Origin of the sequence: Sphingomonas lacunae, from assembly GCF_012979535.1 — a bacterium.
Classification (GTDB): domain Bacteria; phylum Pseudomonadota; class Alphaproteobacteria; order Sphingomonadales; family Sphingomonadaceae; genus Sphingopyxis; species Sphingopyxis lacunae.
The window spans coordinates 2,443,007-2,500,677 of record NZ_CP053015.1; the positions used below are offsets into that span (position 1 = coordinate 2,443,007).

50 protein-coding genes and 1 tRNA gene (2 of these 51 running past the window's edge) are annotated in these 57,671 nt (G+C 60.0%); 28 read left to right on the top strand and 23 right to left on the bottom strand.

Features of this window, described 5'->3' with window-relative positions; genetic code table 11:
- A protein-coding gene (locus tag GV829_RS11725; protein WP_169946879.1) for a GGDEF domain-containing phosphodiesterase crosses the window boundary here: on the top strand, positions 1–784 show its end. 1,199 nt of this gene lie to the left of the window's left edge; only the last 784 of its 1,983 coding nucleotides appear in the window; the start codon falls outside the window, past its left edge; the stop codon is at positions 782–784.
- 12 nt (positions 785–796) lie between these two features.
- Here the strand turns inward: GV829_RS11725 and mfd are convergent, their stop codons facing one another.
- A complete protein-coding gene (mfd, locus tag GV829_RS11730) occupies positions 797–4,258 on the bottom strand; it encodes a transcription-repair coupling factor (protein ID WP_169946881.1) in 3,462 nt (1,153 codons plus the stop codon).
- Positions 4,258–4,524 (bottom strand): FAD assembly factor SdhE, encoded by a 267-nt coding sequence (locus GV829_RS11735; RefSeq protein ID WP_169946883.1) that lies wholly within the window; start codon positions 4,522–4,524, stop codon positions 4,258–4,260. Before GV829_RS11735 ends, mfd begins: the two co-directional genes overlap by 1 nt.
- A 101-nt stretch (positions 4,525–4,625) precedes the next feature.
- On the opposite strand from GV829_RS11735, the gene recG reads away from it, so the two are divergent.
- The gene (gene recG / locus GV829_RS11740) at positions 4,626–6,689 is read left to right on the top strand and encodes an ATP-dependent DNA helicase RecG (protein ID WP_169946885.1); all 2,064 of its coding nucleotides are present in this window, start codon (positions 4,626–4,628) and stop codon (positions 6,687–6,689) included.
- 3 nt (positions 6,690–6,692) lie between these two features.
- Here the strand turns inward: recG and GV829_RS11745 are convergent, their stop codons facing one another.
- Together GV829_RS11745 and tyrS are read right to left on the bottom strand one after the other, a co-directional pair.
- Entirely contained in the window at positions 6,693–7,022 is a 330-nt protein-coding gene (locus GV829_RS11745) for a PilZ domain-containing protein (protein ID WP_169946887.1), read from the bottom strand.
- 52 nt (positions 7,023–7,074) lie between these two features.
- On the bottom strand, positions 7,075–8,307 hold the full coding sequence (gene tyrS, locus GV829_RS11750) for a tyrosine--tRNA ligase (protein ID WP_169946889.1): 1,233 nt from the start codon (positions 8,305–8,307) through the stop codon (positions 7,075–7,077).
- 31 nt (positions 8,308–8,338) lie between these two features.
- On the opposite strand from tyrS, the gene GV829_RS11755 reads away from it, so the two are divergent.
- Together GV829_RS11755 and GV829_RS11760 are read left to right on the top strand one after the other, a co-directional pair.
- Positions 8,339–8,890: a DOMON-like domain-containing protein gene (locus GV829_RS11755; RefSeq protein ID WP_169946891.1), complete on the top strand. Its 552-nt coding sequence runs from the start codon at positions 8,339–8,341 to the stop codon at positions 8,888–8,890.
- Positions 8,887–10,095, top strand: a complete 1,209-nt coding sequence (locus GV829_RS11760) for an exo-beta-N-acetylmuramidase NamZ family protein (RefSeq protein ID WP_169946893.1) — start codon at positions 8,887–8,889, stop codon at positions 10,093–10,095. Before GV829_RS11755 ends, GV829_RS11760 begins: the two co-directional genes overlap by 4 nt.
- 61 nt (positions 10,096–10,156) lie before the next feature.
- Here the strand turns inward: GV829_RS11760 and GV829_RS11765 are convergent, their stop codons facing one another.
- Genes GV829_RS11765 through GV829_RS11780 form a run of 4 tightly spaced genes read right to left on the bottom strand, consistent with a single transcriptional unit; the run spans position 10,157 to position 14,517 of the window.
- Positions 10,157–11,404 (bottom strand): acetyl-CoA C-acetyltransferase, encoded by a 1,248-nt coding sequence (locus GV829_RS11765; protein WP_169946895.1) that lies wholly within the window; start codon positions 11,402–11,404, stop codon positions 10,157–10,159.
- Between the two features lie 23 nt (positions 11,405–11,427).
- The gene (locus GV829_RS11770) at positions 11,428–12,210 is read right to left on the bottom strand and encodes an SDR family oxidoreductase (protein ID WP_169946897.1); all 783 of its coding nucleotides are present in this window, start codon (positions 12,208–12,210) and stop codon (positions 11,428–11,430) included.
- A 10-nt stretch (positions 12,211–12,220) separates the two neighbouring features.
- On the bottom strand, positions 12,221–13,429 hold the full coding sequence (locus GV829_RS11775; RefSeq protein ID WP_169946899.1) for an acyl-CoA dehydrogenase family protein: 1,209 nt from the start codon (positions 13,427–13,429) through the stop codon (positions 12,221–12,223).
- Positions 13,426–14,517: an acyl-CoA dehydrogenase family protein gene (locus GV829_RS11780; protein ID WP_169946901.1), complete on the bottom strand. Its 1,092-nt coding sequence runs from the start codon at positions 14,515–14,517 to the stop codon at positions 13,426–13,428. The genes GV829_RS11775 and GV829_RS11780 overlap by 4 nt, the downstream gene beginning before the upstream one ends.
- A gap of 156 nt (positions 14,518–14,673) precedes the next feature.
- Here GV829_RS11780 and GV829_RS11785 point away from each other — a divergent pair, with 156 nt between their 5' ends.
- Entirely contained in the window at positions 14,674–15,738 is a 1,065-nt protein-coding gene (locus GV829_RS11785) for a beta-N-acetylglucosaminidase domain-containing protein (protein ID WP_169946903.1), read from the top strand.
- A gap of 32 nt (positions 15,739–15,770) precedes the next feature.
- Entirely contained in the window at positions 15,771–17,051 is a 1,281-nt protein-coding gene (locus tag GV829_RS11790; protein WP_169946905.1) for an MFS transporter, read from the top strand.
- On the opposite strand, the gene GV829_RS11795 is transcribed toward GV829_RS11790, so the two are convergent.
- Complete coding sequence (locus tag GV829_RS11795) at positions 17,037–17,855, bottom strand: thioesterase family protein (RefSeq protein ID WP_169946907.1); 819 nt, start codon at positions 17,853–17,855, stop codon at positions 17,037–17,039. The genes GV829_RS11790 and GV829_RS11795 overlap by 15 nt on opposite strands.
- Before the next feature lie 133 nt (positions 17,856–17,988).
- Between GV829_RS11795 and GV829_RS11800 the strand changes: the two genes are divergently transcribed.
- The 6 genes from GV829_RS11800 to GV829_RS11825 all read left to right on the top strand — a co-directional run bounded on the left by GV829_RS11800 (position 17,989) and on the right by GV829_RS11825 (position 24,999).
- Positions 17,989–18,921, top strand: a complete 933-nt coding sequence (locus GV829_RS11800) for an NAD(P)H-dependent flavin oxidoreductase (RefSeq protein WP_169946909.1) — start codon at positions 17,989–17,991, stop codon at positions 18,919–18,921.
- A gap of 68 nt (positions 18,922–18,989) precedes the next feature.
- Positions 18,990–19,970 carry an NAD(P)H-dependent flavin oxidoreductase gene (locus GV829_RS11805; protein WP_169946911.1) on the top strand — a complete coding sequence of 327 codons (981 nt, stop codon included), beginning with the start codon at positions 18,990–18,992 and terminating at the stop codon, positions 19,968–19,970.
- Positions 19,971–20,012: 42 nt separating this feature from the next.
- Positions 20,013–21,143 carry a CaiB/BaiF CoA transferase family protein gene (locus tag GV829_RS11810; RefSeq protein ID WP_169946913.1) on the top strand — a complete coding sequence of 377 codons (1,131 nt, stop codon included), beginning with the start codon at positions 20,013–20,015 and terminating at the stop codon, positions 21,141–21,143.
- Entirely contained in the window at positions 21,140–21,937 is a 798-nt protein-coding gene (locus GV829_RS11815; RefSeq protein WP_169946915.1) for a tyrosine-protein phosphatase, read from the top strand. The genes GV829_RS11810 and GV829_RS11815 overlap by 4 nt, the downstream gene beginning before the upstream one ends.
- A gap of 68 nt (positions 21,938–22,005) precedes the next feature.
- On the top strand, positions 22,006–22,746 hold the full coding sequence (locus GV829_RS11820) for a thermonuclease family protein (protein WP_212612125.1): 741 nt from the start codon (positions 22,006–22,008) through the stop codon (positions 22,744–22,746).
- A 135-nt stretch (positions 22,747–22,881) separates the two neighbouring features.
- Positions 22,882–24,999, top strand: coding sequence for a PQQ-dependent dehydrogenase, methanol/ethanol family (locus GV829_RS11825; RefSeq protein ID WP_169946917.1), 2,118 nt, complete (start codon positions 22,882–22,884; stop codon positions 24,997–24,999).
- A 103-nt stretch (positions 25,000–25,102) separates the two neighbouring features.
- On the opposite strand, the gene GV829_RS11830 is transcribed toward GV829_RS11825, so the two are convergent.
- Positions 25,103–26,731: an alpha-D-glucose phosphate-specific phosphoglucomutase gene (locus GV829_RS11830; protein WP_169946919.1), complete on the bottom strand. Its 1,629-nt coding sequence runs from the start codon at positions 26,729–26,731 to the stop codon at positions 25,103–25,105.
- Between the two features lie 272 nt (positions 26,732–27,003).
- Between GV829_RS11830 and GV829_RS11835 the strand changes: the two genes are divergently transcribed.
- Entirely contained in the window at positions 27,004–27,993 is a 990-nt protein-coding gene (locus GV829_RS11835) for an MlaA family lipoprotein (protein WP_169946921.1), read from the top strand.
- A gap of 15 nt (positions 27,994–28,008) precedes the next feature.
- Here the strand turns inward: GV829_RS11835 and GV829_RS11840 are convergent.
- Positions 28,009–28,084, bottom strand: a tRNA-Lys gene (locus GV829_RS11840).
- 46 nt (positions 28,085–28,130) lie between these two features.
- Positions 28,131–28,652 (bottom strand): 2-amino-4-hydroxy-6-hydroxymethyldihydropteridine diphosphokinase, encoded by a 522-nt coding sequence (folK, locus tag GV829_RS11845; protein WP_169946923.1) that lies wholly within the window; start codon positions 28,650–28,652, stop codon positions 28,131–28,133.
- On the opposite strand from folK, the gene GV829_RS11850 reads away from it, so the two are divergent.
- Complete coding sequence (locus GV829_RS11850) at positions 28,651–29,352, top strand: uracil-DNA glycosylase (protein ID WP_169946924.1); 702 nt, start codon at positions 28,651–28,653, stop codon at positions 29,350–29,352. The two genes, folK and GV829_RS11850, sit on opposite strands and share 2 nt — an antisense overlap.
- Here the strand turns inward: GV829_RS11850 and GV829_RS11855 are convergent.
- Both GV829_RS11855 and GV829_RS11860 read right to left on the bottom strand, forming a co-directional pair.
- A complete protein-coding gene (locus GV829_RS11855) occupies positions 29,349–29,831 on the bottom strand; it encodes an RNA pyrophosphohydrolase (RefSeq protein ID WP_169946926.1) in 483 nt (160 codons plus the stop codon). The two genes, GV829_RS11850 and GV829_RS11855, sit on opposite strands and share 4 nt — an antisense overlap.
- Entirely contained in the window at positions 29,828–30,799 is a 972-nt protein-coding gene (locus GV829_RS11860; protein WP_425505414.1) for an alpha/beta hydrolase, read from the bottom strand. Before GV829_RS11860 ends, GV829_RS11855 begins: the two co-directional genes overlap by 4 nt.
- Positions 30,800–30,952: 153 nt before the next feature.
- Between GV829_RS11860 and GV829_RS11865 the strand changes: the two genes are divergently transcribed.
- The 7 genes from GV829_RS11865 (at position 30,953) to GV829_RS11895 (ending at position 39,442) form a co-directional block, all read left to right on the top strand.
- Entirely contained in the window at positions 30,953–32,821 is a 1,869-nt protein-coding gene (locus GV829_RS11865; protein ID WP_169946928.1) for a 2-oxoacid:acceptor oxidoreductase subunit alpha, read from the top strand.
- Positions 32,818–33,849: a 2-oxoacid:ferredoxin oxidoreductase subunit beta gene (locus GV829_RS11870; protein ID WP_169946930.1), complete on the top strand. Its 1,032-nt coding sequence runs from the start codon at positions 32,818–32,820 to the stop codon at positions 33,847–33,849. The genes GV829_RS11865 and GV829_RS11870 overlap by 4 nt, the downstream gene beginning before the upstream one ends.
- Entirely contained in the window at positions 33,831–34,394 is a 564-nt protein-coding gene (locus GV829_RS11875) for a hypothetical protein (RefSeq protein WP_169946932.1), read from the top strand. Before GV829_RS11870 ends, GV829_RS11875 begins: the two co-directional genes overlap by 19 nt.
- 53 nt (positions 34,395–34,447) lie before the next feature.
- Positions 34,448–35,434, top strand: coding sequence for a metal-dependent hydrolase (locus GV829_RS11880; protein ID WP_246202859.1), 987 nt, complete (start codon positions 34,448–34,450; stop codon positions 35,432–35,434).
- Positions 35,431–36,825 carry a cryptochrome/photolyase family protein gene (locus GV829_RS11885; protein WP_169946934.1) on the top strand — a complete coding sequence of 465 codons (1,395 nt, stop codon included), beginning with the start codon at positions 35,431–35,433 and terminating at the stop codon, positions 36,823–36,825. Before GV829_RS11880 ends, GV829_RS11885 begins: the two co-directional genes overlap by 4 nt.
- An 84-nt stretch (positions 36,826–36,909) precedes the next feature.
- The gene (locus GV829_RS11890) at positions 36,910–38,187 is read left to right on the top strand and encodes a class I SAM-dependent methyltransferase (RefSeq protein WP_425505455.1); all 1,278 of its coding nucleotides are present in this window, start codon (positions 36,910–36,912) and stop codon (positions 38,185–38,187) included.
- Positions 38,188–38,227: 40 nt separating this feature from the next.
- Positions 38,228–39,442 (top strand): serine hydrolase domain-containing protein, encoded by a 1,215-nt coding sequence (locus GV829_RS11895; protein ID WP_246202861.1) that lies wholly within the window; start codon positions 38,228–38,230, stop codon positions 39,440–39,442.
- 3 nt (positions 39,443–39,445) lie between these two features.
- On the opposite strand, the gene GV829_RS11900 is transcribed toward GV829_RS11895, so the two are convergent.
- Together GV829_RS11900 and purF are read right to left on the bottom strand one after the other, a co-directional pair.
- Positions 39,446–40,153: an SDR family NAD(P)-dependent oxidoreductase gene (locus GV829_RS11900; RefSeq protein ID WP_169946938.1), complete on the bottom strand. Its 708-nt coding sequence runs from the start codon at positions 40,151–40,153 to the stop codon at positions 39,446–39,448.
- Entirely contained in the window at positions 40,153–41,610 is a 1,458-nt protein-coding gene (gene purF, locus GV829_RS11905) for an amidophosphoribosyltransferase (RefSeq protein ID WP_169946940.1), read from the bottom strand. The genes GV829_RS11900 and purF overlap by 1 nt, the downstream gene beginning before the upstream one ends.
- 145 nt (positions 41,611–41,755) lie before the next feature.
- On the opposite strand from purF, the gene hisI reads away from it, so the two are divergent.
- From hisI to GV829_RS11925, 4 genes are all read left to right on the top strand, one after another.
- Complete coding sequence (hisI, locus tag GV829_RS11910; RefSeq protein ID WP_169946942.1) at positions 41,756–42,121, top strand: phosphoribosyl-AMP cyclohydrolase; 366 nt, start codon at positions 41,756–41,758, stop codon at positions 42,119–42,121.
- On the top strand, positions 42,118–42,648 hold the full coding sequence (locus GV829_RS11915; protein WP_169946944.1) for a hypothetical protein: 531 nt from the start codon (positions 42,118–42,120) through the stop codon (positions 42,646–42,648). The genes hisI and GV829_RS11915 overlap by 4 nt, the downstream gene beginning before the upstream one ends.
- Positions 42,649–42,737: 89 nt before the next feature.
- Positions 42,738–43,160, top strand: a complete 423-nt coding sequence (locus GV829_RS11920; RefSeq protein ID WP_169946946.1) for a MerR family transcriptional regulator — start codon at positions 42,738–42,740, stop codon at positions 43,158–43,160.
- Positions 43,161–43,262: 102 nt separating this feature from the next.
- The gene (locus tag GV829_RS11925; RefSeq protein ID WP_169946949.1) at positions 43,263–45,065 is read left to right on the top strand and encodes an acyl-CoA dehydrogenase C-terminal domain-containing protein; all 1,803 of its coding nucleotides are present in this window, start codon (positions 43,263–43,265) and stop codon (positions 45,063–45,065) included.
- Between the two features lie 102 nt (positions 45,066–45,167).
- On the opposite strand, the gene GV829_RS11930 is transcribed toward GV829_RS11925, so the two are convergent.
- The 7 genes from GV829_RS11930 to GV829_RS11960 all read right to left on the bottom strand — a co-directional run bounded on the left by GV829_RS11930 (position 45,168) and on the right by GV829_RS11960 (position 54,761).
- A complete protein-coding gene (locus GV829_RS11930; protein WP_169946951.1) occupies positions 45,168–46,304 on the bottom strand; it encodes a cell wall hydrolase in 1,137 nt (378 codons plus the stop codon).
- A gap of 9 nt (positions 46,305–46,313) precedes the next feature.
- Complete coding sequence (cysK, locus tag GV829_RS11935) at positions 46,314–47,234, bottom strand: cysteine synthase A (RefSeq protein ID WP_169946953.1); 921 nt, start codon at positions 47,232–47,234, stop codon at positions 46,314–46,316.
- A 134-nt stretch (positions 47,235–47,368) separates the two neighbouring features.
- Positions 47,369–48,625, bottom strand: a complete 1,257-nt coding sequence (locus GV829_RS11940; protein WP_169946955.1) for an MFS transporter — start codon at positions 48,623–48,625, stop codon at positions 47,369–47,371.
- The gene (locus tag GV829_RS11945) at positions 48,622–49,794 is read right to left on the bottom strand and encodes an aspartyl/asparaginyl beta-hydroxylase domain-containing protein (protein ID WP_246202862.1); all 1,173 of its coding nucleotides are present in this window, start codon (positions 49,792–49,794) and stop codon (positions 48,622–48,624) included. The genes GV829_RS11940 and GV829_RS11945 overlap by 4 nt, the downstream gene beginning before the upstream one ends.
- Before the next feature lie 71 nt (positions 49,795–49,865).
- Positions 49,866–52,112 (bottom strand): ATP-dependent helicase, encoded by a 2,247-nt coding sequence (locus tag GV829_RS11950; RefSeq protein WP_169948307.1) that lies wholly within the window; start codon positions 52,110–52,112, stop codon positions 49,866–49,868.
- A gap of 109 nt (positions 52,113–52,221) precedes the next feature.
- Complete coding sequence (locus GV829_RS11955) at positions 52,222–53,961, bottom strand: lytic transglycosylase domain-containing protein (protein WP_169946957.1); 1,740 nt, start codon at positions 53,959–53,961, stop codon at positions 52,222–52,224.
- On the bottom strand, positions 53,958–54,761 hold the full coding sequence (locus tag GV829_RS11960) for a uracil-DNA glycosylase family protein (RefSeq protein WP_169946959.1): 804 nt from the start codon (positions 54,759–54,761) through the stop codon (positions 53,958–53,960). The genes GV829_RS11955 and GV829_RS11960 overlap by 4 nt, the downstream gene beginning before the upstream one ends.
- Before the next feature lie 131 nt (positions 54,762–54,892).
- Here GV829_RS11960 and GV829_RS11965 point away from each other — a divergent pair, with 131 nt between their 5' ends.
- The 3 genes from GV829_RS11965 to GV829_RS11975 all read left to right on the top strand — a co-directional run.
- Positions 54,893–56,554, top strand: a complete 1,662-nt coding sequence (locus GV829_RS11965; protein WP_169946961.1) for an electron transfer flavoprotein-ubiquinone oxidoreductase — start codon at positions 54,893–54,895, stop codon at positions 56,552–56,554.
- A 113-nt stretch (positions 56,555–56,667) separates the two neighbouring features.
- Positions 56,668–57,048 carry an endonuclease domain-containing protein gene (locus GV829_RS11970; protein WP_246202863.1) on the top strand — a complete coding sequence of 127 codons (381 nt, stop codon included), beginning with the start codon at positions 56,668–56,670 and terminating at the stop codon, positions 57,046–57,048.
- A protein-coding gene (locus GV829_RS11975) for a 4-(cytidine 5'-diphospho)-2-C-methyl-D-erythritol kinase (RefSeq protein WP_169946963.1) crosses the window boundary here: on the top strand, positions 57,045–57,671 show its 5' portion. Its footprint extends 216 nt past the window's final position; the window shows 627 of its 843 coding nt (coding positions 1–627); it begins with the start codon at positions 57,045–57,047; its stop codon lies off the right edge, out of view. Before GV829_RS11970 ends, GV829_RS11975 begins: the two co-directional genes overlap by 4 nt.

A 57,671-nucleotide genomic window follows, 5' to 3' on the forward strand; every position in this document is an offset into this window, starting at 1 on the left:
CTTGTCCGCCCCGCGTGCACTGGTGCGGGAGCTTGATGTCGAAGCGGCTCTGGCAAAGGGGCAAGTCGTCATCAGGTTCCAACCGCAATATGCGATGGATGATGATAGCCTCTACGGGGCAGAGGCTTTGGCACGTTGGGTACATCCCAAGCTGGGGGAAATTGGCGGCGCGGCGCTGTTTTCATCCGCCACGGCAGCGGGATTGCAGAGGGAGGTCAGCGCGCATGTCTGGCGTACGGCGTTGACCGCCGTGGGGACATGGCCGGCTGCGCTTTCCCGCGTGCGTGTTGCCTTGAACCTCACCGCTTATGATGTTGGCGACGAAGGATTCGCCAAGCGCTTGCTGGCGATGTGTGATGAGGCTGGGGTCGTTCCGGCAAGGCTTGCAGTGGAGGTGACGGAAAGCGCCACCATCGCCAATTTTGATGTTGCCAACGCCAATCTCAACACTTTGCGGGAGGCGGGGATGCATGTTGCGCTTGATGACTTCGGGACAGGATACTCTGGGCTCGCTTGGCTCAAACAGCTGCCGGTAGACTATATCAAGATCGACAGCGGCTTTGCCGGCGATGCCTCAGGCGCGCCGCGAGACAGGGCGGTTCTTGGCGGGATCATCGAACTGGCGCGCAACCTGTCATTGGACGTGCTTGCCGAAGGTGTGGAAAGCATCAGCCAACGCGATCAGTTGAGAGCAATGGGGTGCCGCTGGTACCAGGGATTTCTCAAGGCGCCAGCGCTCGACAGTGATGATTTCGTCCACTTTTCAGTGGCGGCTAGCGGTTAGAATGATCGGGCTTCAGCCCGCGATTTTGGCAAGGCCCTTGGACAGCTGCAGGGCACCGTTCAGACGGGCCGACGAACTTGTCCATGGCCGCGTGATCACCAACTTGGAATCTGGACGAAGCTTTGCTGTTCCCTGCAACCTCTCGACATAGCTGATCAGGCCCGGCACGTTGGGCGGCATGTCGCCATGGAAAGCGACCAAGGCGCCCTTTGGTCCGACATCCAGTTTTGCAATCCGTGCACGGGCGGCGTTGAGCTTGATTTCCATCAAGACCATCAAATTGGCTGTGGCGTCGGGCAGGGGACCGAACCGGTCGATCATTTCCGCGGCAAATGCGTCAATTTCTTCACGGCTTTCCAGCTCGTTAAGGCGGCGATACAGTCCCATTCGGACCGGCAAGTCAGGGATGTAATCCTCCGGGAGCAGGATTGGTGCATCAACGGTGATGACTGGTGAGAACTTCTCTTGCGGAGGGCTACTGCCCGCACCTTCGGCCCGTGCCAGCAGGATCGCCTCCTCCAGCATCGACTGATAGAGTTCAAACCCGACTTCGCGGATATGGCCCGATTGTTCATCACCGACCAGATTGCCGGCTCCGCGGATGTCGAGGTCATGACTGGCGAGCTGGAATCCGGCACCCAGTGAATCGAGATCAAGCAAGATCTTGAGCCGCTTTTCGGCTGTTTCTGTCATCGTCCGGTCGGCTGCAGTGGTCATATAGGCATAGGCGCGGGTCTTGGCCCTGCCGACCCGGCCACGCAGCTGATAGAGTTGAGCCAGACCAAAGCGGTCTGCCCTGTGAATGATCAGCGTGTTGGCGTTGGGAATGTCGAGCCCGCTTTCGACAATCGTGGTAGAGACCAGCACATCATATTTCCGGTCGTAAAAGGCGCTCATGCGTTCCTCGACCTCGCCAGCCGCCATCTGGCCGTGGGCGACGACATATTTGACCTCGGGAACCTGCTTGGTCAGAAACTCTTCTATGTCCGGCAAATCTGCTATGCGCGGGGTCACGAAAAAGCTTTGTCCGCCGCGATAATGCTCGCGCAGCAGCGCCTCGCGGAGGACGACCGGGTCCCACGGCATCACATAGCTGCGCACCGCCAGCCGGTCGACTGGCGGAGTCTTGATCACGCTGAGTTCGCGCAGTCCTGACATCGCCATTTGCAGGGTGCGCGGAATGGGTGTGGCGGTCAGCGTCAAGACATGGACATCGGTCTTGAGCGCTTTGAGCCGTTCCTTGTGGACAACGCCGAACCTTTGTTCCTCATCGACAATGACCAGCCCGAGGCGTTTGAATTCGAGCCCTTTCGTCAAAAGGGCGTGCGTGCCAACAACTATGTCAATCCTGCCGTCGGCCAGTCCTTCCTTGACCGCCTTGGCCTCGGCAGAGGGCACCAGACGTGACAGGCGCCCAACATTGATGGGAAAACCCTTGAACCGCTCAACAAAATTGCTGTGGTGCTGGCGGGCAAGCAATGTGGTGGGGCAGATGACGGCAACCTGCATCCCTGCCATCGCTGCAACGAAGGCGGCGCGCAGGGCGACTTCTGTCTTGCCGAATCCAACGTCGCCGCAAACAAGCCGGTCCATCGGCTTGCCGGAGGCCAGGTCGGCGAGCACGTCGCCAATGGCCCGGTCCTGATCCTCGGTTTCGGCATAGGGGAAACGGTCAACAAATTCGGGATAGGTGCCATCCGCGGCAGCGACGTCCGCCGCGCGCAGGGCCCGGGCGGCTGCGGTGGCGAGCAATTCGCCTGCAATCTCCCGGATGCGCTCCTTCATTCGCGCCTTGCGCCGCTGCCAAGCCTCGCCGCCCAGTCGGTCGAGTGGTACGCCGTCGCTTTCGCCACCATAGCGTGACAGCACGTCCAGATTTTCGACCGGCACGAACAATTTGTCGCCGCCGGCATACGTCAGCCAGACGCAGTCATGCGGCGATTGACCGACCGGGATGGAAGTCAGCCCTTCATAGCGGCCGATGCCATGGTCACGGTGGACCACCAGATCGCCGACGGACAGGGTTGCCATCTCGGCAAGGAATGCGTCGGCGCTCTTCTTTCGGCGCTGTCGCCTGACCAACCTGTCGCCCAGCACGTCCTGTTCGGCGATGACGGACAGGCCTTCGGTGGCAAATCCATGCTCGAGCGGCAGGACAGCCAAAACGACGGATTCCCTGTCCGCCGCTCCCAAGGCATCCTGCCAGCTTTCTGCCAGGCGCACTGACAGGGCGCCATGGTCCTTGACCAGCCCGGCCAGGCGTTCCCGCGCACCAGCGGAATAGGAGGCGATGACAGTCTTGCGACCGGCGGCGCGCTCCTTTGCGAGGTGGATCACCAGCGCATCATAGACATTGTCACCAGCCGCTCTTTCAGGAGCAAAATCTCGGGCGGACTCACTGGCAAAATCGAGCACATCCGGACCGGGTGGCTCGCCAAAGCTGGTGGCCAGATGGATTGCTTGTCTGGACGACGTGACCTCAAACTCTTGCGGGCTGAGATAGAGAGAATCAGGCTGCAATGGCCGGTAGGCGCCTGGATTTGTACGCAGGGCCTCGACTCGATTATCATAATAATCTTGGATGGCTTCAAATCGGCTCTTGGTTGCTGCGATGCTGCCAAGATCGCGCACAGCCACCAGATCATCGCCAAGGTGATCGAACAGGGTCACCAGCCGCTCTTCGAAAAGCGGGAGCCAATGATCCATGCCTCCCTGTCGTCGTCCTTCGGATATGGCCTGATAAAGCGGGTCGCCGGTGGCGGTTGCTCCGAAGAGCTCGCGATACGTTGTGCGGAACCGCTTGATGCTGCTCTCGTCGAGCAATGTTTCCGCCGCGGGCAACAAGAGCAATTCGTCCGCTGTGCCGCTGCTGCGCTGGTCCGCCGGGTTGAACCGCCGCAGCGTTTCGACCTCATCGCCAAAGAAATCGAGCCGATAGCCTTCGCTTTCCCCCGCGGGGAACAGGTCGACGATCCCGCCGCGCACGGCATACTCGCCATGATCCGCCACCGTATCGACCCGACTGTATCCCTGATCCGCCAACAGGGCGGCCAACCGGTCGCGGTCCATGCGGGCGCCGGGGTGCAAACGTGCGGTCAATTGCCGGATGCGAAAAGGTGTCAGCGTGCGCTGGGTGATCGCATTGGCGGTTGTGATGACCAGTTGGGGCCCCCGTGCCGACCCCTGCAACCGCGCCAGCGCGGCGATTCGTTCGGACGATGCACGCAGCGAGGGCCCGGCACGGTCGTAGGGCAGGCAATCCCAGGCGGGAAAACGGATGACCTCCAGCTCCGGCGCGAAGTAGGCTGCACTTTCCGCCATCGCCTGCATCGCCGCGTCATCGGCGGCAATCCACAGCAACCGGCCGCGTGCGGCTCTTGCCAGATCGGCGGCGAGCAAAGGCGCAAACCCTTGTGCGACGCGCGACAGCGTCTTGGGCCGCGTCGCGGCAATTATGTCGGACAGGGCAATCATCAACGCGGGATGTCGATATAATCCAGCCGCCGCAGGACGTCGATCATCGGTCCGGCGATATGCTCCGGCGGTTCGGCTTGGCGGAAAGCCCAGGCAATGATGTCGACATCCTGTTCCTCTATCAGCCGTTCGAACCAGGCCAGTTCTTCCTCACCCCATTCGGCCCCATAACGGTCAAACAGGCCGCCAACCATGTAGTCAGCTTCCCGCGTACCCCTGTGCCAGGCACGATAGGCCAAGCGGCGGCGGCGAATCTCATCACTCATTGTTTGTCCTGTGCTGGCATGGCGGGCGGCAAGAAGGGCATGCGACGCCGTATCGACTGGCGCCAACGGCTCACACTTTCTATGGTGCATGGCAGATAGACATGCGGCCCGCCATTCTCAATCCACTCTTTGCCGAAATCACCGCCCGGCGCGGCATCGGCCCGCAACTGGCCAAGGGCTTGGCCCGGCTGGGGATCAATCGTGTCAAGGACGCCCTGTTCCATCTGCCGACGGGGCGGATTGACCGCCACCGGGTAAGCAATGTTGATGATGCGACAGTGGGGCAGGGGGTTATCGTTCCGCTGACAGCGCAAGCCTATCATTCGGGGCGTTCTCCGCGTGCACCCTTCAGGGTTGATGCGTTTGATCCCGCAGGCAACCATGTTGCCATAACGTATTTCGGGCGCGCCCAGGGCATGGCGCGCAAGGCCTTGCCAATTGGTGAGCAACGGCTCGTGGTCGGTCGGCTAGATCGTTACGGAGACATGTTGCAAATTGTTCATCCGGATCAGGTGCAGGAAATGGCGCGGGCCGCTGATGTCAGGGAACGCGAGTCCATCTATCCGCTGACCGAGGGGCTGACCAACGCGCGCATGGCCGGCATAGCCGCAGACGCCCTTTCCAGCGTGCCCGACCTTCCGGAGTGGATTGAGCCGGGCTGGTTGGCCCAAAAGGGGTGGCCGGGCTGGAAAGGTGCATTGGCTCGCGCCCATGCTGATGCCGGTGACCAGCAGGCCCGTGATCGCCTGGCCTATGACGAGCTGTTCGCCGGACAACTCGCACTGCTGCTTGTTCGCCAATCGGCGCGTCAACGGCGTGGCCGACCGATTGTCGGCGACAATAGCCTGAGGGATCGCCTTGCGCTGCCCTTCGCCCTGACCGGAGCGCAACAGCGGGCGATCCGCGACATTGACGGGGATATGGCCCAGACCGCTCCGATGCTGCGGCTTCTGCAAGGGGATGTCGGTTCCGGCAAAACGCTTGTGGCCTTGATGGCGCTGCTTTCTGCGGTCGAGGCGGGTGCCCAGGGCGCCTTTCTTGCCCCGACCGAAATATTGGCCAGACAGCATTATGATGGCCTGCGTCGCCTGCTCACCGGGCTCCCGGTCGAGGTTGCCCTGCTCACCGGGCGGGACAAGGGGAAGGGGCGCGAAGCGACGCTGATGGGCCTCGCCGATGGCAGCATTCACATACTGGTCGGCACTCATGCGATTTTTCAGGAGGCGGTCACCTATCGCAATCTCGGTCTGGTGGTTGTTGATGAACAACATAAATTCGGCGTCGCACAGCGGTTGATGCTGACTGAAAAAGGGCGGACACCGCCCCACGTGCTTGCCATGACCGCGACACCCATACCGAGGACGCTGACATTGGCGGCCTATGGCGAGATGGAGGAGAGCCGCCTCGACGAACTGCCGCCGGGCCGCACCCCGATCGATACGCGCGTGGTCTCGGCCGAACGCATTGCCCAGGTGATCGAGGGGCTGGCACGACATCTTGAGGCTGGTCACCGGGCCTATTGGGTGTGCCCGTTGGTCGAGGAAAGTGAAAAGGGTGACAGTGCCGCTGCGGAAGAACGGGCCGCCATGTTGCGTCTGCGCTTCGGTGACACTGTGGGCCTGGTGCATGGTCGAATGAAGGGCCCCGACAGGGACGTCGTGATGGACGAATTCAAGGCCGGCAGAAAGAACCTGCTGGTTGCGACCACCGTTATCGAGGTTGGCGTTGACGTTCCCGAAGCCAGTCTGATGATCATTGAAAGTGCCGAACGTTTCGGCCTTGCCCAATTGCATCAGTTGCGCGGCCGGGTAGGGCGCGGCACCGCCGCTTCGACGTGCCTGCTTATCCGCGCTGATAGCATTGGCGAAACTGCACGGGCGCGACTGGCCCTGATGCGCGAAACCAATGACGGATTCCGCATCGCTGAAGAGGATTTGCGCTTGCGGGGCGGTGGTGAGGTGCTCGGGACCAGGCAATCCGGTGATGCCAGCTTTGCTCTGGCAACACCTGAGCAGGTGGACCGGTTGATCACGCCCGCCCGTGACGACGCCCGATTGTTGCTGGATCGGGATGGGGGCCTTGCGGGAGAGCGCGGGAATGCTGCCCGCGTTGCACTCTATCTTTTTGAGAGGGATGCCGGGGTTGCCTTGTTGCGCGGTGGATAGCGATCAACCGCCGATACGGGCTCCCAATGCCTTCAACAGATGGGCGTAATCGTCTGCTTTGATCGTTTCGACGAAATTGAGACCGCTGCGTCCGCCCAGGCTCCAGATTGCGGTGGCCTTTATCTTGCCGATAATGGGCATCGAAACCGTCAGCATGGCGCCATCGGTGATGGGCTGGTCGTGCCGCATCAACATCCCGTCGGCACTGATGTTGACCAGCGTCACCGTGGCGGATCGTCCGTCAGGCAGCACCACTGGCAGGCGCGCATACACATCGGTGCGCGGAGAAGCGCGCTGATCGAGGCCCGTATAGGATGCGGATGGAACTGCCATGACAGGCAGAGTGCGCCGCTTTCCTCAACAACCGGTTAAGACTGTCTCGGTGTCAATTTGCCTTGACGGCCAGACCGTGCCGCTTTGCGCCAAGCTGGATTGGTATGGCATCATCGCTCACCATGACGCGCAGCAATGCATCGGTCACGACCATACCGGCCACTTTGACCGCTCCTTCCGCGATCTTGCGCTTGGCCTCATTGTTGGATGCGGCAAAGCCCAGTTCCTTGAGAATGGCTATGATTGCCATGCCCTCCGGCCCGACTGGAACCGAGGGCAGATCACCGCCAACCTGTCCCTGCTCAAATGTTTGCCTTGCAGTATCGGCGGCACTGGCGGCAGCCGCATCACCTCGGCAAAGGCGCGTGACTTCATCCGCCAACATTTTCTTGGCTTCGTTGATTTCAGCACCTTGCAGTGCCTCGAGTCGGGCGATTTCATCGAGCGGCAGGTCCGTGAACAGGCGCAGGAACTTGCCTACGTCGCGATCATCGGTGTTGCGCCAATATTGCCAGAAATCGAAGTGAGGCAGGGCGTCATCGTTCAGCCAAACTGCGCCCGATGCTGTTTTGCCCATCTTGGCGCCGCTGGCGGTGGTCAGCAGTGGCGTTGTCACGCCAAACAGCTCCACGGCATCGGTTCGCCGCGTCAGTTCGATCCCGTTGACGATGTTGCCCCACTGATCGCTGCCACCCATCTGGAGCCGCGCGCCATGTGATCGGGCAAGCTCGCGGAAATCATAGGCCTGCAGGATCATGTAATTGAATTCGAGAAAGGTCAGCGGCTGCTCGCGGTCAAGGCGCAGCTTGACCGAGTCAAACGCCAGCATGCGGTTGATCGTGAAATGTGGTCCGACATCACGCAAAAGATCGACATAACCCAGCGCGTCGAGCCAATCGGCATTGTTGACCATCACCGCATCGCTCGGTCCGTCGCCAAAAGTCAGCAGGCGGTCAAAGATCGTCCGGATCGAGGCGATATTGGTGTTGATGCTCTCAGTGGTCAGCAGCTTGCGGCTCTCGTCCTTGCCCGACGGGTCGCCAATCTTGGTGGTGCCTCCACCCATCACGACAATCGGCTTGTGCCCAGCCTGTTGCAACCGGCGCAGCAGCATGATCTGGACGAGGCTGCCAACATGCAGCGATGGCGCGGTGGCATCGAAACCGATATAGCCCGGCACAATCTGCTTGGCCGCGAGGGCATCGAGCCCCTCGGCATCAGTGGCCTGATGGATGTAACCGCGAGACGCGAGCAGGTTGAGAAGGTCAGAGCTGTATTGGGTCATGGCGGGGCGCGCTTAGCATGGGGGAAACCACTTGAGTAGTCCGCTGGTGTTGCAATGCCATGGCGATACGCCTGCGCCCCTGGTCGATGGGATCAGTGTTGCTTGGCAACTGTTCGGCGACGGGCAGCTCTGGCTCCGTTATTTCGTCGACGTTGCCGAGGAAAATCTGGTCGCATCTGGTCCTGCCGAGCCGCTGCGCACCGATGGTCTGTGGAATAGCACCTGTTTTGAACTCTTCGTCCGGCGTCCTGAAACAACAGCCTATATCGAATATAACTTCGCGCCATCGGGCCAATGGGCCGCGTATCAGTTTGCCGACTATCGCCGAGATGTTCAAAATCTGCCGTCTCCGGATTCTCCCGAAATCGGTTTGGACCTCGGCGAGACCCATTTCGCGCTGGAGGCGACGGTCAGATTGCCGGCCGAATATCACGGCCTGCAAATCCATGTCTCCCTCACTGCGGTCATCGAACTCCGGGACGGCAGCAAAAGTTATTGGTCGCTGCGCCACCCGCCCGGCCAACCCGATTTCCACCATCCCGATTGCTTTGCGTTGACGCTTGAGGCACCGGAGCAGTCATGACAGTCCAATTCGGTATCGACCGCCTGCTCGCCGACCCGACCTTGCGCAAACCGCTGGAGGGGCGCCGTGTCGCCCTGCTTGCGCATCCGGCCTCTGTGACCGCGGATCTCACCCACAGCCTCGACGCGTTGGTCGCCATCGGCGTCAACATCACATCGGCCTTTGGCCCTCAGCATGGCCTGCGCGGTGACAAGCAGGACAATATGGTGGAATCCCCGGATTTCACTGACCCGGTGCACGGGATACCGGTATTCAGCCTCTATGGAGAAGTGCGGCGTCCGACGACGCAGTCGATGGAGACGTTCGATACGATCCTGATCGACATGCAGGATCTGGGGTGCCGGATCTACACTTTCATCACGACCTTGCTCTATGTGCTCGAAGCGGCAGCAAAGACGGGCAAGTCCGTGTGGGTGCTTGATCGTCCAAATCCTGCCGGTCGTCCGGTGGAAGGGCTCACGCTGTTGCCCGGGTGGGAAAGCTTTGTCGGTGCAGGGCCCATGCCGATGCGTCATGGCCTGACACTTGGTGAAATGGGCCGCTGGTTTATCGATCATTACAAGCTCGACGTCGACTATCATGTGGTCGCCATGCAGGGATATGATCCACATGCCGCGCCTGGTTTTGGCTGGCCAACTGATCGTATCTGGGTCAACCCCAGCCCCAATGCACCCAATGTCAACATGGCCCGCGCCTATGCCGGAACCGTGATGCTGGAAGGCGCCACATTGAGTGAAGGGAGGGGGACTACCCGACCGCTCGAAATCTTTGGAGCGCCGGACATTGATGCGCGGGCAGTGATCGCCGAGATGCACCGGCTCGCGCCCGAATGGCTGGCCGGCTGCACATTGCGGGAAATCTGGTTCGAACCGACATTCCACAAGCATGTCGGACGTTTGTGTCATGGTGTTCACATCCATGCTGAAGGTCAGGCCTATCACCACCCTGGCTTCAGGCCCTGGCGCGTGCAGGCATTGGGCTTCAAGGCGATCCGTTCGCTTTACCCGGATTACCCGCTGTGGCGTGGTCTTGACTTCAAATATGAATATACCGAGGGTCGACTGGCGATCGACGTGATCAACGGTGGACCAGGCTTGCGGGAGTGGGTCGACGATTCTGTCGCAACCCCTTGTGATCTCGATGCAATTTCCAAAGTTGATGAGGTGGAATGGAGCGAAAAGTCGCTCTATCTGACTCTCTACTGACAAAGGAAAGGGGCGCTCCCCGATCCGGAAAGCGCCCCTCCATCATCTGCCGTGAGTCAGGTCAGATGCGTTCGATAATGATTGCTGGAGCCATCCCGCCAGCCGCGCACATGGTCACCAAGCCATAGCGGCCCCCGGTGCGTTCCAGTTCATCAAGCACGGTGCCGATCAGGATCGAACCCGTCGCGCCAATCGGATGACCCAGAGCCATCGCGCCGCCGTTGACGTTGACCTTGCCACGATCGAGATCAAGGTCGCGGATGAATTTTTCCGCCACAACTGCAAATGCTTCGTTGATCTCCCACAGGTCGATATCGTCCTTGGTCAGGCCTGCCTTGGCGAGAACCTTCTTCGCAGCCGGCACAGGCGCGTTGAGCATAAGCGTAGGATCATCGCCCTGGTTTGCATAAGCTACGATACGTGCGCGCGGTTTCAGGCCATGCTTGTCCGCATAGTCCTTGGACGTGACCAGAATGGCGGCGGCACCATCGACAACGCCCGAGCTGTTGCCAGCATGGTGGACACCGATCCAGTTCAAATCCGGATACCGCCGCTGGATCTGCTTGCGGAAGGTGGTGCCACCCAGATCAAAATCCGCGATACCGTCAAACGACGCCTTGAGAGATGCCAAACCTTCAGCGGTGGTTTCAGGACGCGGAAATTCCTCACGGTCGAGAGCAATGCTCCCATCTTCATTGTATACCGGAACCACTGACTTGGCGAAACGGCCTTCCTTGATGGCAATGTCCGCGCGACGCTGGCTTTCGAGGGCCAGCGCATCCAAAGCCTCGCGGCTGATACCTTCCTTGGCGGCAATCGCGTCACCGCAAACGCCCTGATGTGACTGCGGGTGGATGGCATCAAGAGCGGCATTGCCGGATCCCATGCCCAGCGGCTTGATACCTGCGTTCGCCTGTTCGGCACCGTGTGCAGCCGTGAAGCTCATCATTTCTGTTCCGCCGGCGACGACACAGTCTTCCATGCCAGACATGACCGTGGCGGCTGCAAGGTTCACCGAAGTGATACCACCGCCGCAAAAGCGGTCGAGTGTTGTGCCCGATGCGGTAATGTCATACCCGGCGGCGAGCGCGGCCATGCGGCCCATGTCACCGCCCTGTTTGCCATATTGGCTGGAGGTCGACCAGATCACATCATCGACAGTTTTTGTGTCTAGGTTGTTGCGATCCTTGATCGCTTTCAGCACTGTCGCTGCAAGATGCTGGGGGTGCAGATGTGAGAGCGCGCCTTTGCCCGGTTTGCCGATGCCGCGTGGAGTGCGGACTGCGTCAATAATATAGGCTTCAGCCATTTGGTTTTCCTTTCGATTTTGTTTCAGCGCGGAGCCATGCGGATTGCACCGTCGAGACGGATTGCCTGGCCGTTGAAATAGGTGTTACGGGCAAATTCCAGCACCAGGCTTCCAAACTCCTCGGCCCTGCCAAGACGCTTTGGGAACGGAACTGAAGCAGCAAGGCTTTCCTTGACCTTCGGATTCATACCCGCAACCAGAGGCGTCTCAAAGACACCCGGCATGATCGAATTGACTCTGATGCCGAGATCCATGAGATCCCGTGCCATTGGCAATACGAGCCCGTTCACCCCAGCCTTCGCCGACCCATAGATAACCTGACCAATCTGGGCATCTTGTGCTGCTACCGAAGCAGTAAGCACAATCAGACCGCGCTCGTCGTCTTCCAGCGGGTCGAGGGTTGCCATGCCTTCCGCAGAGAGCGAAGCAATGCGGTAGCTGGCAACCAGAATGCCATTTACCCCATAGGCATAATCTTCGGTTGGGGTCCGTTTGAACTTCCCGCTTTCCTTGTCAAACGCGAGCGTTTTGCCTCGCCGCGAGGTCATTGCGCAATGAACGCAAATGCGCTCTTGTCCATGGGCAGCGCGAGCAGCAGCGAAGCCATCGATCACTGATTGCTCATCGGTGATGTCAACACGACAGAACAGACCACCGATGCTCGACGCAACCTGCTGGCCCAATTCTTCATTTACGTCGAAAATGGCGACCTTCACACCTTGAGCCGCAAGGGCTTCAGCGGTTGCCCGGCCAAGACCGGAAGCCCCACCGGTAACCACCGCCGACACGCTAGCGTCAATCTTCATCTGTTAGTCCTCACGCCGGAATTTGATTGAAAGGCACACCTTTGTCCGGGCGGTGATCCTGCGGAAGACCAAGGATACGTTCGGCAATTGTGTTCAGAAGCGTCTCGTCTGACCCACCGGCAATGCGTCCTGTCGGGGCATTAAGCCAGCTGGCCGACCAGTCCTCCTTCACAAAGGCATGGGGTTCAAAAGCCATCCCGCTGTTGCCTTGAAGATCAATGGCCAACTCTGAGAGTTTCTGGCGTGAACGAACGGCTACTAGTTTGTTCAGCGAGCCTTCTGGTCCCGGTTCCATGCCGGCCTGCATCATCAACATGGCCCTGGCAGTAATCGAGTCGAGCCCGGCACGCATGGCATAGTTGCGCGCAATGGCGCTGCGGATCCGTCCATCCTCAATGGCTGGGCGGCCATTGATTTCCACCTCTTTGGCGAGATCAACGAACAAATCGAGGTGCGGACCGAAACCGCCGCTATCGGTGGCGATATAGCGTTCGATCATCAAGGTTGTGATAGCAACGGCAAAGCCGCCGCCGACCGGGCTCATGCGCTGATTGTCTTCAACACGAACATTGTCGAAAAACACTTCATTCACATGGCTGTCACCGCCGGCCAACTTGATGCCCCGAACGGTAACACCTGGAGCCTTCATGTCGACCCAGAAATAGGTGAGACCCTTGTGCTTCTCAACCGTGGGATCGGTGCGGGCAACGATGACCCCATAATCGCTGTAATGCGCCCAGCTGGTCCACACCTTCTGGCCATTGAGGCGCCAGCCATTGCCGTCCTGCTCGGCCTTCAAGCGCAGACCTGCGAGGTCGGTGCCGCCTGACGGCTCGGAAAAGAGCTGGCACCAGATCTCCTCACCCTTGAGCGCCTTAATGACGCGTTCTCGGGCGAACTCCTTGTCAGGTCCATAGCGCATCAAGATTGGCACGGGCATGCCGAGTGATATGCCGAAGTAGACGCTGGGCACGCCGAACTTCATTTCCTCGGACTCGAAAATGACTTTTTCTATGTGCGACAGGCCTTGGCCACCAAAATCCTCTGGCCAGTTGATACCAGCATAACCTGCGGCATATTTGGCACTCTGATAACGACGACCGAGCGCCAGATCCTGTTCTTCTGTCAGGCCGCGCCGAGCTTCCCGACCAAATTCGCTCTCGATCGATTGCAGCCAGCTCCGGGCCTTTTGACGATAGGCTTCATAGGCGTCGGTCATGCCTTTTCTCCCGCCAGTTCATTGACCAATACATCTTCCCAGAAGAGAAGGTTACCCTGTTCGAGCGCCAGGGTGCGCGTGCGTCGTTGGTGCAAATGGAGACCGGTTTCCCAAGTGACGCCAATTCCGCCGTGCAGTTGCATGCTATCGCGGGCGGAAGTGTCATATGCATCGGTCGCAGCGATCCGAGCTGCAGCGGCGTTTTTGATCAAGTCTGGTCCGTCAGCATTGGCAGCCGCGTGCAACGCGTTGGCGCGAGCGATTTCGACGAGCCCATAAAGCTCTGCGATCCGATGCTTGACGGCTTGAAACGCCCCAATCAACTGACCAAAAGCCTTTCGCGTGTTAGCGTAATCGCGGGCGATCAGCATAGCCTTTTCCGCGCCTCCCACCTGCTCATGAGCTGTGATAATCGCTTGGCGCGCCAAAATTTCCAACGCTGCGCGGCGGGCGTCATCAGCTTGCAACAGTTCTGCTGGGCTGTCGTCAAATACCAGGTCGGCAGTGCCACGGCTGTTGTCGAAACTGTTGATGCGTTGACGTTCTACACCTGACAGATCCACTGAAACCAAGACGGATTTGGTTCCGTCAAATGCGAGTACAACTGCGATATCCGCATGAAGTCCGGCGCTCACCGCCGGTTTCGTCCCGCTCAACTTGCCGTCAGAAAAGGTCACCGACGGCTTCGTTGGGAGGGGATTTTGCCCCTCGGCAAAGGCAACCGCCCCGATTTTGTCACCGCTCGCCAGTAAGCCGAGCCACCGGGCCTTTTGTTGCTGGTCACCATGGCGGTTCAGCGCGTCTGCAACCCCGAAACTGCTCGTGAGGAATGGTGCGCCAGCGATGCCGGCACCAACCGCGACAGCGACCTGACCAAGTTCGACAAGTCCAAGTCCAAGACCACCAGCCTCTTCTGGCAGGGCGACAGCCGTCCACCCTTGTTCGCGACACATGTCCCACCAAGCTGCATCATACTCGCCGCTTGCCTCGATAAGGTCGAGCGCCTTGGCTTTGTTTTCTCTCGCATCGATGATGCGTCGAGACTCGGTCGCGATGGCCTGTTGGCCTTCATCCAGCAGAATTGACATGGGTTTGCTACGTTCCTCTCTCAGACGATTTTGACTTCGTCCAACACCGACATTGGAGCCTCCCCTTACGTAAACGTCAAGCTGTTACAGCTGCGAGGCGGCAGAAATGTTTTTACGGTGCTCGACAGGGGCGCTCTCGGGCCCCATGAAGCGGGAATGAGCAGTCTAGGGATTATCGAGGGATATTTTGGGCGAAGCTGGTCATGGCATGACAGGCGCGATGTGGTCACGCGCCTAGCCCCTGCGGGTTATCGGTTCTTCCACTACGCGCCAAAACTCGACGCTAAGTTGCGCCGTCAGTGGCAACTGCCTTACACCCGCGACGAGCTTGATGAGCTGGCTTGCTTCGCCGGGCATTGCTCCGATTTGGGTGTGCGTTTTGGCATCGGACTGACGCCCTATGGCGCGCATCTCGACTTTTCAAAAGCAGCGCAAGACTCGCTCAAGGCAAAGATTGCACAGCTCGATACAATCGGCATCGATGATCTGGCGATTTTGTTTGATGACATGGATGGTGATGTGCCCGACCTCGCTGCCCGACAAGCGGAAGTTACAGCCTTTACCATAGACCACAGTCGCGCTGAATCGATGTTTCTTTGTCCCAGTTACTATAGCGACGATCCATTGCTTGACCGGGTTTTCGGCGCCCGACCAGAACATTATCTTGAGGATTTGGGGCGCTTGGTCGACCCGTCTGTCTCAATATACTGGACCGGCGAAGAAGTCTGCTCACGCGAATATGGTGCAGGCCATCTGAGAAATGTAACTGAAAGGCTCGGCCGAAAGCCCGCGATCTGGGACAACTATCCGGTCAATGACGGACCACGCATGTCTCGTTTTCTGCATCTCCGAGCATTTACGGGCAGGCCAGCCATTCTGTCCGATATGGTTAGTCATCATGCAATCAATCCGATGTCACAGCCCACATTGGGATGCATTGCCGCGTTGACCCTGCCAATGGCCTATGCCGCAGGGGACGACTACGCTTATTCAAAGGCGTTTTTTGAAGCGGCACGGTCGGTTTGTGGAGAAACACTGGCACAGATGCTGCAGGCGAACCTATTGACCTTCAATGATAGCGGTCTCGATCGAATGAGCGAGGAATCCCGAACAGCTCTCGCCATCAAATATGCGGCCATCGATCACCCTGCAGCGCGGGAGGTGTGCGAGTGGTTGGCCGAAGGATATGCGATCACCGGAGAAATGTTGCAAACCCAATAGGGTGAACGGTTGGGTATCGCGGGGGGTAAGCAATGACAGGAAATGCGAAGGGCGCCAGCACCCGGATTTTGGGAGCGAGCCTGACCGGGACGGCCGTCGAGTTCTACGACTTCTACATCTATGCGACTGCTGCAGCTTTGGTTTTTCCAGCGCTGTTTTTCCCTTCGGAATCACCCTCTGCGCAGTTGCTGGCTTCATTTGCGACGATGGGAATTGCCTTTTTGGCGAGGCCGGTGGGCGGCTTGGTTTTTGGCCATTATGGCGATCGCATTGGACGAAAGTCTACCCTGGTTGCGTCCTTGCTGATTATGGGCCTGTCCACCATGCTGATCGCCTTTCTGCCCACTTGGTATCAGGCAGGATGGGTTGCTCCGGCCCTTCTGTGTTTGCTTCGTTTGGGCCAAGGCATAGGCCTTGGTGGAGAGTGGGGTGGTGCTACTCTTTTGGCTGTAGAGAATGCGCCCAAGGGTTGGCGCTATCGGTTTGGCATGTTTCCCCCTCTAGGAGCACCGGCAGGATTTATCATGGCGAACGGGCTCTTCCTGTTGCTGGGTTTGAGCCTGACGGAGGAACAGTTCTTCGCTTGGGGATGGCGGATACCTTTTCTGCTGAGCGCCGTGCTTGTCATGCTCGGGCTGTGGGTTCGGATCAAGGTGAGTGAGACGCCGGAATTCCAAGCAATGATGGAGAAGGGACCACCGCCGGTTGCACCAATTCGTGAGACCATAAATAGCCATGGCCGCGCGCTTTTGGCATCAACCTTCGCAAGTGTCGCCTTTTTCGTCTTGTTCTACGTGTCGACTGCATTCGCATTGGGTCATGCGACCTCGACGATGGAAATGGCGCGGGAAACGGTTCTCAAGATCCAGCTCGTGGCAATTCTGGCATTGGCTGTCGGGATTGTCGTGGCAGGCTGGGTCGCCGACAAAAAAGGACCGCTTGCGGTAATGGCTGCAGGCGGACTGCTTGGTATTCCAGCCGCTTATCTCTTTGCAAACCTGTATGGGGCGGGGGAACCTGTTACCATGCTGATTGCGCTGGCGTCGCTGCTTTTTGTTATGGGTTTGAGCTACGGAACAGCAGGTGGCTGGCTGCCCAGCCTTTTTCCAGCACGTGTTCGTTACACCGGGACGTCAATTGCATTTAATGCTGCAGGTGTTTTTGGGGGAGCCATTGCTCCCTATGGAGCCCAATGGCTGGCCAATCACGGCGGACTGGCATGGGTTGGCTGGTATCTTGCCGCTTCATGCATGCTTAGTCTTGCGGCGTTGCTGCTGTTGCCAAGCGACCGACAGGACTTAGCCGACAGCTGACCTGGCGTTGGCCTCCATGCGGGGTGTCAGAGAGCCCGGTGCGACAAAAACGGTCTGGGTAGCGATGGCGAAGACACCTTCTGCATCAACCATGGTCGACCGAGCGAGCCCGTGACCATTGCCACCTGCGATTGTGTCGGCGTCAACCAATATCCACTCGCCGTGCGGGTCGCGCAGGAAGTGGATACCGACATCAAGATTGGCAAAGCTCCATTCCGCGGCACGCGTAGCGCTGCCCACACCATTTCCAAAATCCGCAAAGACGCAACTCTTTACAAAAGGGGAAGCCAAGGTTCCGGAAACAATGTCGGCATCAAGCGCGAGCCATACTTGACCAGGACCAGGCCTGGTGACGCTCCCTTGCAACGGGCGGGTGCGGACTATGCGCTGCAAGCTGCCATTGGCCAGGAACGTACCCGGCGCCACATCCTCTGGCGCCGGATAGCCATTGCTGGGCAAGGCTGGTGGGGTATCAAGCAACCGTGCCGCTTGGACCAGTGCCTGGGCAACCACATGATTGTCGTGCTTGAGGTTGATCCGGTTCAGTCGAACCTGCCGGCCGATGCGGACTGGTTCGATGGTGGCGGTGAGCGGTGCAGAAGGGACGATGCCCAATATGTCGATGGTCATCCGTGAGATGGCAAACCCTTCACCAATCAGGCCCCTTTGTTCAGCGATATGGCCGAAAAGACCGCTGATGGGACCCCCGGCAACAGCATGGTCGAACCAGGGATTGGCGGCTTCCCGTTGCGGAACAAAATGATCGCCTTCCGCGGTAAAAAAGGCTGGCGTAACGGATGACATTGCTGGGCTTTCAACAGGTAGAGGGCAAGGTAGAGCGGCAATCAGGGTGATTTTGCTTGTCTGTTGACGTTTACGTTAGTGTCAACCATCATCGCAGCAAAGGCAAGTGATGCCGTGCCCAGGAGAGAGTTTCATGAACAACCGCATAACTGCCATGCTGGGCGTCGAGCACCCGATTGTGCAAGCGCCCATGGGCTGGATCGCGAGGGCGCAATTGGCGTCGGCGGTGTCTAACGCTGGCGGTATGGGGATCATTGAAACCAGTTCAGGCCAACTAGAGGAGGTGCGGGAAGAAATCCGCAAGATGCGGACGCTCACCGAGAAGCCCTTTGGTGTGAACATCGCCCAGGCCTTTGTCCGCGACCCCGACATTGTGCCGTTCGTTGTTGATCAGGGCGTCAAGTTCGTCACGACATCCGCGGGCGACCCGAACAAATATTGTGAGCCGTTGAAGAAGGCCGGCCTGACCGTTTTCCATGTTGTTCCCACCCTCGACGGCGCGCTCAAGGCCATTGCTGCGGGTGTTGATGGCCTTGTGGTCGAAGGCGGGGAGGGCGGTGGCTTCAAGAATCCGCGCGACGTGGCGCTGATGGTGCTGCTGCCGCTCATTCGCTCGAAAGTCGATGTGCCTATCATTGCCGCCGGCGGCATGGTTTGTGGCCGGACCATGGCAGCCGCCTTTGCGCTTGGGGCAGAGGGTGTGCAGATGGGCACCCGCATGGTCTCCGCAGCCGAATCACCAGTGCACCAGAACTGGAAGGATGCGATTGTCGGCGCCAAGGAAACCGACACGGTCTTCCTGAACCGGCATGGCCCCGGCCCCGCCTTGCGGGCCCTGCGCACCGCCAAAACAGAAGAGATTGATCGCAACCCGATTGGCGATGTCCGCCCTGAGTTCGCGCGTATCCGTGATCTCTATTTTGGCGGCGATCTCGAAGCCTCCATTGCGCTTACCGGCCAGGTTGCCGGGCGAATCGACGCCGTCAAACCTGTGGCACAAATCATCGGTGAGGTGATGGACGAGTTTCACGAGCAAATGGCGGTGCTGTGCCGGACCTACGCTTGACAGCAGCTTCACCAGCCCAAATCAATATACCCTAGTATTATAGGTTTGCAGATACAGGAGACACGCCCATGGCCTTCAAGACCCGCATCACCGAGATGCTCGGTATTCAGCACCCGATCGTTCAGGGCGGCATGCAGGGCGTTGGCACCGCTGACATGGCCAGCGCCGTATCGAATGCGGGCGGCCTAGGCATCATCACCGCGCTCACGCAGCCCAGCCCGGCGGCACTGCGTGAAGAGATCGAGCGGTGCCGGTCGCTGACCGACAAGCCGTTCGGCGTCAATCTGACGGTGTTCCCGACAATCAATTCGCCCGATTATAATGCCTATGCCGACGCGGTGGTCGAAAGCGGCGTGCGCATCATGGAAACCGCCGGCACCCCGGCGGTGCGCGAAATCTGGGAACGGGTGAAACCGCATGGTGTCACCATCCTGCACAAGTGCACCGCGGTCCGTCATGCCGTGTCAGCCGAAAAGGCGGGCTGCGACATCATCTCCATCGATGGCTTCGAATGCGCCGGCCACCCCGGCGAGGATGACATCCCCGGCCTGATCCTCATCCCGGCAGCGGCCGACAAGGTGAAGATCCCGATGTTGGCATCGGGCGGCTTTGGGGATGGTCGTGGTCTGGTTGCAGCCCTGTCGCTAGGTGCGGAAGGCATCAACATGGGCACGCGTTTCTGCGCCACGCAAGAAGCGCCGATCCACCCCAATATCAAGCAGGCTTATATCGACAATGACGAACGCGGCAGCAACCTGATCTTCCGCAGTTTCAAGAACACCGCGCGCGTCGGCAAAAGTGCAGTGTCGGATGAAGTCGTCCGTCGCCTCGCACAGCCCGGTGCCAAGTTCGAGGACGTCAAGGAACTGGTGGCCGGTGACGCCGGGCGTGACATGCTCAAGACCGGTGACCTGAGCAAGGGCATCTTTTGGGCTGGCATGATTCAGGGGTTGATCCATGACATCCCGACCTGTCAGGTGCTGGTCGACCGTATCATCGCCGAAGCCGAGCAGATCATTGATCAGCGTCTCGCCGGTTTCCGCGCCTGACGCATGACACAAACGAACGCAGAATAAACAGGAGAGTTGACCATGGCCGGACCATTGCACGGCGTACGTATCATCGAATTCGCAGGTATCGGGCCGGGGCCCTATGCCGGGATGATGCTCGCTGACCATGGGGCCGAGGTCATTCGCATCGACCGCCCCGGCGGCGCGGTGCTCAAGACCGACCCGCTGACCCGCAGTCGCAAATCGATCAGCCTCGATATGAAGAATCCCGAGGCGGTCGCGATTGCGCGCAAGCTGTGCCAGACCGCCGATGGCGTGATCGAGGGGCTGCGTCCGGGTGTCATGGAACGGCTCGGTCTCGGGCCCGACGTGCTGCTCGCTGACAATCCCAAGCTGGTCTACGGTCGGATGACCGGCTGGGGCCAGTATGGGCCGTATGCGCAGGCTGCCGGCCATGATATCAACTATATCGCGCTGTCCGGCGTGCTGCACACCATCGGACGCAAGGGCGAAAAGCCGGTTCCGCCGGTCAACTATGTCGGCGATTTCGGCGGTGGTGGCATGATGCTCGCCTTTGGCATGGTAAGCGCCATCCTCGCCGCCAAGACAGGTGGGCCAGGGCAGGTGATCGACTGTGCGATGACTGACGGGTCGGCGGTTCTCTCGGCCATGACCTGGGGCTTCAAGGCGGCGGGAATGTGGGCCGATGAGCCGGGTGTCAACATGCTCGATACCGGTGCGCCATTCTATGACACTTACACCTGCAAGGATGGCAAATTCGTCTCGATTGGTTCGATCGAACCGCAATTTTACGCGCTGTTGCGCCAATTGAGCGGTCTTGATGCCGACCCGGCCTTTGACGCACAGCATGACCGCAGCCAGTGGCCGGCGCTCAAGCAGAAGGTCGCCGAGTTGTTCCTGACCAAGACTCGCGATGAATGGTGCGCGATCATGGAAATGACCGATGTCTGCTTTGCCCCTGTATTGAGCATGGAGGAGGCGCCGAAGCATCCGCACAATGTTGAACGCGGAACCTTCATTGAAGTGGGCGGTGCCGTGCAGCCAGCGCCGGCGCCGCGCTATTCGGTGACAAAGGCTGACACGCCGACGCCTTCGCCGACCGTTGGTGAACATGGTGACGCGTTGCTGGCTGACATCGGTTTTGATGCTGACGCCATTGCAGCCGCCCGTGCCAGTGGCGCTGTCCGTTGAGCCAATCGACTGCCGAAGCCGGACGGGTCCTGCCGCTCAAAGGCATTCACAATTTCCGTGATTATGGCGGCTATGCCCTGCCGGGTGGAGGCCGCCTGAAGACCGGCCTGTTGTGGCGTTCGGCGCAGCATCGCGATGCCACGGACGAGGATTTGGCTGCTGTCCAGTCGCTCGGACTTGGCGCGATCATTGATTTGCGTGGTGAAAGCGAACGGGCCGACCACCCGTGCCGGCGAGCACCCGATTTTTCGACACCGGTCTATTTCGGGCCGGGAGAGACGGCTGGCAGTGCCACAGCGCCACATCTGGCAGCAGCGCAGGCGGCGATCACCGGCGAGGATGCGGCCGAGGCGCTGAAGTTCAGCTATGTCGGGATGCCCTGGCGCGACAATCTGTTGGTGGCTTTCCGCCATTATTTCGATGAGGTTGAAAAGGGGCATCCGACGCTGGTGCATTGTTTCGCTGGCAAGGACCGCACGGGTGTGATCGTCGCCCTGTTGCACCGCCTGCTCGGTGTCCATGAGGATGATGTGCTGGCTGACTATATGCTGACCAATGTCGCCGGCAAGGTGGACGAGCGCATCGCTGCCGGTGCCGAGCATATTCGCAGCCGTTATGGAGCTGGTATCACTGATGCGGGCATCCGCGCCTTGATGGAGGTGCGAGAGGATTATCTCGCCGCCGCTTTTGACGTGATCAGCGAAAGGTACGGCTCTGTTGGCCGATATGCTCACGAGGTTTTGGGCATTGACGATTTCCGGATTGCGCGATTGAGAGAGCAATACACCGTCTAACAATCTGGAAAATGGCGCCATTTTGAATGGTTGGTGGTTGCGAAACCAAGTGACACAAGGGCGTGTCAATGGTGGGGGTGCATGCACCCGCCATGCTCAAACATCTGTTCGCCATTCTCTTCCTCATCAGCCCTGTGGCAGCGTCGGCGCAGGTCATCGCCGGACAGGCCGAGATCATCGACGGAGACACATTGCATGTCGCCGGGGAGCGCATCCGGTTGCATGGCATTGATGCCCCGGAGAGCCAGCAGCAGTGCCAGCGAGCCGGTGCCAATTGGGCATGTGGCGAGGAATCGACCCGGCAACTGGAGGCGCTCGTCGGGGAGCGGTCAGTGCGCTGTGAAGCGCGCGACGTGGACCGTTACGGTCGAACGGTGGCGGTGTGTCGCGCCGGGTCGCTCGATCTCGGTCAGGCCATGGTCCAGACAGGCATGGCGGTGGCCTTTACCCGATATTCGACCGACTATGTGGCTGACGAACAGGGTGCCCGTGCCGGAACGCGGGGTCTGTGGGCGTCAAGTTTCGTCAACCCGTCGCAGTACAGGGCGGAAAACCGGGGAGGCGGCGGGGCTGTTGCAAGAGGCGGCAATACCGCGCTCAGGACTGCGCCAACGACCAACACCCGGCCAGCTATCGCGACACGCTCACCGTCGGGGACCTGCCTGATCAAGGGCAATATCAACCGACGCGGCGAGTATATCTATCATATGCCGGGTATGCCCTACTATGATGTAACTCGGGCGGAGCGCATGTTCTGCAGCGAGGCAGAGGCACAGTCGGCCGGATTTCGCCGCGCCATCGTGCGCTGATCGGCAGACCGTTGCCTGTCAGGCGTGGCAGGCCGCCAACTCTAGTGCAAAAACCCTATCGCACTTTCCGGCGGCCATGATAGGCTGTCTTTGACGGGTCAGACAACATGGCCCGCAGCTGAGAGAGGATCGGGGATGAAATCGAAGTTGATGCTGCTCGTCTCTGTGGCGGCGCTGGCGGTGGCCGGCTGCTCAGGCAAGACGGGTGAAGGCGCGCCAATGGTGGATGACGCGCGGCTGAGTGCCGCAGCGAACCAGCCCGAAAACTGGGTGACGCATGGCGGCACCTATGAGGAACAGCGATTCTCCCGCCTCGACAAGATCAATGCCGAAACGGTCGGTCAGCTCGGGCTGGCCTGGAGCCACGAATTTGATACGAACCGCGGGCAGGAAGCGACGCCGATCGTCGTCGACGGCGTGCTCTATACGACAACGGCATGGAGCAAGGTGTTCGCCTTTGACGCCAAGACCGGGCGGCAATTGTGGAGCTATGACCCGCAGGTCCCGGGCGAAAAAGGCTTCAACGCCTGTTGCGACGTGGTCAACCGCGGCGTGGCCGTGTATGACGGCAAGGTCTTCTTTGGCACGATCGACGGCCGCCTGATAGCCCTTGACGCGGCGACTGGCGAGCCGGTCTGGTCCGAGGTGACAGTTGACCAGTCCAAACCTTATACCATCACCGGTGCTCCACGGGTGGTGAAGGGCAAGGTTCTTATCGGCAATGGCGGCGCCGAATATGGTGTGCGCGGCTATGTCTCAGCTTATGATGCTGACTCCGGCGACCTGGCCTGGCGCTTCTATACTGTGCCCGCCGGCCCGGACGCGCCACCGGACAACGCAGCGTCTGACCCGCAGATGGAACGGGCACGAGGGACATGGTTTGGCGATTATGCCCGCTTTGGCGGTGGCGGCACCGTGTGGGACGCCATCGTCTATGATCAGGAATTCAACCAGATACTGATCGGCGTCGGCAACGGCAGTCCATGGAACCACAAGATCCGTTCGGACGGTCGCGGCGACAATCTGTTCCTTTCTTCGGTGGTTGCGCTGGATGCTGATACCGGAGCCTACAAGTGGCATTATCAGGGAACGCCCGGGGAAACCTGGGACTTTACCCAGACCCAGCCAATCATCCTCGCTGACCTGACCATCGATGGCCAGCCACGCAAGGTGATGATGCAGGCGCCGAAAAACGGCTTTTTCTACGTTATCGACCGGCGTGACGGAAAGCTTGTCTCAGCCAAAAATTTCGTTCCGACGACCTGGGCGACCGGCATCGACATGGCGACCGGGCGGCCGATCGAGGCGCCCAATGCGCGCTATACCGATGGCAGCTTCCTTGCCCTGCCGTCAGCCCTGGGGGCGCATAACTGGCATCCGATGGCCTATAGTCCAGACACTGGCCTCGTTTACCTTCCGGCACAGGAAGTGCCCTTTGCCTACCTCAATGACGCCAATTTCGGCGAGGGGCGTGAAGGTGGCTGGAATGTCGGTATCGATTTCCTCGCCAATGGCGTGCCTGAGGATCCCGCCGCTTTCCGGGCGGTTCGGGCGATGTTGAAGGGGCAATTGATTGCCTGGGACCCAGTGCAGCAAAAGGAACGCTGGCGGGTCCAGTATGACGGGCCTTGGAATGGCGGGGTTCTGGCCACGCATGGCGGGCTGGTGTTTCAGGGCAATGCCCATGGGCAATTCTCCGCCTTTGATGCCAGTAATGGCCGCAAGCTCTGGTCATTTGAAGCCGGCACCGGCATTATCGCGCCGCCAATCAGCTATGCGATAGACGGGGAGCAGTATGTCGCGGTAATGGCTGGTTATGGCGGGGCCTATCCGCTCAGTTCGTCCTTTGTCGACAATCCGCGACCGATGCCGATGGGCCGTCTGCTCGTGTTCAAACTGGGCGGCAACGCGCCATACAGCATAACGCCGATCGAAAATCCGCCGGCGGTCATTGTCAATGCCAGCTTTACGCCGGCGCAAGTGCAGCGTGGCATGCAACTTTACGAGAGCAATTGCGGCGTTTGCCATGGACCAGCCGCGATGTCCTCGGGTGTGCTGCCCGATCTGCGGCGGTCTCAGATGATTACCAGTGCTGATGCGTTCAAGACGGTGGTGATCGATGGATCACTGAAGGACCGGGGGATGGCGAGCTTTGCCCGTTACATGACCCCGGCCGACGCGGAAGCGGTACGGGCCTATATCGCCGGACGGGCACGGGTCCTGCATCAACGGGAAGCCGGTGGACAGCGCTGATCCGGTCACGGCATGAATGGTAGGGGCGGTCCCGGCAACGGGGCCGCCCTTGCTTTTGGCAGCAACGGCGCACAGCCTCGCCGACCGGGCTCCCGCGCCTTGCCTAGGTGACCACGTCCGGCGCGACCCGCCCAGTCAGGCGGGCAATGCGGGCGATGGATTCGGTCGCCGCAACCAGATGCCCGAGTGCCAGGTGCACATCTTGGTCGAGATTACCGCCGGGCGGTTCATAGCGTTCTAGATAAACGCGCAGTGTGGCCCCTTCGGTTCCGGTGCCCGAGAGACGCAAAACGATTCGCGAACCGCAGCCAAAGCCGATGCGGATGCCCTGATTGGTGCTGATCGCCCCATCCACTGGACTTGCATAGGTGAAATCATCCGCGCCCGCGACAGTCAATGGACCATGTTTTTGCCCTGCCAGAGAGGGAAGAGAGGCCCGAAGCTCGTCGATGACTTGCCCGGCAACGTCGGTCGGCAATCCCTCATAATCATGCCGCGCATAATAGTTTCGGCCAAAGGTGTCCCAATGCTCACGGGTAATGGCATCAACCGACTGCTTGCGGACGCCCAGAATGTTGAGCCAGAGCAGAACGGCCCACAGTCCGTCCTTCTCACGAACATGATCACTGCCGGTCCCCGCACTTTCTTCGCCGCACAGGCTGGCCACTCCGGCGTCCAGCAGCTCGCCGAAGAATTTCCATCCTGTCGGCGTTTCGAAACAGGGTAAGCCGCGAACAGCCGCTACCCGATCGATGGCGGCACTGGTTGGCATCGAACGGGCCACCCCCTTAAGGCCACCGGCATAGCCAGGAGCGAGGTGGGCATTGGCCGCCAGGATAGCGAGTGAATCCGACGGGGAAACAAAGCGCCCGCGACCGATAATCAGATTGCGGTCACCATCGCCGTCCGAGGCGGCTCCGATATCAGGCGCGTTATCGCTCATCATCAGCTCATAGAGCTCACGGGCATGCACCAGATTAGGGTCGGGGTGATGACCGCCAAAGTCTTCAAGCGGCGTTCCGTTGCGCACGGTTCCCGATGCGAAACCGAGCCGCCGTTCCAATATCTCTGTGGCATAGGGGCCGGTGATGGCCGACATGGCATCAAAGGTGAGCGACAGGCCGCCCCGTGCTGCTGCGCGAATGGCGTCGAAATCAAACAGACTTTCCATAAGGTCCGCATAATCGCTGACGGGATCAATGACCTCCACCAGCATGGTGCCAACCATGACGTTGCCGATGACATCCAGGTTTATGTCATTGCTGTCCTCCGCCAACCAGCGGTTGATCGTCAGTGTCCGGGCATGGATCGCCTCTGTTACCTTTTCGGGAGCGGGTCCGCCATTTGCGATGTTATATTTGATGCCAAAGTCCTCATCCGGCCCACCAGGATTGTGGCTGGCGGAAAGAATGAGCCCGCCGATCGCACCATAGTGGCGGATGATATGGCTGGCGGCAGGCGTCGACAGCAGGCCCCCGCGACCAACAATGACGCGTGCAAAGCCATTGGCGGCTGCCATGCGGATGGCCTGCTGGATGACCGTCCGGTTATGGTAGCGCCCGTCGCCGCCGATGACGAGCGAAGCACCATCCTTGCCTTCGATGACATCAAACACCGACTGGATGAAATTCTCGGCGTAATCGGCCTGTGCAAAATGTCGGACCTTTTTGCGCAGGCCCGATGTGCCGGGCTTTTGATCGGTAAAGGGCGTGCTGATGTGTGTCTGGATCATGTGTCAGCCCATGGCAAGGAGCGGGTAAACAGGACGATAATGCGCGCCGGGGCAGGTCCCATGCCTTCGCTTGGGTGCCAGCCAACACGCCCATCACCTGTAACGGCACGAGCCGCTAAAGCTTTATGCCCCGCAGTCTTCGTCACAGCGTTCGCGTGTTGGTGTTAACAGGATGGTAACCGCATTGACTTGACAGGGGGATGCAGCCGCCCAAATGATCCCCCCAGCGGGCGTGTTGGGGCGGTGACGCGGCGCATAAAGCGGAGTCGAGCATGAGCCTGCCCATTTTGCCGGTCCTGATGGCCTTTGGGGCGCCCATTGATGCGCCGGATGCTTCGCCTGCCGTGAGTTCCGTTCAGCCGGCGTCTCTGCCCGATGGTGCACCCTTTGTGCTCGTTGCCGATATGTCGCAACTGACCAGCGACACCGTTGTTACCGGCAGCGGCGCGCAATCTCAGCCGGATTTGATGACCGGTCCTGTTGAGCAGACCGATGCAGCGCCTTCAGGCGAGGGCCCTGACTCGGATCCCGCGAACGAGGATCTGGTGGTTCAGGCGCGCCAGCAAGTACCCGGTGATCCGCTGGAAAACATCAATGCCGAAACCTATCAAGTCGTCGCCAAGGTCGATCAGGCAGTTATCGAACCGGTGGCCATGGCGTATCGCGATGGCCTGCCTCGACAGGTGCGCTCGGCCTTGAGCAATTTCTTTTCCAACTTGCGTGAGCCGGTAGTGGCGCTCAATTATCTTTTGCAGCTCAAACCCGGCAAGGCGATTGAAACTGTTGCGCGCTTTGCCATCAATTCCACGGTGGGCATTGCCGGATTGATTGACGTGGCGGAGACGCGCGCGTTCAATCTGCCCTACAGACGCAACGGCTTTGCCAACACGCTGGGCTATTATGGCGTAGGGCAGGGGCCTTTCCTTGTGGTGCCGCTGGTTGGCGCGACGACCTTGCGCGACATGATCGGTAGCGGGCTTGACCAGTTGGTGATGCCGCTCGCTGTAGGCCGCCCCTTTACCCATCCGGCCTATGGCCCGGCTGCCTATACAGTCAACTCTCTGGATTACCGGATCGAATTTGACAGCGATATCGCGAGCTATCGCGAGAGCCCGGACCCTTACTCTGCAATGCGCGATGCCTATCTCAACCGCCGCGAGGCGGAAATTGATGCGTTGAGAGGCCGTCCGGCGGCTGCAAACGATGCAGCTGCTGTCGCGGACGAAGCGGATCCGGCATTGACCGCAGACAGCGCAAGCTGATCAACCAAGGGAAAATGGTGAGCCCTGCTGGGTTCGAACCAGCGACCTACTGATTAAAAGTCAGTTGCTCTACCGACTGAGCTAAGGGCCCCCAGATAGCGGGGTGACGTCACTATGCGCCGTCCGGTGCGCTCCCCCTAGGCGCGCTTGCTTGACGGGTCAACGGGGATTGGCCTGTTGTGGCGGAAAGCCAGTTGGCGCGTTGTCAGCCCGGTGAGTGGATCACGCCAGGCAGGTACAAGCGACGCGACCGGTGAGACGACAAAGTCACGCTCACGCCAGAGCCTGTGCGGGATGGTGAGATTGCGCGATTGCCAGCGGCCGCCACTCCACAGAATGATGTCGAGATCAAGTACACGGTTGCCCCACCGTTGGCCGCGACGGCGACCAAATTCCCGTTCAATCGACTTGAGACCGGCCAGCAGCGCAGGCGGCATCAGGCACGACCGGATCAGGCATGCACTGTTGGCATAGGTGCGTAGGGACGGGCCAACGGGCGCACTGGCAATGATTGGGGAACTGGCGAGCAGTGCGACGGCAGGGCCAGAAAGATACGAGCGCGCAGCGGCTATGACCGAAGCGGGCCTGCCGTGGTGACCATGCGGACGATTGCTGCCGAGGGCAATAACGTAGAGAAAGGGCGGTCTTGCCGTGTGCATGCCAACCGCCTATCGCTTTGATGTGCCCTGTTCCAGTCCCCATATCCGCAGTCCTCTCCCGCATCTTGAGCCGACGCATGATTGCCCGCTGTGTCCACGACTGATGGAGTTGAGAGAGGAATTGCGGATTGAATATCCTGACTGGTGGAATGCCCCGGTCCCGGCAATGGGCGACCCGGCGGCGTGGCTGGGTATTATAGGCCTGGCGCCGGGCAAGCATGGAGCCAACAGGACTGGCCGGCCCTTCACCGGGGATTTTGCTGGAGATTTGTTGTTTGCCACACTTGGCAAGTTCGGTTTGCTCGATGGAACCTACCGCAGTGATCCGGCAGATGGCGTGACACTGGTGGGGGCGGTGATCCTCAACAGCGTCAAATGCCTGCCGCCACAAAACAAACCTCTCCCTGAGGAGGTTCGGACTTGCGCGCGTTTTTTCGAGGCCCAGCGGACAGCTATACCTTCCCTGCGCATTTTCCTGGCGCTGGGGCAAATTGCGCATCAAGCGACCATCCGTGCGGTTGGCGGGCGGCAGGCGGACTATAAGTTCGGCCATGGCGCGGTGCATCGCTTGCCCGATGGCCGGGTGTTGATCGACAGCTATCATTGCTCCCGCTACAACCAGAACACCGGACGACTGACGGCTGAAATGTTTGAATCGGTTTTTGCCAAGGCGTGCGGACTCAAGGCTACAACCGACTAGAGATAGGGCAGAAACTCGGCAACGACGTCACGGTATAGCTGACGCTTGAATGGGACTATCAGGTCAACCAATTGCTGAGGTTCCACCCATTGCCAGGCACGGAATTCCGGATGGCTGGTGGCAATATTGACGTCGGCATCCTGACCCAGGAAGCGGAGGAGATACCAGCGCTGGCGTTGCCCGCGATAGCGACCGCCCCACATCCTGCCCATCAGATGATCGGGCAGATCATAGTCGAACAGGCCATCGCTGCGACGGATCAGGCTGGCGTGATGTTCGGCAATGCCGATTTCCTCTGACAATTCGCGGAAGATGGCAGTATCGGGGTCTTCGCCCGGATCGACGCCTCCCTGCGGCATCTGCCAGGCCTCGCTGCTGCTGTCGAGGCGCTGGCCTACAAATACCAGACCGGCGCAGTTGACAAGCATGGCGCCGACACAGGGACGATAGGGCAAATGGTCAAAGGAGCTGCTGGTCATCCGGTCGCCAATAGCTCGTCAAGCAAGGCGCGGAAAGCCTTGAGAAAACCGTCAATGTCCTGAACCGAGGACGGCACTCCCTTGCGCAGGCAGATAAAGCCATGGATATTCCCCTTGGCTTCGCGAAAGACAACGGGCACGCCCGCTTGTGCGAGGGCTGCAACATAAGCGCGGCCCTGATCCCTGATTGGATCAAGGCTGGCGGTGACGACCACTGCCGGGGGCATACCGGCCTGATCGAACAGTATGGGACTGGCGCTCTGGTGGCTGAGGTCCGCCGCATAGCAATCTGCGAACCATTCCATGCCTGCCCGCGTCAACAAATAGCCATCGGCAAACTGTGTATAGCTTGGATGATCGGAACCGAGATCGGTTGCGGGATAGATGGGCAACTGAGCGATAACCGGCACAGCTGCCGGCGAATCGCGCAGGGCCATGGCGACCACAATGGTCAGATTGCCCCCAGCGCTGTCGCCGGAAAGGGTGAGGGCAGTGACGCTGCGGCCGAGCTCCGGCGGGCTCGCTGCAACCCAGCGCGCGGCTGCTTCGCAATCCTCCGGGGCTGCCGGCCATACATGCTCCGGTGCCAGTCGATAATCGACGGCCACCACCGGCATATCGAGCACCCGGGCCATCTCGGTACAAAAAGGTTCATGTGTTTCCAGATCGCCGATGACAAAGCCGCCACCATGGAAAAAGACCATTACCGGACCAGGTTGCCGATTTTCGCGAGCGTCATAAAGGCGCAAGGCGATGTCACCGCCCGGTCCGGGGCACTTGAGATCCCGGATAACTGCCAGCGGCGTCGGTTCGGCGTCGGCGACTGCCCGCATCGCCCGCATCATCTCACGGCCGGCCGGTGCCGGCAGGTCCTGCATTTTGGGCCCATCCTGGGCATTCAGATAATCGAGGAAGGCGCGCGTATCAGGCCTTACATATGCTGCGGTGTCGGCGGGATTGGTCATCATGTCTCTCCCTTCGGCCTTTTGACCCTTGTCGAATCATGTCATTATGCGTGTCGCAATTTGCGCGAGAGAACAAAATCTATTTGGTTCTCCTGCGCAAGCAGGCGTAGGGACAAAACCGAACCACGAGCATAACAGCAGTCAGGAACCTGACGAATGGCAACAGCCACGCACGACATCACCACGTCCGACTCTTTGAACAATCCGGCATCGGAGGCCGTCGTTGTCCGCTTTGCGGGCGATAGCGGCGACGGCATGCAGTTGACCGGCGGGCAGTTCACACTGTCCACCGCATTGAGCGGCAATGACCTTGCGACTTTCCCGGATTTTCCGGCTGAAATTCGTGCGCCGCAGGGCACCTTGTTTGGTGTCTCCGCTTTCCAGATCAATTTCGGTTCGGACGAGATTGATACGGCGGGTGATGCCCCCGACGTGCTGGTCGCCATGAATCCGGCGGCGCTCAAGACCAATGTCGGCGCGCTGAAGCCCGGAGGGCTGATCATCGCCGACATCGGCGAGTTCAACGAGCGCAATCTGGCCAAGGCGAAATATGCTGCCAACCCAATCGAGGACGGCAGCCTCGCCAAGTGGCAGGTGGTGCCGATCAACATTTCGCAACTGACCCTCGAAGCGGTGAAGCCGTTTGGCCTTGGCAACAAGGAGGCGCTGCGCTGCAAGAATATGTGGACGCTGGGCCTGGCGTTATGGATGTTCGACCGTGACCGTGCACCGCTGGTCGAATGGCTCAAGGGCAAGTTCGCCAAGAAGCCGGTGCTGGCCGAGGCCAATATCGCCGCGCTCAACGCGGGCCATGCCTATGGCGAAACAACCGAAATCGGCGGCGACCTGACGCAGAAACATGTTGCGCCGGCGCCTGTGTCACCCGGTCTCTATCGGACCATGACCGGCGCAGAAGCCATTGCCTATGGTCTGGTGGCCGGCGCGCAACTCGCCGATGTGAAGATGTTCTTTGGCGGCTATCCGATCACGCCTGCCTCATCGATCCTGCACTATCTCTCGGGCCTCAAGGAATATGGCATCACCACATTCCAGGCGGAAGACGAGATTGCCGCCATCGCCAGCGCCATCGGCGCCAGCTATGCCGGGCAGCTTGGCGTCACCAGTTCGTCGGGACCCGGTATTGCGCTCAAGGGTGAGGCGATGGGCCTCGCCATCATGACCGAATTGCCGCTGGTGATCATCAACTCGCAGCGCGGCGGCCCGTCGACCGGATTGCCGACCAAGACCGAGCAGTCAGACCTGTATCAAGCGGTTTATGGCCGTAATGGCGACGCACCGATGCCTGTAATCGCGGCCCGTTCACCCGGCGACGCGTTCGATTGCGCCATCGAAGCCTGCCGCATCGCCACGCAATATATGACGCCGGTGATGCTGCTGACCGATGGCTATATCGCCAACGCCGCCGAGCCGTGGAAGGTGCCGGACCTGTCAACCTATGACAGCTTCCCGGTGCAATTCCTTGAAGAAGTGCCCGAAGGTGGCTTCCTGCCTTACGCGCGCAACAACCATCTGGCACGCCCTTGGGTCAAGCCGGGGACGCCGGGCCTGTTGCACCGCATCGGCGGCATTGAAAAGCAGGTCGGTACGGGCAACCTCGACTATTCGCCCGAAAACCATCAGGCGATGACCGATTTGCGCCAGGCGAAGGTGGCCGGCATCAGCGTGCCCGACCAGCAACTGCAACTGGGCGAGGCAGGCGATGACCTGGTCGTCGTCGGCTGGGGCTCGACCTATGGCCCGATCCATCAGGCAGTTCGTCGCGCGAGGGCACAAGGCAAGAAGGTAGCGCACTTGCACATCCGCCACATCAACCCGATGCCGGCAAACATGGGCGACCTGCTGCGTTCTTTCGGCAAGATCATCGTGCCGGAGATGAATACAGGTCAGCTCAAGACTGTGCTTCGCGACCAATTCCTCGTTGATGCCAAGCCGCTCAACAAGGTGTCCGGCCAACCCTTCACCATAGCTGAAATCGAAGCCGCCATCGCGGGAGAACTCGCATGAACGACATGACCCCCATCGCACGCGCCACCACGCCCAAGGATTGGGAAACCGATCAGGAAGTCCGCTGGTGCCCCGGTTGCGGCGACTATGCGATCCTCAAGGCGGTGCAGCGCACCATGCCGGAGATAGGCGGCACGCCGGAGAACACCGTGTTCGTCAGCGGCATCGGCTGCTCGTCGCGCTTCCCCTATTATATGGAAACCTATGGCTTCCACACCATCCATGGCCGTGCACCGGCTGTTGCCACGGGTGTGAAACTCGCGAACCCGGACCTCGACGTCTGGGTGATTTCGGGTGACGGGGACGCACTGTCTATTGGTGGCAACCACACCTTCCACCTGTTGCGCCGCAATCTCGATTGCCAGTTCTTGCTGTTCAACAACGAGATTTACGGCCTGACCAAGGGCCAATATTCACCGACCTCGGCGGTGGGCACGCGCAGCCCCTCGACCCCCTATGGTTCGGTGGACCGCCCGGCCCAGGCCTGTGCCTTTGCACTGGGCGCCGGTGCCCGTTTCGTCGCCCGTTCCTATGACGTCGCCAAGCAGACGGTCGACGTGCTCAAAGCTGCCCATGCCCACAAGGGCGCGAGCTTTGTCGAAATTTTCCAGAACTGCATCGTCTACAATGAAGATGTGTTCGCCGGATTTACCGACAAGGCGAACAGCGGCCACCAGCTGTGGCTCAAGCATGGCGAGCCCATGCTGTTCGGCAATGCCAAGGCGGGTGAGAACAAGGGCATTGCCCTCGACCGTGATCGCCTCGAGCTCAAGGTTGTCGATGTTGTCGATGGCGACTGGCAGGCGGCTGGCGTGCTGGTCCACGATGAGACCAACCGTTCGATCGCCCACATGCTGGTCGAGATGAAGTTCGGTGAATTCCCGATGGCCCTCGGCGTGCTCTACAATGATCCGGCACCGACCTTTGACGATGCGGTGATCGAACAGAATGCCAAAGCCAGCGAAGGCAAGACACCGAACCTCGCCAACCTGCTCAAGAAGGGGCAGACTTGGCAGGTCGCTGGCTGACGATGTGTGTGGGAGCGGCCTTGGCGGCGATATTCGCTGCTCTGGCCGCTTCGCCCGCAGCGGCAGATGGGCCGTCAGTGCCGATTGCCAGTTTGCAGCAGCCTCCACCAACAGCCAATGGGCCATGGGGTCCGCTAGCGCTGGTGGTCATCGACCGTGACCGGGCTCGACCTTCTGGCGGTTACTATTGCCCGCCGACAGAGGACCCCGAAGACATCTGCCTCGGCTATGAAATTGTCGAAGGCGGCGGCGAGATCATCCGTTACCTGGCTCCGCCAACAGAAGGATGGCAAAGGACCGGCCGTCGCCAACGTTTCCGCTTCACCGGCGGTCATGCCGTGCGCTGGGTAGACTCGCCGCGATCAGTCGCGATAATCGAACAGACTGAAGCGGGACACCGCTGGGTGGCATGGTCCACGCCGCTCCAGCGGGGCTGGGCCTGTTTTCCGCAAACCGTCATTGACCATTTTCAGTTGGTACCGTCGCAACCGTGGCAAGACCATGAAGGCGAAGAAAATTGCATTAGGGTCCGCGGAAGCCATTGATGCCATTGCCAACAGGATTGTTTCTCTACACACAAGAGGGATTCTGGTTCTGATTGAGCGAGTTTTCCTTGGACAATATCACCCATAGCCTGATCGGTGCCGTCCTGGGCCAGGCCGGTCTCAAGCGCCTGTCGGGCATGGGCATGCCGACCCTGATTATCGCCGCCAATATTCCCGACATCGATGCCGCCTGCTTCTTTTGGCTCGAGGGTCAGGAACATTTGGGTTTCCGGCGCGGTATCACGCATGGACCGATTGCTCTGCTGCTGTTACCGCTTGCCTTGACCGCCATCATGATCGCCTATGACCGGTGGCAAGCCAGGAAGGGCACGCGGCCGAGAGAACGGCTGCCTGTCCGATTTGTCCCGCTCTATCTGTTGGCGCTGATCGGCACGATCAGCCATCCTTTTTTCGACTGGCTTAACAACTATGGCATCCGCCTGTTGGAACCATTTTCGTCGCGCTGGTTCTATGGTGATAGCCTGTTCATCATTGATGTGTGGATGTGGACAGGCCTCGGCCTGTCCTATTGGATATCCCGTCGGCGCGAACGGGCGCGCCGGACGGATTGGCGGAGGCCAGCCCTGTTCGGACTGGCAGCCTTGGCGACCTATGTCCTGATGAACATGGCTATCAGCACGATCGCTGAACGAATGATCCGTACACAGCTGCTTTCGGCTGGGGTCACCCCCACACTGGTTGTTGCCAGTCCACCACCCCTTCTGTTCTGGCAGCGCGACGTTTTCTGGCGCAATGACGAGCGATACGGCCGGGGTAAGGTCAATCTGCTTGGGGACAGTGATGTGGACAGCATTGGCAATTCTACCGGGATGAACGACGCGCTGATACAGGCAGCTGTTGGCAAGGACAGCAGTGCAGCTGCGTTTCTCTTTTGGGCGCGGATGCCATTCGCTTATCGGGACGGAGGCAACCTCGTCATCGGCGACCAGCGCTTTTCCGATGAACTCGCCGCAGGTCGATTCAGTATTGCCATTCCGCTGACCGCTTCCGGACCGGCGCAGCGACAGGCCGGTCAATGAGCGCGCCACAAATCGTCTGGTTCCGTCGTGACCTTCGCCTTGCTGATCAGGCCGCACTGGCGGCCGCTGCGGCAGCAGGCCCAGTAATCCCGGTCTACATTCTCGACGATGAAACACCTCGCCATCGGCGCATGGGGGCCGCGTCACGGTGGTGGTTGCATCATAGCCTGACCGCCCTTGCTCGGCAGCTGGACGAGAGGGGATCGAGGCTGATCCTGCGTTCAGGCAGTGCGGCCGAAAATCTGGCAAAGCTGGTTGCGGAAACAGGGGCTTCGTCCATTCATGCGCTGCACCACTATGAGCCGTGGTGGCGCAATGCCGAGACCGCATTGCGAAAGGCCTTGCCACCCGGCGTGCAGTTGCACCTTCATCACGGCAATTATCTGTTGCCCCCGGGCAGTGTCAAAACGGGTTCCGGGACGGACTTCAAGATCTACACGCCCTTTTGGCGGGCATTGAACCAGCATATGCCCCCGTCTGCTCCGCTGTCTGCGCCGAGAGCAATGACCGTTCCTTTAAGATGGCCTGCCAGCGAAGCGTTGGACGCGTGGCGGCTGTTACCGCGCCATCCAGATTGGGCGACCGGATTTGGGGACTGGACTCCGGGAGAAGCCGGCGCCCTGGCCCAATTGGAGTGGTTCGAGCCATTCGCTAGCCGCTATGACAGCCGGCGCAACCTGCCTTCGGTTGAAGGCAGCAGCCGGTTGAGCCCGCACCTTCATTTTGGTGAAGTGTCGCCCGCCACCGTCTGGCACCGACTGATGGGGAAGGGCGGAGAAGTTGAGACCTATCTGAAAGAACTGGTCTGGCGGGATTATGCCCAGAATTTGATCCTCTCCATGCCCGATTATGGCAACCGCAACGGCAAGAGCCAATTTGACGCACTTCCATGGCGCGATATCGAGCAACCGACTGTCGCGGCAGAGCTGCTCGCCTGGCAACAGGGCCGTACCGGCTATCCCATCGTCGATGCCGGGATGCGACAGCTTTGGACGACAGGGTGGATGCACAATCGCGTGCGGATGATCGCAGCGTCATTCCTGATCAAGCATCTGTTGATTGACTGGCGAGTAGGCGAGCAATGGTTTTGGGATACGCTGGTTGACGCAGATTATGCCAGCAATGCCGCCAACTGGCAGTGGGTCGCCGGCAGTGGCGTTGACGCAAACATGTTCGTGAGGATCATGGCGCCGCTAAGCCAGTCGGAGAAGTTCGACGCTGGCGCCTATATACGTCGGTGGGTTCCTGAGTTACGGGAACTGCCTGAGCCATGGCTGCATGATCCCACCGGTCATGGCCAGTGGGTAAGGGGCTATCCCAAGGCGATCATCGGCCACCGCGAGGCCCGCGAGCGGGCGCTTGCGGCCTTTGCCGGCATCAAGGGTGGTTAGGCCGACAGTGTCAATTGTGAAACATTGCCAGCCCCGATGGCTTGGGGCAGAGTCGTGCGCATGAACGCGCCACGGCCAGCGCCATTGCACGCCTCACATCAAGGGAGAGGCCAGCATTTGATAAAGGCCGACCGGGGGTTTTCCTCGGGTGGTCTGTTTGCCCGGTTGGCGGTGATTGTGCCGGCCTGGCTGTTCCATCGCATTCTTGATCGGCTGGACGCAGCCTTTGATCATGGTCGCATAGACGGCCGGTTGCCTGATGGGACCATCCGGGTAATTGGCGGACGGGGACCAGGGCCCCAAGCCAGTATCGATCTGCACAGCTGGGCCGCACTGATGCGCTTGCTTCTCAGCGGATCAGTGGGGTGGTTCAAATCCTGGATGGCAGGGGAGTGGGAAAGCGACGATCCTGTAACGCTGTTAGCCGCCTTTTCTGCGAACCGGCATAAGCTAGCCTCAATAGGGCGCGCGCGGGGACCGATGCGGTGGCTAAACCATCTCCATCATCTCTGGCGGCGCAATAGCCGCTCTGGTGCCGTGCGAAACATTCATGCCCATTATGATCTGGGCAATGATTTTTATGCTGCATGGCTCGGAAAGACGATGGTGTATTCCAGCGCGCTCTTTGATGCTGATCATCCGGAAGAGGCACTGGACAAGGCGCAGTTGCGCAAGATTGACGCGGCACTCGATCGGCTGGACTTGGTCGAGGGACAGCATCTGCTGGAAATCGGCTGTGGTTGGGGCGCGCTGGGTGTCCGGGCGATGGAAAGGCATGGCGTTACCTATACGGGCCTGACGCTTAGCGAAGAGCAAGCCGCATGGGCAGCCCCGCTCGTCGGCCCCAATGGCAGAGTGGTGCTTCGCGATTATCGCGACGAGACAGGGCTGTATGACGCAATTGCCAGTATCGAAATGGTCGAGGCTGTCGGGCAATCCTATTGGCCGGACTATCTTGATGCCATTGCCCGCCGGCTCAAACCCGGTGGGCGCGCGGTCATCCAATATATCTCGATCGATGACGCCCTGTTCGATAGCTATGCCGCCAATGCCGACTTTATTCAGACCTACATATTTCCTGGCGGTTGCCTCATTTCGGTGAGCCGATTCAAGGAATTGGCCGACAAGGCGGGCTTGCATTGGCAAGACCAGACCGATTTCCCGATCGATTATGCCGAAACCCTCCAACGTTGGCGCCAGGCTTATGACGTGGCGGTAGCGGCGGGGCGGCTTTCCGCTTTCCCTGCTGATTTCCATCGCCTGTGGCGATTTTATCTGATTTACTGCGAAGCCGGCTTCCGCGGCGGCGGCATCAGTGTGGCGCAGGCCACCTTGTGCAAACCGCGGGAGCAGGCGCAATGATAACGGTCGGTGCCAAACCGGCGAAGAGAGGGGCCCAGCCATGAAATTGATCCGCACTATCGCCATGACAGCCACTGCTCTGGTGGGCATCGGCGCACTGGCGGGATGCACACCCGCACCGCCGCCGATGACGACCGCGGGTGGTCAGCCGATTGTCGAATTGCCGAGGGACATGAATGTCCTGTTCTGGACCCAGCCCCAGCGCGACCTCGCTTTTCGTATGTTTGACACTGTCGCGCCGGCCCGAACCATCCGTGCGGGTGGGCAAGTGATGGCCTTGCCGCACGGTGCGCCACTCAATCCGGTTTGGGAAGCGGACGGTCGCAGTTGGACCGTGGACAGTCATATGGCGGACCAGCGCTTGGCTGGGCTGATCATCATCCAGGATGGGCGTATCCGGCTTGAGCGTTATGGCCTGGGTTTTTCGGGGGCAGGCCGATGGACAAGCTTTTCCGTCGCCAAATCCTTTACCTCGACCCTGGTCGGCGCAGCTGTTCAGGACGGCTATATCACTTCGCTCGATGCACCGGTAACTCGCTATATCCCGGAACTGGCCGGCAGCGGCTATGATGGCGTGACGGTGGCCCAGCTATTGGCCATGCAGTCGGGTGTGCGCTGGAATGAGGATTATACCGACCCGAACAGCGACGTGGCCTTGTTCAACCTGCAACAACCTGCAGACGGGCTTGATCCGGTCACAGCCTATATGCGACGGCTGCCCCGGGCTCATGCACCGGGCACACGCTGGAATTACAATACCGGTGAAACCAATCTTATCGGTGTTCTCGTTGAACGTGCGACCGGCAAGGCGCTTGCTGATTATCTCAGCGAGAAAGTCTGGCAACCTTTTGGGATGGAAGCCGATGCAGCCTGGGTGCTCAACAGCGGCGGGCGGGAGATCAGCGGCTGCTGCATGTCCATCTCTCTGCGCGATTACGGCCGCTTCGGCATGTTCGTATTGGGCGGCGGACGGGCAGGTGACCGGCAGATTGTGCCGCAAGGCTGGTTCGATGCAGCCGGTCGCAAGCAAGCGGAAATCGGCCGTCCCGGTGCCGGCTATGGCTACCAATGGTGGACATTCGACGACGGCAGCTTTTCTGCCCAAGGCATATTCGGGCAGGGGATATTCATTGACCCCTCGCGCAAACTGGTGATTGCCGGTGTTGGCAATTGGCCAACAGCAACCGATCCGGTCATGGCTCAACGGCGCCATGCCTTTTATCAGGCAGTTCGTGCTGCGGTGGACAGTCGCTGAGCGCTATTTCGGCACGGCCACAAAGGCGGTGGAAGCAAAGCTGTTGCTGACGAGATCGGCAACAGCCTGCCCGACCACCGCCGGATCCTTGAGCGATGCGGGGTCCTCCCCGGGATAGGCGCGCGCCCGCATCGTGGTTCGGGTCGCGCCGGGATCAACAATTGCTGTCCGTACATTGGAGATGTTCTTCATCTCCTCGCCAAAAGTGGTGACGATATTCTCGAGAGCGGCCTTTGACGCGGCGTAGCTGCCCCAATAAGCGCGCGGTGTCCGTGCGACGCTAGACGTCAGGGCAATCAGCTTTCCGGCAGCGGCACGCCGCAACAGTGGCTCGAACGCTGCAATCATCGCTTGCTGCGCAATCACATTGAGCGTGAAGAGCTTTGTCATCTCTTTGAGGTCGGTCGCCGCAACCGGGGCTAATGTCCCCAGCATCGCGGCATTGAGCACCAATATGTCCAGATGCTGCCACCGTTGAGAAATAGCCGCAGCCAGCCGCGCGATATTGTCACCATCGGCCATGTCGAGTGGGGCGATGGTCGCATGGCCACCCGCAGCATGGATCCGATCCTCAACCAGCTCCAAAGCGGCTGCATCCCGTGCAACGAGGATGACATGCGCGCCTTCGGTGGCCAATGCTTCGGCAATCGCCGCGCCAATGCCCCGGCTTGCGCCTGTCACCAACGCCACCTGTCCATCGAGCCGGGCCATCAGTTCACCCGCTCGGCAAGCAGCGAGAATTGGTTTTCGAGGCCGAACTCGTCCTGATCAGTCAATGGTGTCGGATAATCGCCGGTGAAGCAGGCATCGCAATATTGCGGCTGCGCCATGTTCCGCTGTCCCTCCCCAACTGCGCGGTACAATCCGTCAATCGACACAAAGGCAAGGCTGTCAGCCTGGATGAACGTGTTCATTTCCTGAATGTCATGCTTCGCTGCAAGCAGCTTGGATCGTTCCGGCGTATCAACCCCGTAAAAACAGCTGTGGCGCGTTGGCGGGCTGGCGATACGCATGTGCACCTCTGCCGCGCCGGCATCACGCATCATTTGGACGATCTTGAGGCTGGTTGTTCCGCGCACGATGCTATCATCGATCAGGACGATCCGGCGTCCTTCAACAAGGGCACGGTTGGCATTGTGCTTGAGCTTGACGCCAAGGTGGCGAACCTGATCCCCAGGGGAGATGAACGTGCGTCCGACATAGTGCGAACGAATGATACCGAGTTCGAATGGAATTCCTGACGTCTGGGCAAATCCAATGGCAGCCGGCGTCCCTGAATCGGGTACGGGGATGACATAATCCGCATCCACAGGGCTTTCGAGGGCAAGTTGCTCACCGATCGCCTTGCGCACCGAATAGACTGAAGTTCCATCGACGATCGAGTCCGGCCGCGAAAAATAGACATGTTCAAAGATACAGGGGCGCTGGTGCTGCTGTTCAAATGGCCGAATGGAGCGGACCTCACCTTTTTGCACGATGACCAGTTCGCCCGGATCAACCGCTCGGACAAACTCGGCGCCGACCACATCAAAGGCAACCGTTTCCGAAGCAAAGAGCCAGGCCTCTCCGAGCTTGCCCATCACCAGCGGACGAACGCCCAGCGGGTCGCGGCAGGCGATCATGCCTTCACTGGTCAAGCAGATGAGCGAGTAGGCGCCTTCCACCTGCTTGAGCGCATCGATGAACCGGTCGAGCAGCGAGCGGTAACTTGAGGTCGCCAGCAAATGGATGATGACTTCCGTATCGCTGGTCGACTGAAAGATCGATCCGCGGCGGACCAGCGCCTTGCGGAGGGTTCCGGCATTGGAAATATTGCCATTGTGGGCGATGGCAAAGCCGCCGGATGAAAGGTCGGCAAACAGCGGCTGCACATTGCGCAGGGCTGATGCGCCTGTGGTGGAATAGCGGACATGGCCGACCGCATTGGAGCCGCCAAGCGTGTCAATCACGTCTTCGCTGTCGAAATTGCCGGCAACATGCCCCATGGCCCGCCGAGCGTGAAATTCCTCACCATCAAAGCTGACAATCCCGGCGGCTTCCTGGCCACGATGCTGAAGAGCATGAAGGCCAAGCGCGGTAACAGCTGCCGCCGAATCACTGCCGGCAATGCCAAAGATGCCGCACTCTTCGTGCAGCTTGTCGTCGTCAAACGGATTGGTGGTCAGCATGGGCACCCGGCGAATAATTCCGCGAAGGAAGAGGCAGTTGCCGCGCATATAGGCAGGACATTCGCATTTGTCGCCCCTCGATTGCAGCTTTCTGCATCGTCGAATGGCTTGACAGTTGGACTGGCTGGCGACTTACGATGGCGTTATGACCAACGATGTCGAAACCGGACTGTTCCTTCGCCCCAAATTCGGTCCGGACGGATTATTGACTGCTGTCGCCACTGACCGCGAAACCGGCACCTTGCTGATGGTGGCGCATATGAATCAGCAAGCGCTTGAAGCCACTTTGGCAACCGGCGAAGCTCACTTTTGGTCGCGCAGTCGCCAGACCCAGTGGAAGAAGGGTGAAAGCAGTGGCCATGTGCTGCGCGTTGTCGACATGCGTATCGACTGCGATCAGGATGCTGTCTGGCTGATTGTCGAGCCGGCGGGGCCGACCTGTCATACGGGAGCAGTCAGTTGCTTTTATCGCAGGGTTCGCACTGACAGCACGCTGGAGAGAATCGATTGAAGCAGACGGCGCTTTTGGGGCTGTCAGCCTTGCTGCTTCTTTCCTGTCGCGAACAGGAGGCGGAAAGGCCGTCTATAGATGCCGCCAATCCTATAGAACGGGCGGCTCGGGAAGCCAATCTGGTCGAAGATCCCGATAGCAGCCCGCCCACTGGCCTGTATGAACGGCGCCATATCTCGGGTCGCGATGCCTTGTGCATCGTTCCCCAGGGTCTTGGCGGCTATCGCTTTGGCATGATCGCCAGCTTCGGCACCGAACTCATGTGTCAGGGCCAGGGAACTGCGACGCAGAACGGAACGCGTCTGAAACTCGTCTTTTCAGATATCCAATGTGAAATTGAAGCGGTGTATGATGGTCGATCGGTGCGGATGCCGGGTACTGTTCCTGCCGGTTGTGCAGAGATTTGCGGCCCACGGGCCTCCCTGTCCGGAGTTGCAGTGTCGCGGGTAGGCTGGAGCGAGGACGAGGCGATGACATTACAGTCGCGCCGTGAAGCGGATCGCGGTCAACCGCTCTGCCAACGATAATTTAGCAAAATTGTGCAAAGGCCCATCACGCTTCGCCGAACTTTGCAAAGCAGATTGACGTTCACGTTAACGTCAAATAGATTTGACCTATGCAAAGCGAATATGGTCAGTCCCACATCGACACCGTGGATGAAGCGGGCAGGGAAAGCTACTCGATCACCGATCTGTCGACCGAATTCGGTGTGACGGCGCGCGCATTGCGCTTTTACGAGGATGAAGGGCTGATCGCGCCCTCACGTCGCGGGATAGCGCGCATTTATTCAAAGCGGGACCGGGCGCGTCTCGCATGGATACTGCGCGCCAAGCGTGTCGGTTTCAGCCTGTCGGAAATCCGGGAGATGATTGACCTTTACGACATTGGCGACAACCGGCGGACCCAGCGCGAAGTCACCATTGAAATGTGTCGTGAACGGATCAACTTCCTTAAGCGGCAACGCGATGACATCGACAGCTCGATGGAAGAACTCGAACAGTTCATTCGGGTGGTCGAAGAGGCCAATACAAAAGGCTGATCGCTTCGCCTTGTCTTGCGGTCCATCGTGGCCGAATCTGAGTTCCCCCCGGTACCGGCGCCTCCTGGTGACGGTTGACCGTCTGATTGAGAGGACCAAGCCATGCCTACATACAAGGCTCCTGTCACTGACACCTTGTTCATTCTGAATGACGTTCTGTCCATCGACCGCTATGCCAATCTGCCCGGCTTCGCCAACGCCAGCGCCGATATGGTAGAAGCCGTGTTGGAAGAAGGTGGCCGCTTTTGCAGCGAAGTGCTGGCCCCGCTCAATGCGATTGGTGACAAGGAAGGTTGTACCCGTCACGCCGACGGCAGCGTGACGACACCGACCGGGTTCAAGGATGCCTTTGCCCAATATGTCGAGGCAGGATGGCCTTTGCTCGGCATTCCTGAAGAATTTGGCGGGCAGGGTATGCCCCACGTCATCACCTGTGTGATGGAGGAATATACCAACGCAGCCAACCAGGCATTTGCCATGTATCCGGGACTGACCCAGGGCGCGATTGCCGCGATTCTGGCCAAGGGCTCGGACGAGCAGAAGGCCAAATATGTGCCGAACATGGCATCGTGCAAATGGGGCGGTACCATGAACCTGACCGAGCCCCATTGCGGCACCGACCTTGGCCTGATCCGTACCCGCGCGGTCCCCAATGGCGACGGCAGCTATGCGATTAGCGGGACCAAGATTTTCATTTCATCCGGCGAGCATGACCTGACCGAGAACATCATCCACCTGGTGCTGGCCAAGACGCCTGACGCGCCCGACAGTGTGAAGGGCATCAGCCTCTTCATCGTGCCGAAGTTCCTGGTGAACGACGATGGCTCCCTCGGTGCGCGCAACAGCCTGTCGTGCGGCAGTATCGAGCACAAGATGGGTATCCACGGCAACGCCACCTGCGTCATGAATTATGACGGCGCGACCGGCTATATGGTCGGTGAGGAGAACAAGGGCCTCGCCGCGATGTTCATCATGATGAACGCGGCGCGGCTTGGAGTCGGCATCCAGGGTAATGCGCTGGCCGATGTCGCGTTCCAGAATGCGGTCGCCTATGCGCAGGATCGCCGTCAGGGCCGCGCGCTGACCGGACCGGCGGAACCTGAGCAAAAGGCCGACACCCTTTTTGTCCATCCAGACGTTCGCCGGATGCTTATGGAGGCAAAGGCGATCACGGAAGGTATGCGCGCCCTGTGCCTGTGGGGCGGCCTTCAGGTTGATCTCAGCCATGTCGCCGAAACCGAGGAAGAGCGGCAGACCGCAGACGATCTGATCAGTCTGCTAACCCCGGTGATCAAGGGCTATGGCACCGACAAGGGCTATGAAATCGCCACCAATGCGCAACAGGTCTATGGCGGCCATGGCTATATCGAGGAATGGGGCATGGAACAGTTTGTTCGCGATGCCCGCATCACCATGATCTATGAAGGTGCCAATGGCGTACAGGCAATGGACCTTGTCGGTCGCAAGCTGGCGCAAAATGGCGGTCGCGCGGTGCAGGCCTTTTTCGCCATCGTCGACAAAGAATGTGCAGCCGCCAAGGGCGATGCCGTCCTGACGGACTTTGCTTCACGGCTCGAAAAGGCCAATGGCGAGCTCAAGGCCGCCACCATGTGGTTCATGCAGCATGGCATGACCAATCCGAACAATGTCGGTGCGGGTGCTCACAGCTATATGCACATCATGGGCATCGTCTCGCTGGGCCTGATGTGGCTGCGCATGGCCTCTGCCGCACAGGTCAAATTGGCAGCGGGAGGGGGGAATACTTCGTTCCTCGAAGCCAAATTGGCAACGGCTCGCTTCTTTGCAGAGCGTGTCATGCCAGAAGCCGGATCACTGCGTCGCAAGATTGAGGGAGGTTGCGACAGCCTGATGGCATTGCGGCCTGATCAGTTCATCGCAGCCTGATCGGCAATCCCGCGCTTTTGGTTCCCCAGTCATCGGCCCTGGTGTCACGAACTTGGGGGACCAGTGGCGTCTCTCGCGGATTGGTGGGTGACTAATCGCTCTTTATCGGCGCATGCATTGCCCGGGCGCCTCGCGCGCGAACTGCTGGCAATTCCATAATGCCCGTTCCAGACCTCGGGCCTCGTCGCGCAGGTAACTGAAGCTCATGGCCGCGCGTGTTGTGTCGTTCATCACTTCGCCCGACGGGACGAGTGCCGGATCGGTCCAGCCCATCACTTTGCAATAGCTGCGCGTTCCACACGCCGCCTGGGCCAGAACGGGAAAACTCGCTGCCGGCTGTGACCGGTCCAGCGTCAGGATGATCGTGTCGCCCAATTGAACATTCCGGCGGGGCAGGATCGTGCTGACAACAGAGTTGACACTGGTTCGGGGGCCATCCTCCTGGCTGGGGACGATCAAGCCGGCAGCTGTTGCTCCTGCCGCATGGACGGCGGAAAGGGATGCCAACTTGCCAATGACCGGTTCTTGCCCATTGATCTGGCCGTCATAGGCCCTTGGCGCGCCCCAGCCGCCAGGCCAGCGGAAAAAGAGGTGCGTGCCGACCTGCGCCAGCTTGTCGAGACTGGGGCTCCAATAGGGGCGGACCCAGTCGGTGTGATAATGGGTGGCGAGGCCGACTTGCGGGAAGGTCGCGCCATTGAGCATGTCGATGGCGATTCCGCGCGCCCGCTCCCATGCCGCTTCCGACCAACGCCGGTTGAGCGCGCCATCGCAGGTGAAGGTGAACTGGCAACCGGTGGTCCGCTCACTACCTTGAAACACGACGCCGCAGATACTCTTGGGAAAGGCCGGATGGCGGGCTCGGTTGATAACCACCTGCGCCACAGCCCTCTGGCCATCAGCGTCATCTCCCGCCTCGTAGAGCACTGCGGCAGCCAGGCAATCGACAGCGCGCGCCGCATTCAGCGTGTCGCCAGTAAAACGAAAGGGCGTCGCTGCGGGAAAACCACCGCTGACGAAAGGCTGCAGTGCATTGGCAGCCCGGGCATCCTGTGCAGCCAGGTCCATCAGTGCGACTGGCGCAACAATCGGTGGCGGTGCACCGGGTGGCGGGGCATGGCCGAAGCGGGAGGCGGACGAGCCACTGCCTGCCACCAGACCGATCACCAACCCGATGACCAGGAGCAGGATCAGGATGACGGAAACGGCCCGCCCTTGTCTGCGCCTGCGAGCGACCATGACCGACCGTCAGAGTTCCGGCAAAAAGTCCGGTACCGACAAATAGCGTTCGCCTGTGTCATAATTGAAGCCCAGGAAGCGGGTGCCAGAGGGAAAGTCATCCAACTTCTGGCTTATGGCAGACAGGGTCGCGCCCGAGGAAATGCCAACCAGAACGCCTTCCTCGCGGGCACTGCGGCGGGCAAATTCCTTGGCGTCATTGGGGTCAACTTGCACGACACCGTCAAGCAGGGCGGTGTGCAGATTGGCCGGGATGAAGCCCGCACCAATGCCCTGAATGGCATGGGGACCGGGCGCACCGCCAGAGATAACGGGAGACAATGTCGGCTCCACGGCAAACACCTTGAGCGCAGGCCAGTGCTTTTTCAGTTCTTGCGCCGTGCCGGTGATATGACCACCGGTGCCGACTCCGGTGACCAGCACGTCAATCGGCGCATCGGCAAAGTCGGCGAGGATTTCCTGTGCGGTCGTGCGGACATGGACGTCAATGTTGGCCGGATTTTCGAACTGTTGCGGCATCCAGGAACCCGGCGTGGTGGAAACCAGTTCCAAAGCGCGCTCGATGGCACCCTTCATGCCCTTTTCACGCGGCGTCAGGTCAAAGCTCGCGCCGTAGGCCAGCATCAGGCGCCGCCGTTCAAGCGACATGGATTCGGGCATGACAAGGATCAGCTTGTAGCCCTTGACCGCCGCAACCATCGCTAGGCCGATACCGGTGTTTCCGCTGGTCGGTTCGATGATTGTCCCGCCCGGCTTGAGGTGGCCGTCGCGTTCAGCCGCCTCTATCATCGCCAGGGCAATTCTGTCCTTGATCGATCCACCAGGGTTCGACCGCTCCGACTTGATCCATACTTCGGCGGAACCGAACAGCCGCTGCATACGGATATGCGCGCTGTTGCCGATGGTATCGAGGATGGTGTTGGCTTTCACGATGATGTTCCCATGGTCTGTGGCCCTTCTTTGGGCTCTGAGGGGGTAGATGCTAATCGCAATGATACTACTTTGGTCTTCGCTTCGGATTTGGCAAGCGGAACGCTGGTTTGATCTGAAAAAGCAGCCTTTGGTCAGACGAGCTTATTAGGCGGGTCAAATGTTCGGGCCTGCCGCAGTTCAGGGAACAGGCCGGCCCAGATCAGGGTGATGGCGATCGCCCCGGCGCCGCCGACCACAACAGCACCAACAGGGCCGATCAAAGCGGCAAGCAATCCACTTTCGGCCTCTCCCAACTCGTTGGAGGCTGAAATGGTCAATTGCGACACGGCGCTTACCCGGCCACGCATCTCATCGGGCGTGTGAAGCTGGATCAGCGACTGACGGACATAGACGGATATCATGTCCGCAGCGCCAGCGACGGTCAGAGCCCCTACACTGAGCCAAAAATTGGTGGACAGGCCAAATGTCACAACGGCCAGGCCGAAAATAACCACTGCCGCCAGCATTTTGAGGCCGACTTCCTGCTTCATCGGCCGGAAGGAGAGGAAAATCGCGACTGCCGCCGCGCCTATGCCCATGCTGGCGGCAAGCAGGCCTAGGCCGTCTGCGCCAACCTGCAATATATCACGGGCAAAAACCGGGAGGAGGGCGGTCGATCCAGCGAGCAGTACGGCAAACAGATCCAGCGTGATGGTCGACAACACCAGGCGGTTTTGTCGTACGTAGCGGAATCCCTCGGCGATTCTGTGCAATGGTCGCTGGTCCGTTTGGACCGGCGGTTGTGGCACGGTACCGATCATCCCGATCGCCGCGAGCGCGATAAGGAACAGTCCACAGCTGAATCCATAAGCCAGATCGGGATGAATGGCATAAAGCACCCCGGCAAGACTGGGCCCGCCGATGCTACCCACCTGCCAGGCACTGGAACTCAAGGCAATCGCGGTGGGAAGGCTTTCGCGCGGGACAAGGTTCGGTGCGAGCGCCGAATAGGCTGGTCCTGAAAATGCCCGCGAAACACCGATCAGCACAGCCGCGACAAACAGCGCCGGCAGACTCAACTGCTCGAACCAGGTCAGTCCCCCCAAATAAAGGGTGGTGAACAAAAGCAATGCGGTTGTCGCTTGGGCTATCCGGCGCCGGTCAATCGTGTCGGCGACCAAACCGACCAAAGGTGTCAGCAGGAAAAGAGGGACAAATTGGGCCAGTCCGATCATGCCCAGCAGAAATGCGGATGTGCTCACATCCATCGTTTCCCGGGCAAGATTATAGACCTGCCAGCCGAGGATCAGCGTCATCCCGGTCTGGGCAATGGTATTGCACAGTCGGGCGATGAAATAAGCACGAAAAGCGGGGATGAGCAGGGGGTGCGAAACTGTCTGGCCTGTCATTCCTGTTCCTTGCCGCGTTCCGGATCAATCTGGTCTATCGCAGCAAACAATGTGGCGAGTTGGTGCCGGTCATCCTCTGGAATCTCCGGTCGCCATATCTCAAACAGCAGGATCGTCCGGTCGCTGCTGCCCCGATTCCAAGCTTCATGTTCGACGCTGTCGTCAAATATCAGCATCTTGCCGAAATGCCATGACCGAGTTTCATGGCCACAGCGCAAGGCACACCCTTCCGGCGCAATGAGAGGCAGATGGCATATGAGGCGGGTATTGAGCAGGCCGTGGTGGGCGGTGATATGTGTGCCCGGCTTCAACCGGGAATAGAGAGCCATCGGCGACCGGCCCTCGACATGGGGCAGGGGAGCATCCGCGAGCGCCGCCATCGTTTGCGGGCAGTGACGCGACAATTCGGTGGGTTGCCCGCCCTGCCACAAATAAGCAGCACCCCAGTTTTCATTCTCCAGCAACGCGCTGCTGGACGCCGGGCGGTCGGCACCGCGGCGGATATAAGGTGCGAATGGTTGGTCACTGCGCTCCAGCAACGCCAAAAATTCGTCACGCAATGCCTCGGCTTGCGCCTCCAGACCGGCAACCCAATCAAATTCTTGCCGTTCGTAGAAGCAGCGCTGGGGCAGGCCGGGGTAGTAAAACATGCTGGGCTGCTGGAGAAAAATCTCCGACCGGCCATACAAAAGGTCAATCGCGTGCCGAAGCGCAGGACTGCCGCCGACACCCACGCCGGTGCCATCAAGCGCAGCGGCAAACTCCTCGGCAAGCCGCCTCTGAGACTGTTCGCAAAAACTCTGGGCGTGGGCCAGCCCGGCATGCAGCGCCTGCGGCACCTGGCTGTTGCTCGCCTGATTGAGCGCCGCGCGGTACCAGCTGGCGGCTGAGCGCACATCACCTGTTGCCGCCTTCAACTGGCCCATGGCCAACATGGCGGGGATGTCCCGCCGGTCGCGCTCCAATATGCGAAGCAGAGCCGACTGTTCACGTGGGCGATCTGCGACCATGGATGCCGCCCTTGCCTCGACCCAGTCAGCCTGCGGTGGCAAAGACACGTCGCGATGGCGCATTTCGTCGATAAGGCTCAGGCTTCCCGACGGATTACCGGATTGGAGCAGGGCAACAATCTGCTGCAACTGCGGGGAGGATGGGGTGCCACTTGCCATGGCCCTCGGTTAGACCGGTGGCGGAACGACCGCAACCTTTGTGACGTTGGTTCAACAGGCTGATCCGCCGCTCAGGCGATGGTCACAAAGCTGTCGAGGACGCGTTTCGCGCCAGCGGTCTCAAACTCAACCTCCAGCTTGTTGCCTTCAATGTCCTGGATAAGGCCATAGCCGAACTTTTCGTGAAATATGCGCATGCCGATGGCGAGATCGCTGCGACCCTTGTTGCCAAGCGAGACGGCGCTGCCACGCGCCTCGACAATCCGCTTGGGAGCGGGATCATAAGCTGTCTGGCTCGCCCTTTGCCAACCGGGCCCGCGCCCCGTTCCGCGGCCGACATCGGCAAATGGATCGCTGACTGTCGACCAGTTGGCCCGCCACAGCGATTCACCGCCGCCCATCGTGTTTTCCTGCTCGACATGCTCTGGGGGCAATTCGGCTATAAACCGCGACGGGATTGCGCTTTGCCATTGCCCATAAACGCGGCGATTGGCGGCGTGGAGGATGGTGCAGCGTTCCCGGGCACGGGTGATCGCGACATAGGCCAGCCGCCGCTCCTCTTCGAGCGAGCGCAAGCCACCTTCATCAAGGGCGCGCTGCGATGGAAACAGGCCATCTTCCCAACCCGCGAGGAAGACATGCCCGAACTCGAGCCCCTTGGCGGCATGGACGGTCATGATCGTCACCTTGGGCTCATCACTTGCCGCCTCATTGTCCATGACCAGGCTGACATGCTCAAGGAATTCGTCGAGCGTCTCATATTCCTCCATCGCCCGGACAAGTTCCTGCAGGTTTTCCAGCCGTCCTGCGGCCTCGCTGCTCTTGTCCGCTTGCAACATGGCGGTGTAGCCGCTCTCATCCAGGACGATCTGCGCCAACGTGGCATGGTTCACCGCACTGGCCTGATCGCGCCAGCGGGCGACGGACTGCGCAAACCCCGCCAGCGACCGACGCGCCTGCGGCGTGCCCTCATCGCTCTGGCCAATCATTGCCGCAGCCGCCAGTAATGGCACGCGTTGATCTCGGGCGATGCGGTGGACCGACGCCATCGCCTTGTCGCCCAGACCGCGCTTGGGCGTGTTGACGATCCGTTCGAACGCCAGATCATCCGCAGGCTGATTGATCAGTCGCAGATAGGCAATTGCGTCTCTTATTTCTGCGCGCTCATAGAAACGGAAGCCGCCAATGACCTTGTATGGCACGCCGATGTGGATGAACCGTTCTTCGAATTCACGCGTCTGGAACGAAGCACGCACGAGAATGGCAATGGTGTCAGGAGAGACACCGATCCGCTGCAGCTGCTCAATCTCTTCGCCGACCCGGCGCGCTTCCTCGGGGCCGTCCCACACACCGATGACCCTGACCTTTTCGCCGGCTTCGGCTTCGGTCCAGAGCGTCTTGCCCAGCCGCTCGCCATTGTTGGCGATCAGGCCGGATGCGGCGCCCAGAATATGCGGGGTCGAACGGTAATTCTGTTCAAGCCGGATGACCTTGGCACCCGGAAAATCGCGCTCGAACCTGAGGATATTGGCGACTTCCGCGCCGCGCCAGCTATAGATCGACTGGTCGTCATCACCTACAACCGCGATATTCTTGCGCTCCTGCGCCAGCAGCCGCAGCCACAGATATTGAGCGGCATTGGTGTCCTGATACTCATCGACCAAAATGTAGCGGAACCGTTGTTGATAATCCGCCAGCACTTCACGGTGAGTGCGGAATATCACCAGCATGTGCAGCAACAGATCGCCAAAATCGCAAGCGTTCAGAGTCCTCAACCGGTCCTGATACAGCTGGTAAAGTGCCAGCCCCTTGCCATGCGCAAAACCATCATCGTCACCGGCCTGAAGATCAGCCGGGGTCAAACCGCGATTCTTCCACCGGTCGAGAAGGGCCGCAAATTGCCGGTTGGGCCAACGCTTGTCGTCTATCCCTTCGGCCTGAAGCAATTGCTTTATGACGCGCAACTGGTCATCGGTATCGAGGATGGTGAAATTGCTGTGCAGTCCGACCAGTTCAGCGTGGCGACGCAGCATCTTGGCGGCCATGGCGTGAAATGTACCAAGCCACGCCATCCCTTCACTCGATGGGCCGACAAGCTTGGCAATGCGCTCGCGCATTTCGCGCGCGGCCTTGTTGGTGAAGGTCACAGCCAGTATCTGGGAGGGCCAAGCCCGACCTGATTGGACAATATGGGCCAGACGCGCGGTAAGCGCCGAGGTTTTCCCAGTCCCGGCGCCAGCCAATACCAATACCGGCCCTTCGGTCGTTAGCACAGCCTCCTGCTGCGCCGGATTCAGCCCAGCGGCATAGGCCGGCATGTTCGTTTGGGTGGACAAGGGTGACTGGTCGGACACGCGCGAACAGTTAGAGAACGCTCCACCTTGGTGCAATGGCTATTCTGCGGTCAGTGGTAAACAGCAGGACCAGTCAGTTGCCGCCTGATGCCCGGTGATTACTGGCGAGCGTGGTACCACCAGGGCCGGGAACAGTTGGCCAGCGGCCTTGCGCGATCATGGCGCGGCTGTTCGAAACCGAACCCAGCTGCCGCTCATAGATCCACAGATTGCGCAGGACAGTGCCAACATAGGCCCGTGTTTCCCAGTAGGGGATGGATTCGATGAACAGCAGCGGGTCTCCGTTGTCCCGCACCTCGCTGTTCCACCGGCTGACCGGCGTGGGTCCAGCGTTGTATGCCGCGATCACCTTGGGGAGCAGGCCGCCCGTGACCGGATTGTCGCGCAGATGCTCGATATAGGACTGACCAAGCGCCATGTTCACCGACGGGTTCGTAAGGTCACCGCCCATGGAGCGCAGACCCATCTGGTTCGCAGTCCCCGGCATCACCTGCATCAGGCCAACCGCACCGGCGGGGCTGACAACACGGGCACGAAACTGGGATTCCTGAAGGGTGTGAGCGAAAACCAGCGCAGGGTTAACCCGCCAACCGCTCGCCGGGGTCCAGTTGGGTGCAGGGAAACGCGCCATGCCACCCGGCCGCACACCGCTGGGTGCATTATGCGCCAGGAACAACTGGGTCTCAGGCAAATTGACCTGTCCGGCGATGGCAACAAGCGCTGCATGGTCTTGTGGCTGACCAATTCGCGCCTGATATCGCAATGTCTCATCTGCAAGCCGGGTTTCACCAGCTGTCGCAAGGGCAATGGCCGTTCGCACATTGGGCAGTGCGGCAACGCGACGCCGGGCAGCTTCATCGGCTTCAGTGCCCGCGAGTGACTCTCTCACGCCCAGACTTTCGGCCGCCAGCTGACCATAAAATGTCTCCGGCAGCGAAGCGGCGCGACGCAGAGCCGGCTGTGCTTCTTGTGGCAGACCAGCTGCGGTCGCAGAGCGCGCAAACCAGAAATGGCCTGCGGCTTCCAGCTCATCTTCCGTTGCACGGGTTGCCACATTGCGAAAGGCGATCATGGCAGCGCGATAATCCGCCTCACGCCAGGCGGCGAGACCCTGCGTCCAGTCAGCCTGTGCCACCCATTCGCCAGCACCATTCTGGGCCAGAGCGGCAACCCGGCGAGCATTGGTGACGTCATTCTCGATGTAATAGGACCAGGCGATCCTCTGCCGCCATTCAGTCAGCGTTGCCGGGGCAAGTCTGGTTTCTGCCGCAAGCAGCAGCGATTCGGCTCCGGCGGGATCATCAGCGGTGATCCGTGCCTGAATTTGGCGGCCAAGATTGCCGAGCATCGGATCGGCCACCGAGCGCGGATTACCCCGTCGAGGCGAGGAACCAGCCCAGCCGAGGCGTTGCAGACCCGGCAGGGATGGCAAATCGGTGATGCCTCGCCGCTGCGCCAGGCTGGCCAGGCGGCTGGCTTGGGGCAAGGTAGGCGCTTCGTTGAGCAAGGCACGCAATTCGGACGGCTCAGCACGGGGGCTGGATGGTGCCAACAGATATTCGGCACGGGCAAATGCCGCCAACTGGCGGTCGCGCATGGCCTCAATCTGGGCCCGGGCAAGGTCCCACCGACCTGTGCGAATGGAAGACAAGGCATCGGCCAGGCTCACTGTCCCATTGACCGTGACGCCCGGAGACTGGGGCCCGGTTACCGCTGTCACCGCATCATCACCATTGGCAAAGGCCGGGACCGGCGCAAACAGCAAGGCACCGGAAAGCAACAGCGAGGGAAGGGCAAACTTGGCAATCATCATGTCAGCGTCGGCTCCTTCAGGGGCTTCAAGGCTGTCCAGGCTGGCCGTTTCAGCAGGGGCTGCTTCAACAGAAGGCGTGGATGGTGGATGGCAATGGCCGCCCTCATGCCGCCCGAAAGGTTAATTTGTCGTTGACCAAGGCCATCCGGCGGCACCACGTCCCCGGTCAAAAGACTACAACTCTGTTGCCCGAACAGCAGCAGATGACGAGGCCGCGCGATAGCGATGTGGTGCCGCGCGATCGAAAGCAGTTCGTCTGCCTCGGGCCCGGCAAGACGACCGGCGGGAGGGCGCGTAAAAGCGATGCTGGCGATTCGCACCAGATTGCGATCCAGTCCAATCGCGGAGAGCATCGCATCGACAAGCCGCCCCTGGACGCCTGAAAACAATCGGCCCTGCTCAAGGTCCAACTCATCTGGCGTGTCTGAAAGGATCATTAGCGGCGCATCCACCGGTCCATGCGGCAGGACAGGAGGACCGGACCACAAGGCACCGGGCAGCGGAGACCCGGAGGCGAGCCAATGATCAAAAGCCTCAAGGTCACCGGGCATGGCCAATGGAGGCGATGCCTCCCTGGCTGTTGGTGCGTCAGCCATCACCGCATTGCTGTTGGCCCGGACACGCTGTCCGGCGTCGTTCAGCGCAGCGGCAGGCCGCTGTTGTCCAGGTCCGGCATCGGCACCAGCGCGTGGGGCGGGGGATAGCCAGTCCGTGGCTCTATCGCTCACAGCATCCAGCACGCCGGCCTTTGTCCACCAGTCCAGATAGCTCGAAATTGCGGAAGATTGTTCCCCGATCATGGGTTAAACGCAAACAGCCAGTTGACGTTCAGGTCAATTGGCGGGCATCGGCATTTCCGACAGGATGAGTTTGACACGCGCTGACATGAGTCATGACCGCGTCACACAGCGAACGAGGGTAGGAGTCCGCCATGAGCGAACGTGAATCAATGCCTTATGACGTGGTCATCGTCGGTGCTGGGCCGGCTGGCCTATCAGCAGCTATCCGCTTGAAACAAAAGGCGGGCGAAGCTGGCAAGGACGTCAGCGTCTGCGTGATTGAAAAAGGCTCGGAAGTTGGCGCGCATATTTTGTCGGGTGCTGTCATCGATCCCAAGGCGCTCGACGAACTCCTGCCTGAATGGAGGGATTCGGGCTGTCCGCTGGCGGCGACTCCGGTAACCGAGAATCACCACTGGATTCTCACCGAAAAGAAGAAGATCGACTTCCCGCATTTCCTGCTGCCGTCGTTCATGAACAACCATGGCACCTACACCGGCAGCCTTGGCAGCCTGTGTCGCTGGCTGGCGGAGCAGGCCGAGGGACTAGGGGTCGAGATTTTCCCCGGTTTTGCGGCTGCCGAAGTCCTCTATGATGAAGCTGGCGCCGTGCGCGGTGTTGCTACCGGCGACATGGGCGTGACGCGGGATGGTGAGCAAGGGCCCGATTATCAGCCCGGTATGGAGCTTCATGCACGCTATACCTTGTTTGCAGAAGGTGCGCGGGGGCATCTGACCAAGCAGGTCAAGGCCACCTATGATCTTGAGGCCGATTGTGACCCACAGGTTTATGGTATCGGTATCAAGGAGTTGTGGGACATTCCTGCCGACAAGCATGAGCCGGGGCGGGTGATCCACACACAGGGCTGGCCGCTCAATGTTGACAGCCACGCCAACGGTGGTGGTTTCCTTTATCATCAGGCCAACGGTCAGGTCGCCTTGGGCTTCGTCACCTGGCTCAGCTACAAGAATCCGCACCTCTCGCCCTTCCAGGAAATGCAGCGCTGGAAAACCCATCCAGCGATCAGGGCGATCCTCGAAGGCGGCAAGCGCGTATCCTATGGCGCCCGCGCCATTACCGATGGCGGTTTCCAATCAGTGCCCAGGCTGGTCTTCCCCGGCGGCGCGCTGATCGGTTGCTGTGCCGGTTTCCTCAACGTGCCGCGCATCAAGGGCACGCATACTGCGATGAAATCGGGCATGATGGCGGCCGAAGCTGCGTTTGACGCGGTCATGGCGGATCGTGGCCAGGATGTTCTCACCACCTATCCGGAAGCCTATGAGGCGAGCTGGGTCTATGAGGAACTGCGCCTGGTTCGCAACACGGTGCCCCTCGTAAAGAAATTTGGCGAAACGGCCGGGACCATCCTCGCTGGAACGACCATGTGGGCCGAACATCTCGGCATCAAAATGCCCTTCACCATGAAGCATAAGCCTGACCATGTCGGTATGCTTCGCGCAGACATCGCACCCAAGATTGACTATCCCAAGCCAGACGGTGTCATCAGCTTTGATCGCCTTTCTTCGGTGTTCCTTTCGAACACCAATCATGGCGAAGATCAGCCCTGTCACCTCAAACTCGGAGATCCTGATCGCCCGGTCGCCTACAACCTGCCGCTCTATGACGAACCGGCGCAGCGGTATTGCCCGGCTGGCGTTTATGAGGTCGTCGGCGAGGAGGAGGGCAACCCCCGCTTCCAGATCAACGCGCAGAACTGCGTCCACTGCAAGACCTGCGACATCAAGGACATGACCCAGAATATAACCTGGGTTTCCCCTGAAGGCGGTGGTGGCCCCAACTATCCGAACATGTGAGTCCGAGTCCTCCCCGGTAACGGGGAGGGGGACCACCGCAGGTGGTGGAGGGGCGCGCGATGCTTAGCGGTACAAAAGGTTCAGTGAAACTGGCGCGCAAATTGCGGAGCGAGATGACTGTTCCTGAAGTGAAACTTTGGCAAGAGCTCCGCAAACGCCCGGATGGTCTGAAGTTTCGCCGCCAGCACCCCGCCGGTCCCTATATCATCGACTTTTATTGCGCAGCGGCGCGACTGGCGATCGAGATTGATGGCGCTGCCCATGACAATGCGGCGAGGATTCAATCCGATGAACGGCGCTCGGTCTTTCTTCGTGAACAGCATATCGCCACAATGCGTGTACCCGCCGAGGCGGTCATGGAAAATTTCGACGGAGCGGTGTTGAGAATATTGAGTGTCTGTCGTGAACGTTCCGATCGGATAGCATCGGAGGGCCGCGCGCCCCTCCACCATCCTCTGGATGGTCCCCCTCCCCGTTCCGGGGAGGATCAATGATCGAAACCGGCTACGCCAAGATCAACCTCGCGCTGCATGTCCGCAAGCGGCGTGATGATGGCTATCATGAACTGGAAACGCTGTTCGCCTTTGTCGATGATGGCGACCGGCTCTCTGTCGAGCCCGCTGAGCGCGACAGCCTGACGATAAGCGGGGAGTTCGCAGCGGGCCTGACCTCCGGTCCCGACAATCTCGTCCTGCAGGCGCTCGAAGCCATGCGCGCGATGGTCCGTCCCGGCCAGCCAACCATTCCCCCGCTCGCCATCAATCTCGACAAACGCTTGCCGGTGGCGGCAGGCATCGGCGGCGGATCGGCAGACGCCGCCGCGATGATCCGCCTGCTTGACCGTCATTTCGTCCACAATGGCGACATGAAGGAGCTGGTCCTCGCCACCTCTCGCCTTGGCGCCGACGTCGGTGCCTGTATTGTCAGCCAGACCCGGCTCGGCCGCGGCACTGGCAACGACCTGCATATGCCGGGTGAGGATGATGCGAAGGACCTGGCCGTCCTCCTCGTCAACCCGCGACTGCCGCTGGCGACCGGCCCGGTATTCAAGGCGTGGGACGGTGTAGACCGTGGGCCGCTGGGCGAGGGCGCCGTCCTCGCGGCGGCACGGGCAGGG

Coding starts and splice junctions, on each gene's coding strand:
- mfd (WP_169946881.1), bottom strand. CDS start 4,258: ATGATTGCCCTGTCCGACATAATTGCCGCGACGCGGCCCAAGACGCTG.
- GV829_RS11735 (WP_169946883.1), bottom strand. CDS start 4,524: ATGAGTGATGAGATTCGCCGCCGCCGCTTGGCCTATCGTGCCTGGCAC.
- recG (WP_169946885.1), top strand. CDS start 4,626: ATGCGGCCCGCCATTCTCAATCCACTCTTTGCCGAAATCACCGCCCGG.
- GV829_RS11745 (WP_169946887.1), bottom strand. CDS start 7,022: ATGGCAGTTCCATCCGCATCCTATACGGGCCTCGATCAGCGCGCTTCT.
- tyrS (WP_169946889.1), bottom strand. CDS start 8,307: ATGACCCAATACAGCTCTGACCTTCTCAACCTGCTCGCGTCTCGCGGT.
- GV829_RS11760 (WP_169946893.1), top strand. CDS start 8,887: ATGACAGTCCAATTCGGTATCGACCGCCTGCTCGCCGACCCGACCTTG.
- GV829_RS11765 (WP_169946895.1), bottom strand. CDS start 11,404: ATGGCTGAAGCCTATATTATTGACGCAGTCCGCACTCCACGCGGCATC.
- GV829_RS11770 (WP_169946897.1), bottom strand. CDS start 12,210: ATGAAGATTGACGCTAGCGTGTCGGCGGTGGTTACCGGTGGGGCTTCC.
- GV829_RS11775 (WP_169946899.1), bottom strand. CDS start 13,429: ATGACCGACGCCTATGAAGCCTATCGTCAAAAGGCCCGGAGCTGGCTG.
- GV829_RS11780 (WP_169946901.1), bottom strand. CDS start 14,517: ATGTCAATTCTGCTGGATGAAGGCCAACAGGCCATCGCGACCGAGTCT.
- GV829_RS11785 (WP_169946903.1), top strand. CDS start 14,674: ATGAGCAGTCTAGGGATTATCGAGGGATATTTTGGGCGAAGCTGGTCA.
- GV829_RS11790 (WP_169946905.1), top strand. CDS start 15,771: ATGACAGGAAATGCGAAGGGCGCCAGCACCCGGATTTTGGGAGCGAGC.
- GV829_RS11795 (WP_169946907.1), bottom strand. CDS start 17,855: ATGTCATCCGTTACGCCAGCCTTTTTTACCGCGGAAGGCGATCATTTT.
- GV829_RS11800 (WP_169946909.1), top strand. CDS start 17,989: ATGAACAACCGCATAACTGCCATGCTGGGCGTCGAGCACCCGATTGTG.
- GV829_RS11805 (WP_169946911.1), top strand. CDS start 18,990: ATGGCCTTCAAGACCCGCATCACCGAGATGCTCGGTATTCAGCACCCG.
- GV829_RS11810 (WP_169946913.1), top strand. CDS start 20,013: ATGGCCGGACCATTGCACGGCGTACGTATCATCGAATTCGCAGGTATC.
- GV829_RS11820 (WP_212612125.1), top strand. CDS start 22,006: ATGGTGGGGGTGCATGCACCCGCCATGCTCAAACATCTGTTCGCCATT.
- GV829_RS11825 (WP_169946917.1), top strand. CDS start 22,882: ATGAAATCGAAGTTGATGCTGCTCGTCTCTGTGGCGGCGCTGGCGGTG.
- GV829_RS11830 (WP_169946919.1), bottom strand. CDS start 26,731: ATGATCCAGACACACATCAGCACGCCCTTTACCGATCAAAAGCCCGGC.
- GV829_RS11835 (WP_169946921.1), top strand. CDS start 27,004: ATGAGCCTGCCCATTTTGCCGGTCCTGATGGCCTTTGGGGCGCCCATT.
- GV829_RS11850 (WP_169946924.1), top strand. CDS start 28,651: ATGCCAACCGCCTATCGCTTTGATGTGCCCTGTTCCAGTCCCCATATC.
- folK (WP_169946923.1), bottom strand. CDS start 28,652: ATGCACACGGCAAGACCGCCCTTTCTCTACGTTATTGCCCTCGGCAGC.
- GV829_RS11855 (WP_169946926.1), bottom strand. CDS start 29,831: ATGACCAGCAGCTCCTTTGACCATTTGCCCTATCGTCCCTGTGTCGGC.
- GV829_RS11860 (WP_425505414.1), bottom strand. CDS start 30,799: ATGATGACCAATCCCGCCGACACCGCAGCATATGTAAGGCCTGATACG.
- GV829_RS11865 (WP_169946928.1), top strand. CDS start 30,953: ATGGCAACAGCCACGCACGACATCACCACGTCCGACTCTTTGAACAAT.
- GV829_RS11870 (WP_169946930.1), top strand. CDS start 32,818: ATGAACGACATGACCCCCATCGCACGCGCCACCACGCCCAAGGATTGG.
- GV829_RS11885 (WP_169946934.1), top strand. CDS start 35,431: ATGAGCGCGCCACAAATCGTCTGGTTCCGTCGTGACCTTCGCCTTGCT.
- GV829_RS11895 (WP_246202861.1), top strand. CDS start 38,228: ATGAAATTGATCCGCACTATCGCCATGACAGCCACTGCTCTGGTGGGC.
- GV829_RS11900 (WP_169946938.1), bottom strand. CDS start 40,153: ATGGCCCGGCTCGATGGACAGGTGGCGTTGGTGACAGGCGCAAGCCGG.
- purF (WP_169946940.1), bottom strand. CDS start 41,610: ATGCTGACCACCAATCCGTTTGACGACGACAAGCTGCACGAAGAGTGC.
- hisI (WP_169946942.1), top strand. CDS start 41,756: ATGACCAACGATGTCGAAACCGGACTGTTCCTTCGCCCCAAATTCGGT.
- GV829_RS11920 (WP_169946946.1), top strand. CDS start 42,738: ATGCAAAGCGAATATGGTCAGTCCCACATCGACACCGTGGATGAAGCG.
- GV829_RS11925 (WP_169946949.1), top strand. CDS start 43,263: ATGCCTACATACAAGGCTCCTGTCACTGACACCTTGTTCATTCTGAAT.
- GV829_RS11930 (WP_169946951.1), bottom strand. CDS start 46,304: ATGGTCGCTCGCAGGCGCAGACAAGGGCGGGCCGTTTCCGTCATCCTG.
- GV829_RS11940 (WP_169946955.1), bottom strand. CDS start 48,625: ATGACAGGCCAGACAGTTTCGCACCCCCTGCTCATCCCCGCTTTTCGT.
- GV829_RS11945 (WP_246202862.1), bottom strand. CDS start 49,794: ATGGCAAGTGGCACCCCATCCTCCCCGCAGTTGCAGCAGATTGTTGCC.
- GV829_RS11950 (WP_169948307.1), bottom strand. CDS start 52,112: ATGCCGGCCTATGCCGCTGGGCTGAATCCGGCGCAGCAGGAGGCTGTG.
- GV829_RS11955 (WP_169946957.1), bottom strand. CDS start 53,961: ATGATGATTGCCAAGTTTGCCCTTCCCTCGCTGTTGCTTTCCGGTGCC.
- GV829_RS11960 (WP_169946959.1), bottom strand. CDS start 54,761: ATGATCGGGGAACAATCTTCCGCAATTTCGAGCTATCTGGACTGGTGG.
- GV829_RS11965 (WP_169946961.1), top strand. CDS start 54,893: ATGAGCGAACGTGAATCAATGCCTTATGACGTGGTCATCGTCGGTGCT.
- GV829_RS11970 (WP_246202863.1), top strand. CDS start 56,668: ATGACTGTTCCTGAAGTGAAACTTTGGCAAGAGCTCCGCAAACGCCCG.